At 59.3% G+C, this 57,131-nt stretch carries 52 protein-coding genes and 2 tRNA genes (1 of these 54 running past the window's edge); 30 read left to right on the top strand and 24 right to left on the bottom strand.

The annotated features are described in order from the left end of the window. The 4 genes from ACODTY_RS19330 to ACODTY_RS19315 all read right to left on the bottom strand — a co-directional run. Positions 1-1,424, bottom strand: partial view of an N-6 DNA methylase gene (locus ACODTY_RS19330; protein ID WP_488995830.1) — the 5' portion only. It extends 1,015 nt beyond the left edge of the window; 1,424 of the gene's 2,439 nt are visible here — the first part of the coding sequence; it begins with the start codon at positions 1,422-1,424; its stop codon lies beyond the left edge, outside the window. Between the two features lie 482 nt (positions 1,425-1,906). After that, positions 1,907-1,996: transfer RNA gene (locus ACODTY_RS19325), tRNA-Ser, on the bottom strand. Positions 1,997-2,338: 342 nt separating this feature from the next. Further along, positions 2,339-3,748: a type I glutamate--ammonia ligase gene (gene glnA, locus ACODTY_RS19320; protein ID WP_488995829.1), complete on the bottom strand. Its 1,410-nt coding sequence runs from the start codon at positions 3,746-3,748 to the stop codon at positions 2,339-2,341. 46 nt (positions 3,749-3,794) lie between these two features. Beyond that, positions 3,795-4,133: a P-II family nitrogen regulator gene (locus tag ACODTY_RS19315; protein WP_488995828.1), complete on the bottom strand. Its 339-nt coding sequence runs from the start codon at positions 4,131-4,133 to the stop codon at positions 3,795-3,797. A gap of 364 nt (positions 4,134-4,497) precedes the next feature. Between ACODTY_RS19315 and ACODTY_RS19310 the strand changes: the two genes are divergently transcribed. The 5 genes from ACODTY_RS19310 (at position 4,498) to nirK (ending at position 13,632) form a co-directional block, all read left to right on the top strand. Further along, positions 4,498-6,012, top strand: coding sequence for an NAD(P)H-hydrate dehydratase (locus ACODTY_RS19310; protein WP_488995827.1), 1,515 nt, complete (start codon positions 4,498-4,500; stop codon positions 6,010-6,012). Between the two features lie 101 nt (positions 6,013-6,113). Further along, positions 6,114-9,020: a valine--tRNA ligase gene (locus tag ACODTY_RS19305; RefSeq protein WP_488995826.1), complete on the top strand. Its 2,907-nt coding sequence runs from the start codon at positions 6,114-6,116 to the stop codon at positions 9,018-9,020. A 359-nt stretch (positions 9,021-9,379) separates the two neighbouring features. After that, positions 9,380-10,636, top strand: a complete 1,257-nt coding sequence (locus ACODTY_RS19300) for an OmpP1/FadL family transporter (protein WP_488995825.1) — start codon at positions 9,380-9,382, stop codon at positions 10,634-10,636. Between the two features lie 387 nt (positions 10,637-11,023). Continuing rightward, positions 11,024-11,839 carry a tetratricopeptide repeat protein gene (locus ACODTY_RS19295; protein ID WP_488995844.1) on the top strand — a complete coding sequence of 272 codons (816 nt, stop codon included), beginning with the start codon at positions 11,024-11,026 and terminating at the stop codon, positions 11,837-11,839. 326 nt (positions 11,840-12,165) lie between these two features. After that, positions 12,166-13,632 (top strand): copper-containing nitrite reductase, encoded by a 1,467-nt coding sequence (gene nirK / locus ACODTY_RS19290; protein WP_488995824.1) that lies wholly within the window; start codon positions 12,166-12,168, stop codon positions 13,630-13,632. A 65-nt stretch (positions 13,633-13,697) separates the two neighbouring features. Here nirK and xth read toward each other — a convergent pair whose 3' ends face one another. Continuing rightward, complete coding sequence (xth, locus tag ACODTY_RS19285) at positions 13,698-14,492, bottom strand: exodeoxyribonuclease III (protein WP_488995823.1); 795 nt, start codon at positions 14,490-14,492, stop codon at positions 13,698-13,700. A gap of 126 nt (positions 14,493-14,618) precedes the next feature. On the opposite strand from xth, the gene ACODTY_RS19280 reads away from it, so the two are divergent. Next, on the top strand, positions 14,619-16,103 hold the full coding sequence (locus ACODTY_RS19280; protein ID WP_488995822.1) for a nucleobase:cation symporter-2 family protein: 1,485 nt from the start codon (positions 14,619-14,621) through the stop codon (positions 16,101-16,103). A 46-nt stretch (positions 16,104-16,149) separates the two neighbouring features. Here the strand turns inward: ACODTY_RS19280 and ACODTY_RS19275 are convergent, their stop codons facing one another. Continuing rightward, positions 16,150-16,533 carry a VOC family protein gene (locus tag ACODTY_RS19275; protein ID WP_488995821.1) on the bottom strand — a complete coding sequence of 128 codons (384 nt, stop codon included), beginning with the start codon at positions 16,531-16,533 and terminating at the stop codon, positions 16,150-16,152. 2 nt (positions 16,534-16,535) lie between these two features. After that, positions 16,536-16,883 (bottom strand): iron-sulfur cluster insertion protein ErpA, encoded by a 348-nt coding sequence (erpA, locus tag ACODTY_RS19270; RefSeq protein WP_488995820.1) that lies wholly within the window; start codon positions 16,881-16,883, stop codon positions 16,536-16,538. Positions 16,884-16,978: 95 nt separating this feature from the next. Here erpA and ACODTY_RS19265 point away from each other — a divergent pair, with 95 nt between their 5' ends. The 15 genes from ACODTY_RS19265 to ACODTY_RS19195 all read left to right on the top strand — a co-directional run bounded on the left by ACODTY_RS19265 (position 16,979) and on the right by ACODTY_RS19195 (position 34,173). After that, positions 16,979-18,208 carry a deoxyguanosinetriphosphate triphosphohydrolase gene (locus ACODTY_RS19265; RefSeq protein WP_488995819.1) on the top strand — a complete coding sequence of 410 codons (1,230 nt, stop codon included), beginning with the start codon at positions 16,979-16,981 and terminating at the stop codon, positions 18,206-18,208. Positions 18,209-18,270: 62 nt separating this feature from the next. Then, positions 18,271-20,028, top strand: a complete 1,758-nt coding sequence (argS, locus tag ACODTY_RS19260; protein ID WP_488995818.1) for an arginine--tRNA ligase — start codon at positions 18,271-18,273, stop codon at positions 20,026-20,028. A 103-nt stretch (positions 20,029-20,131) separates the two neighbouring features. Continuing rightward, positions 20,132-23,158, top strand: a complete 3,027-nt coding sequence (locus ACODTY_RS19255; RefSeq protein WP_488995817.1) for an SPOR domain-containing protein — start codon at positions 20,132-20,134, stop codon at positions 23,156-23,158. A 119-nt stretch (positions 23,159-23,277) separates the two neighbouring features. Further along, complete coding sequence (gene nagZ, locus ACODTY_RS19250) at positions 23,278-24,297, top strand: beta-N-acetylhexosaminidase (protein WP_488995816.1); 1,020 nt, start codon at positions 23,278-23,280, stop codon at positions 24,295-24,297. A gap of 69 nt (positions 24,298-24,366) precedes the next feature. Further along, the gene (locus ACODTY_RS19245) at positions 24,367-25,164 is read left to right on the top strand and encodes a segregation and condensation protein A (protein WP_488995843.1); all 798 of its coding nucleotides are present in this window, start codon (positions 24,367-24,369) and stop codon (positions 25,162-25,164) included. Continuing rightward, the gene (scpB, locus tag ACODTY_RS19240) at positions 25,164-25,907 is read left to right on the top strand and encodes an SMC-Scp complex subunit ScpB (protein ID WP_488995842.1); all 744 of its coding nucleotides are present in this window, start codon (positions 25,164-25,166) and stop codon (positions 25,905-25,907) included. The genes ACODTY_RS19245 and scpB overlap by 1 nt, the downstream gene beginning before the upstream one ends. 168 nt (positions 25,908-26,075) lie before the next feature. Then, on the top strand, positions 26,076-26,297 hold the full coding sequence (locus ACODTY_RS19235) for a twin-arginine translocase TatA/TatE family subunit (protein ID WP_488995815.1): 222 nt from the start codon (positions 26,076-26,078) through the stop codon (positions 26,295-26,297). A gap of 32 nt (positions 26,298-26,329) precedes the next feature. Further along, on the top strand, positions 26,330-27,076 hold the full coding sequence (tatB, locus tag ACODTY_RS19230; protein ID WP_488995814.1) for a Sec-independent protein translocase protein TatB: 747 nt from the start codon (positions 26,330-26,332) through the stop codon (positions 27,074-27,076). Beyond that, positions 27,073-27,921 carry a twin-arginine translocase subunit TatC gene (tatC, locus tag ACODTY_RS19225; RefSeq protein WP_488995813.1) on the top strand — a complete coding sequence of 283 codons (849 nt, stop codon included), beginning with the start codon at positions 27,073-27,075 and terminating at the stop codon, positions 27,919-27,921. The genes tatB and tatC overlap by 4 nt, the downstream gene beginning before the upstream one ends. 180 nt (positions 27,922-28,101) lie before the next feature. Beyond that, a complete protein-coding gene (locus tag ACODTY_RS19220) occupies positions 28,102-28,602 on the top strand; it encodes a (2Fe-2S)-binding protein (RefSeq protein WP_488995812.1) in 501 nt (166 codons plus the stop codon). 118 nt (positions 28,603-28,720) lie between these two features. Further along, a complete protein-coding gene (locus ACODTY_RS19215) occupies positions 28,721-31,069 on the top strand; it encodes a xanthine dehydrogenase family protein molybdopterin-binding subunit (RefSeq protein WP_488995811.1) in 2,349 nt (782 codons plus the stop codon). Positions 31,070-31,081: 12 nt separating this feature from the next. After that, positions 31,082-31,876 carry an FAD binding domain-containing protein gene (locus ACODTY_RS19210; protein ID WP_488995810.1) on the top strand — a complete coding sequence of 265 codons (795 nt, stop codon included), beginning with the start codon at positions 31,082-31,084 and terminating at the stop codon, positions 31,874-31,876. Positions 31,877-32,102: 226 nt separating this feature from the next. Next, the gene (locus ACODTY_RS19205) at positions 32,103-33,485 is read left to right on the top strand and encodes an L-lactate MFS transporter (RefSeq protein ID WP_488995809.1); all 1,383 of its coding nucleotides are present in this window, start codon (positions 32,103-32,105) and stop codon (positions 33,483-33,485) included. Positions 33,486-33,503: 18 nt separating this feature from the next. Then, positions 33,504-33,626, top strand: coding sequence for an MFS transporter small subunit (locus ACODTY_RS19200; protein WP_488995808.1), 123 nt, complete (start codon positions 33,504-33,506; stop codon positions 33,624-33,626). A 226-nt stretch (positions 33,627-33,852) separates the two neighbouring features. Beyond that, positions 33,853-34,173 (top strand): DMT family transporter, encoded by a 321-nt coding sequence (locus tag ACODTY_RS19195; protein ID WP_488995807.1) that lies wholly within the window; start codon positions 33,853-33,855, stop codon positions 34,171-34,173. 408 nt (positions 34,174-34,581) lie between these two features. Here ACODTY_RS19195 and ACODTY_RS19190 read toward each other — a convergent pair whose 3' ends face one another. Together ACODTY_RS19190 and ACODTY_RS19185 are read right to left on the bottom strand one after the other, a co-directional pair. Then, a complete protein-coding gene (locus tag ACODTY_RS19190; RefSeq protein WP_488995806.1) occupies positions 34,582-35,079 on the bottom strand; it encodes a GNAT family N-acetyltransferase in 498 nt (165 codons plus the stop codon). Beyond that, positions 35,076-35,834, bottom strand: a complete 759-nt coding sequence (locus ACODTY_RS19185; protein WP_488995805.1) for a copper homeostasis protein CutC — start codon at positions 35,832-35,834, stop codon at positions 35,076-35,078. The genes ACODTY_RS19190 and ACODTY_RS19185 overlap by 4 nt, the downstream gene beginning before the upstream one ends. Positions 35,835-35,996: 162 nt before the next feature. Between ACODTY_RS19185 and dusA the strand changes: the two genes are divergently transcribed. Next, positions 35,997-37,028: a tRNA dihydrouridine(20/20a) synthase DusA gene (dusA, locus tag ACODTY_RS19180; protein WP_488995841.1), complete on the top strand. Its 1,032-nt coding sequence runs from the start codon at positions 35,997-35,999 to the stop codon at positions 37,026-37,028. Between the two features lie 40 nt (positions 37,029-37,068). Here the strand turns inward: dusA and ACODTY_RS19175 are convergent, their stop codons facing one another. The 8 genes from ACODTY_RS19175 to moaA form a co-directional block, all read right to left on the bottom strand. Next, positions 37,069-37,938: an NAD(P)-dependent oxidoreductase gene (locus tag ACODTY_RS19175; protein WP_488995804.1), complete on the bottom strand. Its 870-nt coding sequence runs from the start codon at positions 37,936-37,938 to the stop codon at positions 37,069-37,071. 105 nt (positions 37,939-38,043) lie between these two features. Beyond that, positions 38,044-38,874, bottom strand: a complete 831-nt coding sequence (locus ACODTY_RS19170; RefSeq protein WP_488995803.1) for an ABC transporter permease — start codon at positions 38,872-38,874, stop codon at positions 38,044-38,046. Next, complete coding sequence (locus tag ACODTY_RS19165) at positions 38,871-39,584, bottom strand: ABC transporter permease (protein WP_488995802.1); 714 nt, start codon at positions 39,582-39,584, stop codon at positions 38,871-38,873. Before ACODTY_RS19165 ends, ACODTY_RS19170 begins: the two co-directional genes overlap by 4 nt. Positions 39,585-39,714: 130 nt before the next feature. Next, a complete protein-coding gene (locus ACODTY_RS19160) occupies positions 39,715-40,497 on the bottom strand; it encodes an ABC transporter substrate-binding protein (protein ID WP_488995801.1) in 783 nt (260 codons plus the stop codon). Positions 40,498-40,689: 192 nt separating this feature from the next. After that, positions 40,690-41,211 (bottom strand): molybdopterin-guanine dinucleotide biosynthesis protein B, encoded by a 522-nt coding sequence (gene mobB / locus ACODTY_RS19155; protein WP_488995800.1) that lies wholly within the window; start codon positions 41,209-41,211, stop codon positions 40,690-40,692. Between the two features lie 34 nt (positions 41,212-41,245). Further along, positions 41,246-42,166: a DMT family transporter gene (locus tag ACODTY_RS19150; RefSeq protein WP_488995799.1), complete on the bottom strand. Its 921-nt coding sequence runs from the start codon at positions 42,164-42,166 to the stop codon at positions 41,246-41,248. Between the two features lie 136 nt (positions 42,167-42,302). After that, positions 42,303-42,773, bottom strand: a complete 471-nt coding sequence (locus ACODTY_RS19145) for a hypothetical protein (RefSeq protein ID WP_488995798.1) — start codon at positions 42,771-42,773, stop codon at positions 42,303-42,305. Positions 42,774-42,831: 58 nt separating this feature from the next. After that, positions 42,832-43,827 carry a GTP 3',8-cyclase MoaA gene (gene moaA, locus ACODTY_RS19140; protein WP_488995840.1) on the bottom strand — a complete coding sequence of 332 codons (996 nt, stop codon included), beginning with the start codon at positions 43,825-43,827 and terminating at the stop codon, positions 42,832-42,834. A gap of 211 nt (positions 43,828-44,038) precedes the next feature. Here moaA and ACODTY_RS19135 point away from each other — a divergent pair, with 211 nt between their 5' ends. After that, a complete protein-coding gene (locus ACODTY_RS19135; protein WP_488995797.1) occupies positions 44,039-44,392 on the top strand; it encodes a gamma-butyrobetaine hydroxylase family protein in 354 nt (117 codons plus the stop codon). Positions 44,393-44,461: 69 nt separating this feature from the next. On the opposite strand, the gene ACODTY_RS19130 is transcribed toward ACODTY_RS19135, so the two are convergent. After that, positions 44,462-44,914, bottom strand: coding sequence for a MarR family winged helix-turn-helix transcriptional regulator (locus ACODTY_RS19130; protein ID WP_488995796.1), 453 nt, complete (start codon positions 44,912-44,914; stop codon positions 44,462-44,464). A gap of 48 nt (positions 44,915-44,962) precedes the next feature. Here ACODTY_RS19130 and ACODTY_RS19125 point away from each other — a divergent pair, with 48 nt between their 5' ends. Further along, complete coding sequence (locus ACODTY_RS19125) at positions 44,963-45,871, top strand: alpha/beta fold hydrolase (protein ID WP_488995795.1); 909 nt, start codon at positions 44,963-44,965, stop codon at positions 45,869-45,871. A gap of 12 nt (positions 45,872-45,883) precedes the next feature. On the opposite strand, the gene ACODTY_RS19120 is transcribed toward ACODTY_RS19125, so the two are convergent. Further along, positions 45,884-46,276, bottom strand: coding sequence for a rhodanese-like domain-containing protein (locus ACODTY_RS19120; RefSeq protein ID WP_488995794.1), 393 nt, complete (start codon positions 46,274-46,276; stop codon positions 45,884-45,886). 250 nt (positions 46,277-46,526) lie between these two features. Here ACODTY_RS19120 and ACODTY_RS19115 point away from each other — a divergent pair, with 250 nt between their 5' ends. After that, on the top strand, positions 46,527-48,383 hold the full coding sequence (locus ACODTY_RS19115; protein ID WP_488995793.1) for a L,D-transpeptidase family protein: 1,857 nt from the start codon (positions 46,527-46,529) through the stop codon (positions 48,381-48,383). A 25-nt stretch (positions 48,384-48,408) separates the two neighbouring features. Here the strand turns inward: ACODTY_RS19115 and ACODTY_RS19110 are convergent, their stop codons facing one another. Continuing rightward, on the bottom strand, positions 48,409-48,606 hold the full coding sequence (locus ACODTY_RS19110; RefSeq protein ID WP_488995792.1) for a hypothetical protein: 198 nt from the start codon (positions 48,604-48,606) through the stop codon (positions 48,409-48,411). A 393-nt stretch (positions 48,607-48,999) separates the two neighbouring features. Between ACODTY_RS19110 and ACODTY_RS19105 the strand changes: the two genes are divergently transcribed. Then, positions 49,000-49,197: a hypothetical protein gene (locus tag ACODTY_RS19105; protein WP_488995791.1), complete on the top strand. Its 198-nt coding sequence runs from the start codon at positions 49,000-49,002 to the stop codon at positions 49,195-49,197. 275 nt (positions 49,198-49,472) lie between these two features. On the opposite strand, the gene ACODTY_RS19100 is transcribed toward ACODTY_RS19105, so the two are convergent. From ACODTY_RS19100 to ACODTY_RS19090, 3 genes are all read right to left on the bottom strand, one after another. Then, a complete protein-coding gene (locus ACODTY_RS19100; RefSeq protein ID WP_488995790.1) occupies positions 49,473-49,856 on the bottom strand; it encodes a hypothetical protein in 384 nt (127 codons plus the stop codon). Between the two features lie 177 nt (positions 49,857-50,033). Next, positions 50,034-50,108: transfer RNA gene (locus ACODTY_RS19095), tRNA-Val, on the bottom strand. A gap of 108 nt (positions 50,109-50,216) precedes the next feature. Beyond that, entirely contained in the window at positions 50,217-50,897 is a 681-nt protein-coding gene (locus tag ACODTY_RS19090) for a phosphoglycolate phosphatase (protein ID WP_488995789.1), read from the bottom strand. A gap of 153 nt (positions 50,898-51,050) precedes the next feature. Between ACODTY_RS19090 and rpiA the strand changes: the two genes are divergently transcribed. From rpiA to ACODTY_RS19070, 4 genes are all read left to right on the top strand, one after another. Then, positions 51,051-51,749, top strand: a complete 699-nt coding sequence (gene rpiA / locus ACODTY_RS19085; RefSeq protein ID WP_488995839.1) for a ribose-5-phosphate isomerase RpiA — start codon at positions 51,051-51,053, stop codon at positions 51,747-51,749. A gap of 20 nt (positions 51,750-51,769) precedes the next feature. Further along, a complete protein-coding gene (locus ACODTY_RS19080; RefSeq protein ID WP_488995788.1) occupies positions 51,770-52,327 on the top strand; it encodes a DUF2059 domain-containing protein in 558 nt (185 codons plus the stop codon). A gap of 111 nt (positions 52,328-52,438) precedes the next feature. Beyond that, entirely contained in the window at positions 52,439-53,830 is a 1,392-nt protein-coding gene (gor, locus tag ACODTY_RS19075; RefSeq protein ID WP_488995787.1) for a glutathione-disulfide reductase, read from the top strand. A 193-nt stretch (positions 53,831-54,023) separates the two neighbouring features. Further along, complete coding sequence (locus ACODTY_RS19070; protein ID WP_488995786.1) at positions 54,024-54,467, top strand: MarR family winged helix-turn-helix transcriptional regulator; 444 nt, start codon at positions 54,024-54,026, stop codon at positions 54,465-54,467. Between the two features lie 14 nt (positions 54,468-54,481). Here ACODTY_RS19070 and ACODTY_RS19065 read toward each other — a convergent pair whose 3' ends face one another. Next, on the bottom strand, positions 54,482-56,365 hold the full coding sequence (locus tag ACODTY_RS19065; RefSeq protein ID WP_488995785.1) for an ABC transporter ATP-binding protein/permease: 1,884 nt from the start codon (positions 56,363-56,365) through the stop codon (positions 54,482-54,484). Positions 56,366-57,131 lie beyond the last annotated feature (766 nt).

The raw sequence follows: 57,131 nt of genomic DNA, 5'->3' as shown, positions 1-57,131 counted from the left end.
CGCAGGGTGGGCATGACGGCCCAGAAGTCACCCAGCGCGTCGATATCCCGCTCGGGCACGCCGCCATGCAGGTGGGCGGTGATATCCTGAAGGTCCTCAGGCTCAGAACCATCAATATATCGGGGGATGTTCAGGTTGAAGTCGTTGCGGACGATCTCGTCAAACGGCACAAGGCGGGAATAGCCGGGGATGGTCTGGCTCTGTGTGAAGGCGTCGATGATCTTGTGAATGTCGCGCTCGCGCAGCCGGTTCTTGTTGCCGTCCTTGATGAAGCCCTTGGAGGCGTCGATCATGAACAGGGGCCGGTTTTCGCAAGTGTCGGCCTTGTCGAGCACAATGATTGAGGCAGGAATACCGGTGCCGTAAAACAGATTGGCGGGCAGACCGATGACGCCCTTGATGTAGCCGCGCTTCAGGATCTTCTCGCGTAGCCTGGCCTCGGCATTGCCACGGAACAGGACGCCGTGCGGCAGGATGACAGCGCCGGAGCCGGTGGCCTTCATCGAGGCGAGGATATGCAGCAGGAAGGCAAAATCGCCGTTCTTTGCGGGCGGCTCGCCATCGTCAAAGCGGCCATATTTTGTTTCCTCGGTCAGACCAGAAGCCCAAGCCTTGGCCGAAAATGGCGGGTTGGCGACGACAAAATCAAATGTCTGGAGGGTTCCGGCATCGGCCAAAAAATGCGGTTCGGCGATGACGTCGCCCTGCGCGATCTCTGCGGTGGCGCGATCATGCATGATCATGTTCATGCGGGCGAGGCCACGGGTGGCGATGTCCATCTCCTGACCGAAGATCGTGATTGGCACGCTGGCGGTGTCAGCCGCCTTCAGAAGAAGCGAGCCCGAGCCGCAGGTCGGGTCATAAACCGTCTGACGTGGGCTGGTGGCCCGGCTGACACCTGCCACGGCGGCAACAACGCGGGACACTTCAGCCGGGGTATAGAATTGGCCTTTGGATTTACCCGCCTCAGTGGCAAAGTTGCGCATCAGATATTCGTAAGCATCACCGAGGATGTCATCGCCATCCGCTCGGTTGTTGGAGAAGTTCAGCTCCTCCCGACTGAAAATATTGATCAGCGCGGTCAGCGTGCTGATCATCTTTTGGCCACGCCCGAACTTTTCGGCATCGTTAAAGAAGGCCCGGTCGATCACCCCGCTGAGGTCGTTTTCCTCGGCGAGGCGGGCGATGATCATGTCCATCCCCTCACCAATATCCTTGGAACCTCGTAGCTTCTTCATATTGGAAAACGACGCCCCCGGCGGCACCTCGATCAGTGCATCGGCCTGACCCGCGCGGTCAGAGACGTACTTCACGAACAGGAGCGTGAGGATGTAATCCTTATAAAGCGAAGCATCCATGCCACCCCGGAGCTGGTCGCAGCTTTCCCAAAGTGACCTGTATATGTCGCTCTTCTTTATGGCCATTGACCGCGCCCTTTCAAATTCTATCTGTTTGCCCAGTTGATATGGGCTCACTCGCCAAAACGATTATCAACGGCGTTCACAGATCAGAACACTCTCTTCGCTGAAAGCCGACTGAATTGGAAGGGTTAGACATGCCTTTGCTTTGATGGAACTGACCGTCGGCGGGGTTTCTGGTTTGTCCGTAGCCTCGCGTTGAGCAGAGCGCGTAACGGCGGCCGGAAAGTTCGACCCCAGAGTCATTCTCCCGTCGCTGTGCGATACAAAAGTACGGAAAAAATAAGAAAAGTAACTCTGCATTTACAGCGGCTTACAGTTCCGTACCAAATCCGTGCAGTCAGGAGCTTTGGAGAATGTTGGCGCAGAGAGAACGAAATCAGCGATTCGGGCAGACAGCGCAGTCAACAGCTTTGGCCTGATAACCCGCAGTCCTGCGCCGTTCCGGCTGGAAATCTAAAATTAGAGAATGATTCCAATAGGTTGAGTGGCGGAGAGAGCGGGATTCGAACCCGCGATACGGTTCCCCGTATACACACTTTCCAGGCGTGCGCCTTCAACCACTCGGCCACCTCTCCGTCCTTGCGATTTGCGACAGCCGGTCACGCTGCGCACGGGTTTGGGAAATCGCTAATCCCGATGGACTTTGCCGGCTGGGCCTAGGTGCCCTCAACCCGGGGGCCGCCTGTCCACGCACCTGATGAATGAAGCAAGAGGTGCGGGGCTCATCTAGTCGATCCCGCCGCGAATGCCAAGCCATAACCGACAAACAAATTTAGCCCGCAACGAATGAGCGCGAGCCAAGTGGTGCCCGGCAATGCGGCATTTCCGATAAGGCCAGATATTTCACAACCAGCAGCGCGCATAACAAAAGGCCCCGGCGTCTCCACCGGGGCCTTGCGCGATAGGGAATGCCTCGATCAGACCGAATAGTACATGTCGTATTCGACCGGATGCGGCGTCATTTCGAAGCGCATCACCTCGGCCATCTTGAGCTCGATATAGCTGTCGATCTGGTCGTCATCGAAGACGCCGCCAGCCTTGAGGAAGGTGCGGTCCTTGTCGAGGTTCTGCAACGCCTCGCGCAGCGAGCCGGACACGGTCGGGATCTTCTTCAGTTCCTTCGGCGGCAGGTCGTACAGATCCTTGTCCATCGGCTGGCCGGGGTGGATCTTGTTCTTGATGCCATCAAGGCCGGCCATCAAAAGCGCTGCGAATGCGAGATAGGGGTTCGCGCCCGGATCGGGGAAGCGGACCTCGACGCGCTTCGACTTCGGCGAAGAGCCAAACGGAATGCGGCAGGAGGCCGAACGGTTGCGTGCCGAATAGGCGAGCAGAACCGGGGCCTCATAGCCCGGCACCAGGCGCTTGTAGGAGTTGGTCAGCGGGTTGGTGAAGGCGTTGATGGCCTTGGCGTGCTTGATGATGCCGCCGATGAAATAAAGGCAGCTTTCCGAAAGACCGGCATACTCGTTGCCTGCGAAAGTCGGCTTGCCGTTCTTCCAGATCGAAAGGTGCACGTGCATGCCGGAGCCGTTGTCGCCGAAAATCGGCTTCGGCATAAAGGTGGCCGTCTTGCCATAGGCGTTGGCGACCTGGTGAACGACGTACTTGTAAAGCAGCATTTTGTCGGCGTTGCGCACCAGTGCGTCGAACTTGACGCCGAGTTCGTGCTGGGCGGCGGCCACTTCGTGGTGATGCTTTTCAACACGCACGCCCATTTCGGTGAGCACGGTCAGCATCTCGGAACGCATGTCCTGGCACGAATCGATCGGCGGAACGGGGAAGTAGCCGCCCTTGACACGCGGCCGGTGGCCAAGGTTGCCGGTCTCGTAGTCGGTGTCGTCATTGGATGGCAGTTCGGTCGAGTCCAGCTTGAAGCCGGTGTTGTAGGGATCGGCCTTATACTTGACGTCGTCGAACACGAAGAATTCGGCCTCGGGGCCGACGAAAACGGTGTCGCCGATGCCTTCGGCCTTCATGTAGGCCTCGGCCTTCTTGGCGGTGCCGCGCGGATCGCGGTTATAGGCTTCGCCGGAAACCGGATCGAGGATGTCGCACAGGATGACCATGGTGGACTGGGCGAAGAACGGGTCCATGTGAACCGTTTCCGGGTCGGGCATCAGCACCATGTCGGACTCGTTGATGGCCTTCCAGCCAGCGATGGACGAACCGTCGAACATGACGCCGTCGGCGAACATGTCTTCCTCGACTTCCGCCACGTCCATCGTCACGTGATGGAGTTTGCCCTTCGGGTCGGTAAAGCGCAGATCGACGAACTTTACGTCGTTGTCCTTAATCTGCTTCAAGATGTCGGCGGCTGTCGTCATGTCATGTTTTCCTGTGTGATGACGTTTTGTCTTGGGAGTTGCGAAATCAGATTGCGTCGATGCCGGTCTCGCCGGTGCGGATGCGGACGACTTCCTCGATGTTGGAGACGAAAATCTTGCCGTCGCCGATGCGGCCCGTCTGGGCTGCCTTGCGGATGGCTTCGACGGCCGGTTCTACGGATTCGTCGCCCAGCACCAGTTCGATCTTCACCTTGGGAAGGAAGTCGACGACATATTCTGCGCCGCGATAAAGCTCGGTATGGCCCTTTTGGCGTCCGAAGCCTTTCGCCTCGATGACAGTGATGCCTTGCAGTCCGGCTTCCTGAAGCGCTTCCTTCACTTCGTCGAGCTTGAACGGTTTGATGATCGCTTCGATCTTTTTCATGCCAGTTGAGGCCTCCACTGCCAAATTCACGGGTTGTTACCCGCTCGCGCCACCTAAAAGCATGATCCGTGCCAGTTGGCGTAGGTGCGAAAGCGCTGTCAGATTTCGATGAAAATGCCCGGAAAACACAAGGTTTGGTTCATTTTACGCCCAATGTCGGTGACTCAGAGCGGCGCTCGAACAAGCCTGGCAAAAACGGGATGCACATAAATTAAGCAGGGTGGATACTTCTTGGGCAGGCCCCATTTCACCTTCTCGAACGTTTGGCGCTGCAAGTATCGAGAGATCGCATTTGCGCCGGTGTGAAAACTGAGACAATTGTCGAGCCCCTTGACGGCAGGCTGGTAAAGCGGAACGACAGGCAATGCCCATTGAACTTCTTTCTCCATCCGAAATGGCCGAGGCCGACAGGCTCGCGATCGCGGCCGGTCCGTTTGACGGTATTGGCTTGATGCGAAATGCGGGTGCGGCGGCCGCGGCTATCGTACTTGAGCGCTACCCTGCCGCCAGAAAGGTGCATGTGCTGGCTGGTCCGGGCAACAATGGCGGCGATGGTTACGTCGTTGCGCGTTTGTTGGTTGAAAGCGGTGTTGCTGTCTCTGTCTGGGCTGCTGGCGAGCCTCGTGCGGGCAGCGATGCGGCCATTGCCGCCACACAATGCCCAATAGTGGCCTTGCCACTGGCTGATTTCTCGGCGGAACCCGGTTCGCTCATTGTGGATGCGCTCTTCGGGGCGGGCCTGTCGAAACCGCTCAACGGTGATGCTGTCCGTGCCATCGAGAAAACAGTCGCGCTTAAAATTCCTGTCATTTCCATTGACCTGCCTTCGGGCGTGTCTGGCGAGAGCGGGCAGGTGCTGGGTAACGTATTTCACGCCGAGATGACCATTACCTTTGCACGCAAGAAGCCAGGGCACCTCTTGTTGCCGGGCCGGCAGTTGTGCGGCGAGGTAGTCGTTGCCGACATCGGCATTGGCGACGACGTCATTGGCTCGGTCGGCTCCCGCACTTTCGAAAACACGCCCGAGCTTTGGCAAAATGCGCTGCCATCGCCTGCCGTGGATGCGCATAAATACAAGCGCGGTCATGTCGGTGTCTTTTCAGGTGGCCCGAGCACGACAGGCGCGGCGCGCCTGTCAGCCTTGGCTGCGGCCCGCAGTGGGGCAGGGGCTGTAACGGTTCTCTCGCCTGCCAACGCGATGATGGTCAATGCCGGGCATCTCACCTCCATCATGTTGCGCAAAGTGGATGAGTTGGAAGGGCTACAGGCTTTCATCGAAGACCGGCATCCTTCAGCCTTCGTCCTGGGGCCGGGTTTCGGTGTCGGTGAAAAGGCGAGGGAACTTGCCCTTGCTGTGCTGGGTGATGGCAAAGGTCGCCCACAAGGCGTCGAAGCTCTCGTACTTGATGCTGACGGCATCACGTCGTTTCACGATGCGCCAGCCTCGCTGTTCATCACGACCGGTGCTCGGGATGCGGCTGCGCTTGTGCTGACGCCTCATGAAGGCGAGTTTGCCCGGCTGTTTTCCGGTCTCGCGGCGGATCAATCGCTGTCCAAGCTCGACAAGGCCCGCAAGGCCGCCGCTCGTTCGCATGGCGTCATTGTCTACAAGGGGCCGGATACCGTCATCGCTGCACCCGACGGACGTGCGGCAATCAACGCCAACGGCGTTCCATGGCTGGCGACTGCCGGTTCAGGCGACGTGCTGGCCGGGCTTATCGCAGGGCTGATTGTGCAGGGCATGCCACCCTTCGAGGCGGCTTGTGCGGCGGTATGGGTACACGCCGAGGCCGGCGCGCGTTCTGGCCCCGGATTGATCGCGGAAGACTTGCCATTGTCTGTGGCGTCAGTTCTCGGTTCGCTGCTGGGCAGCCGCTAAGGTTCGGTTGCCCGCAAACCGCCGTGATGCCGTGGTTGACTTGACGCCACCCTTCCGATTTACACCCTCAGCAACCCATCCCGACTTCCCGGACGTTTCCCATGCTTGAAAAGACCTATGACGCCAAGGCGGTTGAGCCGAAAATCGCCAAAATCTGGGAGGAGGCCGATGCTTTCCGCGCTGGTGCCGGCGCAGACGAAGGTGCGGAGGCCTTCACCATCGTCATTCCGCCGCCGAACGTCACCGGCTCGTTGCACATGGGCCATGCGCTGAACAACACGCTTCAGGACATTCTTGTTCGCTTCGAGCGCATGCGCGGCAAGAACGTGTTGTGGCAGCCCGGCATGGATCATGCCGGCATCGCCACCCAGATGGTCGTCGAGCGCAAGCTGATGGAAAAGCAGATCCATCGCCGCGATCTCACCCGCGAAGCCTTCATTGAGAAGGTTTGGGAGTGGAAGGCCGAATCCGGCGGCGCGATCTTCAACCAGCTCAAGCGGCTCGGTGCTTCCTGCGACTGGTCGCGCGAACGCTTCACCATGGACGAGGGCCTGTCCAAGGCCGTGCTCGAAGTTTTTGTCACGCTCTACAAGGAAGGGCTGATCTACCGAGGCAAGCGGCTGGTCAACTGGGACCCGAAGTTCGAGACGGCGATTTCGGATCTTGAAGTGGAGAACCGCGAGGTTGAAGGCCACATGTGGCACTTCAAATACCCTTTGGCCGGCGGCGAAACCTACACTTACGTGGAAAAGGATGAAGACGGTAAGATCGTCTTCCAGGAAGAGCGCAACTACATCTCGATTGCCACCACCCGTCCCGAGACTATGTTGGGCGACGGCGCGGTTGCCGTTCATCCGTCCGACGAACGTTACGCTCCGATCGTCGGCAAGCTGTGTGAGATTCCGGTTGGTCCGAAAGAGCACCGGCGGTTGATTCCGATCATTACGGACGAGTATCCCGACCCGGATTTCGGCTCTGGCGCGGTCAAGATAACCGGCGCGCACGATTTCAACGACTATCAGGTCGCACGCCGCAACAGCATTCCGCTCTACCGGCTCATGGACACGACGGCGACGATGCGCAGCGACGGCGAACCTTATGCTGCCTGCTCTGCGCAAGCTGTCCAGATTGCTCGCACCGGGCAGTTGCCGAGCGAGGCAGAGGTGGACGAAATCAACCTTGTCCCCGAGGAATATCGCGGCCTCGACCGCTACGAAGCGCGCAAGCTGATCGTTGAGGCCATCAATGCCGAAGGCTTGGCCGTGACGGTCAAGGATGCCGAAGGCAACGGCGTCCCCCATGTCGAGAACAAGAAGATCATGCAGCCGTTTGGCGATCGCTCCGGCGTCGTCATCGAGCCGATGCTGACCGATCAATGGTTTGCAGACGCCGCGACGTTGGCGCAGCCGGCCATCGCCTCCGTTCGCGAAGGCCGCACCAACTTCGTGCCCAAGAATTGGGAGAAAACCTATTTCGAATGGATGGAAAACATCCAGCCGTGGACGATCTCCCGCCAACTCTGGTGGGGCCATCAAATTCCGGCCTGGTACGGTCCGGATGGGCACATCTTCGTCGAAAAGTCCGAGGAAGAGGCGCTGGAGGCAGCCGTCCAGCATTACCTCGCCCATGAGGGGCCGTGGAAAGCCTGGGTCGAGGAAAAGCTGGAGAATTTCAAACCGGGCGAAATCCTCACCCGCGACGAAGACGTGCTGGATACCTGGTTTTCGTCGGCGCTGTGGCCGTTTTCGACACTCGGCTGGCCGGACAAGACGCCGGAATTGAAGACCTACTATCAGACCGACGTGCTCGTCACCGGCTTCGACATCATCTTCTTCTGGGTCGCCCGCATGATGATGATGGGCCTGCATTTCATGGACGAAGAGCCGTTCCAAACCGTCTATGTCCATGCGCTTGTGCGCGACAAGAACGGGCAGAAGATGTCGAAGTCGAAGGGCAACGTCATCGACCCGCTCGAACTGATCGACGAATACGGTGCTGATGCGCTGCGCTTTACGCTCGCCGTGATGGCCGCGCAGGGCCGCGACGTTAAGCTCGATCCCGCGCGCATCGCCGGTTACCGCAATTTCGGCACCAAGCTTTGGAATGCGACGCGCTTTGCCGAGATGAACGGCGTCGCGCGCAACGACGACTTCTGGCTGGGCGATGCCAAGCTGGCGGTCAATCGTTGGATTTTGACCGAACTCACGCGTGTTTCGCACGAAATTACCAACGGCATCACATCATATCGCTTCAACGATGCGGCGAGCGCTGCCTATCGCTTTGTCTGGAATCTTGTCTGCGACTGGTATGTCGAGCTTTTGAAGCCGGTTTTCATGGGTGCCGATGAAGCTGCCAAGGCCGAAAGCCGCGCCTGCTTTGCCTTCGTTCTGGACGAGATCTACAAGCTCCTCCACCCGATGATGCCGTTCATGACCGAGGAACTTTGGGCCGAGACGGCAGGTGAAGGACGTGAGCGCACTTCGCTTCTGTGTCACGCCGCCTGGCCGACGCCGGACTTCGAAGACGCCGAAGCTGCGGCCGATATCAACTGGCTGGTTGATCTTGTCTCGGGTATCCGCTCCGTCCGTTCCGAGATGAACGTGCCGCCATCCGCCATTGCGCCATTAGTCGTGGTTGGCGCCAACACCTCTACCCGCGAGAGACTTGTGCGCCACGACACGGCCATCAAGCGGCTGGCGCGTATCGGCGATGTTTCGGTCGAAGCGGTCGTCCCCAAAGGGGCGGCGCAGATGGTTCTGGGCGAGGCGACAGTGTGTCTGCCACTAGGTAGCCTTATAGACCTCAAGGCCGAAGCTGCCCGTTTGCAGAAGGAGTTGGCCAAGGTGACCGAGGAAATCGCGCGCCTGGCCAAGAAGCTGTCGAACGAAAAGTTTGTTGCAAATGCCCCGGAAGAGGTTGTCGCTGCCGAGCGCGAGAAACTGTCCGAGTATGGCGAAACGCAGCAGCGGTTGTCGGTGGCGTTGGAGCGGGTTCGCGATGCAGCTTGAGGGGGAGAGATTCGCTCCGCCTGGCTGCAATCGCGGCCATCTTTCGACATTCCCCAAAGGCATGCCGCAACGTCAAAATTGACGTAAACGGAAGTTTACGCCCCATTGTTGCCTTAATGTGACATTTGTCGCCTCAACCCTTCGGAATCGGTGATTTTTGACCGATTTGAGTTTGTTTTTCTCGAAAGAGGATCAAGGCTGGCCCGAATTTGGCCGTTTTTTCGATGCGCTTCGTGACCTGTCGCACACTGCAGGTTGCACGTATCTAGACCGTACTTGTACAGGCCGAAAAACGTTATTGCACCGTTAACTTGAATTGGTTCTAGCTAGTCCCCGAGTGATTTCGGGGAGACAAAATCATGAATAAGATGCGTGTCAAAACGCTCCTTGGCGCAACCGCACTGTCGCTTGCCGCAATAGGCATGGCCCAAGCAGGTGGTTTGGAACGTGGCGGCTACAACATCGATCTCCTGTTTGATCCTGCGCCTGTGACCGGCGAAGTTTCCGGCACATATGTCATGCCGCAACGCAAGCTCAAAAACGTCGTAGATACGTCAACCGCGAACGGCTCGCCCGGCGGTGGCAACCTCAATTTCTTGCCCAATTCTGTTGAAGAATCGGAAGCCTATTTTGTTCCTCGCATTGGCTTCAAAGCCAGTGTCGGCCAAGGCATCGATTGCATGGCTGACTATTCACAGCCTTGGGGCGTCCATTCCAACCCGGGTCTGAATTGGGCGGGCGCAAACAACAACGTTGAAACCAAGATCGAGAGCAACAACTACGCCGCAACCTGCTCGTACAAAATGGATGCCGGCAAGGGCCAGTTCCGGTTCATCGGTGGTTTGTTCTATCAAGAGGTCAGCGGCTTCAAGGAGCGCCTGGTGCAGATATTGCCGCCTGGGCCTCTCAACGGCATGGGTCGGCTGGAGCTCGAGGGCGATGGGGTTGGCTGGCGTGCGGGCGCAGCGTATGAAATTCCCGACATCGCTCTTAGAGCAAGCCTGGTTTACAACAGCGAAGTAGACCTCGGGGACATTTCCGGCACACTGGATCTTTCGCAGGTCCCAGGTAGACCGGCGACACCGATACCGGTGTTCGGCAATCAGTCGATGCCGCAATCGGTCGAGTTTAAGGTTCAGTCCGGTATTGCGCCTGGTTGGCTGGCGTTTGGCTCAATTAAGTGGGTCGATTGGAGCGAAGTCGGTATCGTTAGCTTTTGCTCGCCGGCTATCAAGGCTCTTGGTCTCGCTTGTACCTACCAAGGAACTGGCTTCACGACATCGCTCGACCTGCTCTATCGCGATGGCTGGACTGTGTCTGGCGGCATCGGTCACAAGTTCAACGACCAATGGAGTGGAGCTGCGACCTTGACTTGGGATCGAGGCACTACGACGGGCTTGAGCTCGCAGACGGATACATGGACTTTGGCGGCTGGGGCGTCATACACCCCGACGCAGAATGTCGAACTGCGGTTTGGTGGTGCTGTTGGTGTGTTGACTAGCGGCGAAACAAAGGTGCTCAGCTATCAGGGCGCGACCATCGACAATGGCGTCTCGTACAGCTTCGGCAACGACTTGGTCACCGCTCTTTCGGCTTCGCTGAAGGTGAAGTGGTAAACCGTTTAGTTTCCGATATTTTCGAGAAAGCCGGGCTTAATGCCCGGCTTTTTTTGCGCGACGCTTCTGGAACGTGAGCGGCGACGCCGAAACGTTGCGGCCAACCAGCAATGCGTGTGACGATTCTGCAACACATGCCTTCCATCCCATGTGCCGCTTGTGTGCCCCATGGAAATCGCCCACTTCCCGCCATAAACCCGGAGCACTTCGATAGGGCTTGGTAATTTCTACCCAGCTAATGTGAATGCGGGCCGGGATAGAGCGGCAAGGAAGAGCATGGAAGTCACGGTGGGTTCTCGCGCGGATATGGCGATCCTTCGGGCCAACGAAGGTCCTGTCGCCGTGCGCCGTCTGCCGCGCCCTGCATTCTACCGTGGCTTTTCGCGCATGCCAGGCCTCATCCGCTCCTGCGTGCTGTCGGCCGTCATGGCCTGCGCGAGCTTTGCCGCAGTCGAGCAGGCACTTGCATTCGATGAGAAGGTGTTCGACGACAAGACCGGTGTAAAGCCGCAGTCTAGCCCATGGGCAGTGTTTCAGTTCGGTTTCTCTGCCTACAAGAGCGGCCACAAGGACCAGGCAGTCGAAGCCTACAAATACGCCGCCGAGAAGGGCCAGATCGGTGCGACTTGGAAACTTGCTCGCATGTATGCCGAAGGTGACGGTGTCACCCAGAACGACTACGAAGCCTACAAGTTCTTCAGCGAGATTGTCGATCAGGACGTAGAACTGGGTTCACCTGAGGAAAGTTATGTTTCCGACGCCTTGGTTGCATTGGGTGATTACCTGAAGAGCGGAATTCCGGGCAGCCCCGTGAGTGCCGATCCGGTTGCAGCGCAGGAATATTTCATGCGCGCCGCCGCGACCTACCGTAACCCGAACGCCCAGTACGAAATGGGCAAGATGTTCCTGAACGGCGAAGGCGGCGTAAAGGCCAGTGCCAAGCAGGCTGGTCGTTGGCTGCAGCTCGCGGCGGAGAAGGGCCATGCCGGCGCCCAGGCGACACTCGGCAACCTGCTGTTCCACAGCGGCAAGGTTGTGCGTGGGCTGGCCATGATGACGGCGGCGCTTGAACGCGCAGCCCCTGTCGACCAACCTTGGATCCGCGGCATGCAGGAAGAGGCCTTTGCCTTGGCCCCTGAAGCTGACCGTCGCACGGCGATTGCGCTTGCCGACGACATGTTGACCAAGGGCATCAATCAGTAACAGCGCCATCGTCGGCCAGGGCTAGCCATGCCCATCCACCGCGAACTTCTTGCGCGGTCGGCTACCCATGCGTCATTTCCAGACCATTTGCGCCAGGACAACGTTGCCACCGGCGCTCCCGGCTAAGCATGCGGCCGTAAGTGCATGCTGCCCTTGTATTTGCGGGCATGCAGTTGCGGCTTCAGTAGGCTTGAACCTGACTGCTTTTGCGGTCACCATTTCGCATGGATGCGCTCTAAGCCCGTCTTCCCGGGCGAAGCTTGGCGGGCATTTCAATCCAACGAATGAGGGATTTGATCATGTTTCAACGACATTGGAGCGGGATCATGCCGAGGGTGAAAACCTTCGCCGGTATGGCGATGTTCTTCTTGGCGTTCTTCGCTTTTGCCGCCGTCTCACAGGCGCAAACCCATCAGCATTCAACATCGACAGAAACCGTGCAGGCTCAGGCTGATACGGCCGCCGAGCCCACGGCACCCGCGCAGCCGCAAGCCGCTTCTGCGCCCGTTGTCAGCTATCATGCACCCACCACCTTCACGCTGAAGACCGGCATCGCCAGTGGCCGCATGGTCTATGTAGGCGTCGGTGGCAATATAGAAGGGCAGGTCAACCCCACCCTTGTTGTCCACGAAGGTGAACTGGTCCAGATAAACCTTATCAACGGGGAGGGTGCCGAGCATGACATCGTACTCGACCAATATGCTGCGCGCTCCGCCATTGTCGTTGGTAAGAATGCATCTTCGACATTCTCCTTTGTTGCCAACAAGGTCGGTGAGTTCGCCTATTTCTGCTCGATTGCCGGCCACCGCGCCGCAGGCATGGAGGGGCTTATCAAGGTCATGCCCGGTGAGCGGGAGAGCATGGATACGGATGCAGCCGATATCGTGCGTGACCCCGCCGACCTGCCGGGACCGATCGGTCAGCGTTCTTCCCAAGTCGTACGTGTCGACTTTGAAACCGTCGAACTCAAGGGCAGGCTGGATGACGGCACGTCCTACGTCTACTGGACCTTCAACGGAAAGGTGCCCGGACCATTTGTGCGTGTTCGTGTCGGCGACACTGTCGAGGTTCATCTCAAGAACGCCTCCGACAGCGTCATGATGCATTCGGTGGACTTTCACGCGGCTACGGGGCCGGGTGGCGGTGCGGAATTCACCCAGACTGCGCCGGGCGAGGAAACTGTCGTCACCTTCCAGGCATTGAAACCCGGCATCTATGTCTATCACTGTGCGACGCCGAGCGTTGCCCATCACATTACGAGCGGCATGTACGGCTTGATCCTCGTCGAGCCGGAGGGGGGGATGCCGCAGGTTGACCGCGAATTCTATGTCATGCAGGGCGAACTTTACACGGTCGATCCGTTCGGCACGCAGGGCGAGATGGAGATGGACTACGACAAGCTCATTTCCGAACGTCCGGAGTATTTCCTGTTCAACGGCGCGGTCGGCGCTCTTACCAAATCGCATCCGCTCTATGCCAATGCGGGTGAAACCGTGCGAATCTTCTTTGGCGTCGGCGGGCCGAATTTCACCTCGTCGTTCCACGTCATCGGTGAGATTTTCGACCACGTCTATGCTCTGGGCTCGATCACGTCACCACCGCTGACAGGCGTCCAAACCGTCACCGTTCCGCCAGGCGGGGCCACAGTCGTCGACTTCAAGATCGATCGCGGTGGGCACTATGTTCTGGTGGATCATGCCCTGTCTCGGGCCGAGCGTGGGCTTGCTGGATACCTGATTGTGGATGGTCCGGAAGAAGACGCCATCATGCACAAGGGGCCGCCGAAGCAGTAAGCGTCGACAGTCCTTAACAAAAGAAACGGCTCGGGACTTATGTTCCGGGCCGTTTCGTTCTGTAATCAGGCAGCTTCCAGTTTGAGGTCAATCGCCACCGGAACGTGGTCCGACGGCTTTTCCCAGGCCCGCACATGCTTTTCCACCGATGCGGACCCGAATCGACTGGCCGCTTCCGGCGACAGCAACAGATGATCAATGCGGATGCCGTTGTTCTTCTGCCATGCGCCTGCTTGATAATCCCAGAAGGTGTAGACGTCGGGCGCGTCTGTCGTGGCGCGCACGGCTTCGGTGAAGCCCAGGTTCTTCAAACGGCGGAAGGCCTGCCGCGTCTGCGGCTGGAAAAGCGCATCGCCCAACCAGTTTTCCGGGTGCCTTGCGTCGATAGGCTCGGGAATGACGTTGTAGTCACCGGCAAGCACCAGTGCTTCTTCCAGCGCAAGCCGCTCTTTTGCCCAGCGCTCAAGCCTGTCCATCCATGCCAGCTTGTAGGGAAACTTCACAGGGTCATCAATCGGGTTCCCGTTGGGCAGATAGAGCGAGACCACGCGCAGCGCACCTTGGTCAGTTGAGAACACGCCTTCAATGAATCTGGCCTGTTCGTCAGCTTCATCTCCGGGCAAACCGCGGTTCACTTCATCGAAGCGAAGCTTGGACAGGATCGCGACGCCGTTGAACCCCTTTTGGCCATGCGTTTCGACATTGTAGCCGAGTGCCTCGATCTCCACGCGCGGGAACTGGTCGTCCACCGACTTGATCTCCTGCAGGCAAACGATGTCCGGCGCGCTTTCGCCCAGCCAATGCGTCAGGTTGCCGATACGGGCGCGCACGCCGTTGATATTCCAGGTGGCGATCTTCATGAAAATCTCGCGACTATTTCAAACAGTTCTTGATGGTACAAAACTCGAAACGAGTCGATCCTGCACTATCGCCGCGGTCGATGAAATCCGATTTCCAACTGCGGCGCGACTGGGGAGGAGGAAACCATGTCGCAAACAACGCATCCCGTCGACGAGGTCTTGCCGGCACCGAGATTGTTCACGCTCGGCCTGCAGCATGTTCTGGTCATGTACGCCGGCGCCATCGCCGTACCGCTCATTGTGGGCAGGGCGCTTCAACTTGAGCCGGCTGACGTCGCATTCCTGATTTCGGCCGATCTGTTTGTCTGCGGCATCGCTTCGATCCTGCAATCGCTTGGCGCCACGCAATGGTTTGGCATCAAGCTTCCAGTCATGATGGGCGTCACGTTCGCGGCGGTGGGCCCGATGGTGTCGATGGCTGTGGCAAATCCCGGTGTCGAAGGCGCGCGCATGATCTTTGGCGCCATCATCGGTGCCGGCATCATCACAATTCTTATCGCGCCTTTCGTCAGCCGCATGCTGAAGCTGTTTCCGCCTGTGGTGACGGGAACCATTATCCTAGTCATTGGCGTCTCATTGATGAAGATCGGCATCAACTGGATTTTCGGCCTGCCTGTCGGCCCGACGGCGCCGAAAATCGTCAATCCCGAGCATGCCGCTTGGCTGCAATCGGTAACCGAGGCCGCAACCGCCGCCGGCTCGACGGTTCCCGCCCTGCCAGCCGGCCTTGCTCTGGCGCCAACTGTGCCCAACGCAGCCTATGCGCCGATGTCCAACATTTTGTTGTCGCTCGTGGTTCTGGCCGTCATCATTGGCGTTGCCCGCTATGCCAGGGGTTTCCTGTCGAACGTCGCGGTTCTGGTCGGCATCGTCGTCGGCGGTCTGATCGCCGCGTCTCTCGGCATGATGCATTTCGAAAAGGTGGCGAGCGCCGCGTGGTTCGCCCCCATCATGCCTTTCCATTTCGGCGCTCCGATCTTCGATCCGGTACTGATCCTCACCATGGTGCTCGTCATGGTCGTGGTGATGATCGAATCGACCGGCATGTTCCTGGCCTTGGGCGAAATGACCGACAAGAAGATCACCCGGCCCATGTTGTCGGCAGGCCTCAGGATGGATGGTCTAGGCACCATGCTTGGCGGCATCTTCAACACTTTCCCTTACACCAGCTTCTCGCAGAACGTCGGCCTTGTCGGGGTTACCGGCATCCGCAGCCGCTTTGTCTGCGTTGCCGGCGGCGTCATCATGGTGGTGCTCGGCCTCATACCGAAGATGGGGGCGCTGGTGGAGGCTTTGCCAACCGTGGTTCTGGGCGGTGCCGGCATCGTCATGTTCGGCATGGTTGCCGCGACCGGCATCCGCATTCTCTCGGCCGTGGACTTCAAGCGCAACCGCAACAACCTGTTCATCGTCGCCATTTCGCTTGGCTTTGGCATGATCCCGGTCGTTGCGCCTGATTTCCATATGTGGCTGCCCAAGACCATTGGCCCGCTGGTCGATTCGGGCATCCTGCTGGCCTCGATCGCGTCGGTTGCGCTCAATCTTGTTTTCAATGGCGCGACCGGTGACGCGGAAGGCTTGCGTGAAGCGGCCATGTCCGCCGAAGCCTAGAATTTGAAGGCATTGCCAACGAAAGGGCCGCCGAGAGGCGGCTTTTTCAATTCGGGCGGCGTTCGACCAAGCCGATCGTGTTGCCGGCAGGATCTTTGAGGAACGCCATCCACTCAAACTCTCCGGCCGGTCCGAACCGGCCTTCCTTGTCATGATGGACAAGCGAGGGTGCGGCGGTGAAAGGCACGCCGGCAGCGTTTGCGGCGGCGTGGAAAGCGTCAAGCTCGCTCATGTCGAGATAGACGGTTCCTGGCGGCACGCCATCGGTAAAGAACAGCCGTACGCCATGAACCATTATAAATGCGATGCCGGGGGGATCGTAGCGGGCGTGGACGGAAAGGCCGAGAACATCGCGCCAGAAATCCAGCGTCGCATCGAGATCGCGTCCCGATGACAGCGCGACCTGACGGACCGCGCCAACCGTTGGCATGTCTATACGGAGAAACTGGTGCCGCAGCCGCAGGACGCGACGGCGTTGGGGTTCTTGATCTGGAACGACTGGCCCATCAGGTCATCAACGAAATCGATTACCGAACCGCCCATGTAAACAAGCGACAGATCGTCGATCAGAACGGTGGCGCCGTCCTGCTCTATGGCGACGTCGTCATCGTTCCGGCTTTCGACGAGGTCGAATTTGTAGGAAAATCCGGAGCAGCCGCCGCCCTCGACCGAAACCCGCAAGGCGATTTTGCCCGGTTCGCTGGCCATGATCTTGGCAATGCGCCTGAAGGCGGCATCGGTCACGTCAACCTTCATGGCAGTCTTTGCATCCGCGCCCATGGGCGTCACCTTGCGTTTCAATCTTACTGATAGGTATGAAGCTCTTGTCGCCAAGTCAACAAGTTGGCAAGACCGGGTGACGCAATGGTGAAGACATGAGCGAGCGGCAGGGCGAGCAAGGGCTCGGCGATATCGGTTTTGGTTACCGGCCGAGAGCGCCTTATGCCACCGATCCATCCCGCTCTCGCGGTCGATTGTTCGACGAGAGTGAAAGCCCGACCCGCACGCCATTCCAGCGCGACCGCGACCGCATCATCCATTCAACCGCCTTTCGCCGTCTCAAGCACAAAACCCAGGTTTTTATCGCCCACGAAGGCGATCACTACCGAACAAGGCTCACTCATTCGATAGAGGTCGCACAGATCGCGCGGGCCCTGGCGCGCGCCTTGCGCGGCGATGAGGATCTCGCCGAGGCGGTGGCCCTTGTCCATGATTTCGGCCACACACCATTCGGTCACACCGGCGAGGACGCGCTGAACGACAAGATGGTCTCCTGGGGCGGGTTTGACCACAACGCCCAGTCGTTGCGTATCGTGACCCGGCTCGAGCATCGCTATGCTGATTTCGACGGGCTGAACCTGACTTGGGAAGCACTTGAAGGTCTGGTCAAGCACAACGGTCCGTTGATCGACCGTCGCGGCAACGGCCTGCATGGACCGGTTCCCCCAACAATCAGGGCCTATAACGAACTGCACGACCTGGAACTCGACTGTTTCGCCGGCATCGAAGCCCAATGTGCCGCCATTGCCGATGACATTGCCTACAACACGCATGACATCGACGACGGCCTGAGGGCAGGGCTGCTTACTCTCGAAATGCTGGAAGAAGTTGGGTTGTCGGGCGCGATTCTTCGGGACGTGCGCAAGCGATATCCGGCGCTCGACCCTGTGCGCACCGGCCATGAGTTGATGCGCCGCCAGATAACTTTGATGGTTGAAGACGTGATTGCGGCTGCAAGTGCAAATCTTGGCCGCCTGAAGCCAGGCAGCGCCGATGCGGTAAGAGCCGCCGGCGAAGCAATTGTTACATTCACCTCCGCAATGACAGCTCAGGAAAAGGAGTTGAAGGCATTTCTATACGCCCGTCTCTATCGGCATCCGGAAGTCATGCGGGTGCGCGTCGATGCGGAAAGAATTGTCCGTGACCTTTTCGATGTCTATTTCAACGATCCGCGCGCCATGCCGGACGGTTGGCGCGAAGGCCTTGATCGGGCCGAAGATCGCGTCAAGGCACGCCACGTCGCCGATTTTCTTGCCGGAATGACCGACACCTATGCCTTGAAGGAACACCGGCGTCTGTTTGACCACACGCCCGATTTGAGTTAGGCCGAACGCGATTTTTGCTGGCCAATGGGCTGGTTTCGTTACACTCCATCAGAGCTTTTCCCATGAACATCTTCGCCGATTTCAACGCGCGAATTATAAAAGCCGTAGAAGCCCTTGGTTTGAAAGACAAAGAAGGTGCAGCGCTTGACGTTTCGCGCGTTGCCGTCGAGCCGCCACGCCACTCCAGCCATGGCGACCTCGCCACCAATGCCGCGATGGTTCTGGCCAAGCCAACGGGCCAGAATCCCCGCGCTCTCGCCGAAAAGATCGTTGAGGCATTGCGAGCGGACGCCGATGTCGCAAGTGCCGAAGTTGCAGGACCGGGCTTTGTCAATTTGCGTCTTACCGAAGCCTTTTGGCATACGCATCTGGTCGGTTTGCTCGCCGAAGGCACGAACTACGGTCGGTCTCAGATAGGACAAGGCCGCAAGGTCAATGTCGAGTACGTCTCGGCCAACCCGACCGGGCCGATGCATGTCGGCCATTGCCGTGGCGCGGTGGTGGGCGATGCGCTCGCCAGTATCATGGCTTTCGCCGGTTATGACGTCACCAGGGAATACTACATCAACGACGCTGGCGCGCAGATCGACGTGTTGGCGCGCTCGGTCATGCTGCGTTATCGCGAAGCGCTTGGCGAGACGATCGGTGAAATCCCGCCAGGCCTTTATCCGGGTGATTACCTTGTGCCGGTCGGGCAGGCCTTGGCAAAGGAGTTTGGTCGCGATCTCAATCAGATGCCCGAGGAAGAGGCGCTCGCCATCGTCAAGGATCGCACCATCGACGCGATGATGGCGATGATTCGCGAGGACCTTGCCGCCCTCAACGTCAGGCATGATGTCTTCTTCTCGGAGCGTTCGCTTCACGCCGAGAACGCGAAGGCAATACGCTCGGCCATCAATGACCTGACCCTCAAGGGGCATGTCTACAAGGGCAAGTTGCCGCCGCCCAAGGGCGAAAAGAGCGATGATTGGGAAGATCGCGAGCAGACCCTGTTCCGCTCGACCGAGGTTGGGGACGATATGGACCGTCCGCTGATCAAGTCGGATGGCGCCTACACCTACTTTGCTGCCGATGTCGCCTACATGAAGGACAAATATGCACGCGGCTTCGAGCAGGTGATCTTCATTCTCGGCGCTGACCATGGCGGCTACGTCAAGCGCATGGAAGCATTGGGCAAGGCGATCGCCGGCGACAAGCTTGAGGTCACGATTCTGCTCTGCAATCTCGTCAAATTGTTCCGCGATGGCGAGCCGGTTCGTATGTCGAAGCGGGCAGGGGAATTCGTCACGCTGCGTGACGTGGTCGACGAGGTTGGCCGCGACCCCATCCGCTTCATGATGCTCTATCGGAAGAACAGCGAGCCGCTTGACTTCGATTTTGCCAAAGTGACGGAGCAGTCGAAGGACAATCCGGTCTTTTACGTGCAGTATGCGTCCGCACGGTGCCACTCCGTATTCCGGCAGGCTCGCGAACAGTTGGGCACTTCCGATTTCGACCGGGCAAAGCTTGCCGCCGCCGTTTCCAACCTGAAGGACGAGGGTGAAATCGGCCTTATCAGGAAGATGGCAGAGTATCCGCGATTGATAGAGCAATCGGCACTTGTACTCGAGCCGCACAGGCTGGCATTCTACATGTATGACTTGGCAAGTACGTTCCACTCGCACTGGAATAGAGGTACAGATAACCCGGACTTACGGTTTGTTAAGGTTAACGACCCACAATTGACGTATGCCAGACTAGGGCTGGTGCAGGCTGTATCGGACATTTTGATGTCCGGTCTAACGCTCATTGGCGCGGACGCGCCGACGGAAATGCGTTAGATTTCGCTAATAGACCTGTCACCTTTTGCCCACATTGCGCTGGTAGGGGCCAACCTTGCGCGACGTTGATGGCGTCCGATAGAGTGTGAGTTCGGGAACGACGATGGCAGAGAGAACCCAGTTGAGGACAACGGGCCGCGACGAGATCTCCGAGGATGATCCCTTCGCGGAACTGACCAGAATCATGGGCTTTGACCCGCGTGTGCCGGTCAATCAGCAGAACGCGTCGGCGCAGGCTGATGGCGTCGATGATTTCGCAATCGATCTCGAAAAGGAGTTGATGGGCGAATTCGGTGAGGCAGACGAGCCCGTGGCTGCTGTTGACGCCGATCCGGCGGGTCCTCGCTACGGCACTGATGGCGGTGCAGAGGCGGCCGCCGATGACGATTCCGCCGGTGTGCTTGACCAGGACTTCGAGTTCGACGACGACCTCGTCCTGGACGATGCAGAACTGTCCGGCGAGGCTGTTCTTGGCTCTGAGGACGCACATTCGTCCGTGGCCGACAACAGTGTCGGCGGTTTTGAACTCCAGTCCGATAGCCGCGCATACGATGATGAGGTCGATGAGGTCTCAGGCGATTTCGATCGTGTTGATTTCGACCTGACGGAGGCCAGCGAAGCTCCCGCCAGTGGTCCGTCCGCCGATGATTTCGAGGCCGATTTCGACATGGCGATGGCCGATGTCGATATGGATTTTGACGCGCGCCCGGCTGAAACCGGCGCGCTGGCCGCCCGGGAACTCGAGTCTCCCGAATTTACGGATGACGCCATCGCCGATGAGCCGGCGCTATCTGTCGTGGAAGCTGCGGACGAAGCTCCCTTCGAAGAGACTGCGCAGGAAGAGGCATCTCCCTACATTGAGCCGTCAGCCGAGCCGGTAGCCGCTCGGGGCGATAGCCTTGAAGACGAGTTGAACGCGCTGCTCAACCAGATGTCGGCGCGGCCTCTGCCCGTCCAGCACCATGACGATGTCGCACCGGCAGAACAGGTCGCGGCTGCCGAGACGGACTGGTCGCCAGTTGAAGAGCTTGTGGAGGTGCAATCGGAATCCTTGGAGCACTCGGCATCGGATGATCTTGATGCCGATCTTCTGGAGGAACTCGACGCAGAGGGTGTTGCTGCCGATGATGAGGCAGACACCACGGAATTCGCTGCTGTCGCAGAAGGCGATGCGGATGAGGCTCCGGAGATCGAATTCGATCGCTCCAGCTTCGAAACGGCTATTGCGGAGCAAAGCGAAGTCGAGCAGGTCGAAGATCAGGATGTAGTGGCTGAGCAATCCGCTCCTCCCGCTGACGACCCTGTCGAAGCGCTGAAATGGCTGGCCGCCGCCGCACCTGTTGCCGGTGCAGCCGCATCGGGCCGCATCTGGAACCGGGGCACGCCATACATCCAGCCCCAGGCTGCCCCCGCGCAGCCGGTCGCCAGCGCGGACCCGGTCGAACCGGACGCTTTTTCCACCAGCCAGCCGGAATATGAGATTCCTGCCGCATATGACGTTTCCTTCGATGCAGCGGATCTGTCCGCCGAAGGCGATGCTGCCGCCGAGGCAGAGGCAGAGGCATATGAGGTTGTCGAAACGGCGCCTGCTGCACCCGTCTATGACGAAGCGCCGGATGTCGAAACCGTGGATGTGCCCGAACGTGTCGTGGCGCTCGCCGATGACCTCGATATTCCCGAGGTGCCGTTTGAAAGCGAAAACGCTGACAAGCCGATCTATGACGACCTCGAAGCCGAGTTCACCACCCTGCTTACCGAGATGAACGCGCAGGAGCCTGCTGCCGCGCACACTGCGGCTTACGCAAGTGATGCGTACAAGCCTGACTACAAGCAGGCGGAGGCAGGCGCGTCAGCCTATTCGAAGACTCACGGAACCCAGGCGGCAGCCATCGGCAACGACTACGACGATCCGGCGCTTGCCGGCCTCGACATCGACGATCTGCCGGGCAGCAAGCCGCTTGGAGCGCAGGACGTGTCGAGCGATGACGACCTCGCCTTCGATCCTGATTTTGATGACGACATGTCGCTTCCCGACCCGACGGAAGCGGCTGCTGCTCCTCAGCCACGCAAGCGTGCCATGATGGTTGCCGCGCTGGTTGGCGCGGTGGCGCTTATCGGCGGCATCGGCGCCTTCGCGCTGTCGTTTGGCGGGGATGGTGGATCAGGCGCACCGGTGCTGGTCAAGGCCGATGATAACCCCATCAAGGTCAAGCCGGAGAATCCCGGCGGCACGGTTGTCCCGAACCAGGACAACAAGGTTTACGACATGGTGGCAAAAGGCACCAAGCCGGCGGCACCTGAACAGGATAAACTGGTCACCGACGCCGAGGAGCCTGTCGACGTCGCGGCAAAAGCTCCTGAGGCTCGCGTTGTGGAGCCCGCTCCGGCGGCCGACGACGTAGCGACAGCGCAGCCTTCCGCCAAGTCGGAAGACCGCATAGCGCCCGCTGCCGTGCAGGCTGATACGGCCGACCAATCCGAGGTTGCGCTGGTTACGCCGCGCAAGGTGCGCACGATGATTGTGAAGCCGGATGGTTCGCTCGTTCCGCGAGAAGAACCGCAGCCTGCCGCGGCACAGGTCGCAGCTACTGAGCCGGTCGATCCGGCGCCGCAACTGGTAGTCAATCCGACCACCGACGATCAGACCGGCGCGGTGTCTCCTGAAACAGGAACGCAGCCGAGCCAGGCACCCGCTGCTGCTGCGGAGCCGGTTCCTGCAGTGGCCGCTCAGCCTAAGGTTCCGCAACCTGCTGCCCAATCCGCAGTTACGCCTGCGCTTGCTCCTGTTGCTCCGCAGCGCCCGGCCGAGCAGCCGGTGGATATCGTCGGCGAGGTAAAGCCAGATCAAGTGGCAGCCGTCGATCCGGCTGGTGGGGCAGCAGCGGCAGGTTCCTGGTCGATGCAGATCGCATCGCAGCCGAGTGTCGAAAGCGCGCAGTCGACTTATCAGGATCTGGCGCGGCGCTACTCTTCTGTGCTTGAGGGCCGCAGCGTCAACATCGTCAAGGCCGAAGTGGCTGGCAAGGGCACGTTCTACCGCGTCCGTGTCGCGGCAAGCTCGCGCAATGAAGCCATCAGCTTGTGTGAGAACTACAAGGCGGCAGGCGGCAACTGCTTCGTTTCGAAGTAGTCACTGCTTCCTGATCGAACAGAAGCCGGCGCATAGCGCCGGCTTCTTCGTTTTCGCACCCTTTAACAACTGAAATGCCGGCGATTCCCTTTCGAGTTGGAAAACTCTAGTATCCTCTCATGAGCGAATCACAGACACTTATCCTCGGTTGTCTCGGCAGATCCCTGTCCCGCGACGAAATCTCATTTTACCGGGGAGAGCGCCCTTGGGGCTTCATCCTGTTTGCACGCAACATCAGCGAACCCGAACAGATCCGTGATCTGGTCGCGTCGATGCGCGACAGCGTCGATCGCCCAGATGCGCCGGTCTTCATCGATCAGGAAGGGGGGAGGGTGCAGCGTCTGCGTCCACCTTTGGCGCCCAACTATCCCGCCGGTGCGGCCCTCGGTGCTCTCTACCGCGACGACAGGGAGGCCGGTCTGCGCGCGGCCTGGTTGCTGGCCCGGCTGCATGCCTTCGACCTGATGCGCTACGGCATCAACGCGGACTGTGTGCCGGTGCTTGACGTACCGGTAGAGGGCGCAAGCGAGGTCATCGGCGCGCGCGCCTATGGCAAGGAGCCGTCGAGCGTCATCGCCCTCGGCCGTGCGGTAGCTGAGGGTCTGATGTCGGGCGGGGTGCTGCCAGTCATGAAGCACATTCCCGGCCACGGCCGCGCAGCCGCCGACACCCATTTCGAATTGCCCACTGTCCACACGCGGTTAGATGATCTGCGCAGACACGATTTTGCCCCGTTCAAGGCGTTGAACGACTTGCCGATAGCCATGACGGCGCACGTGATTTTCAGCGCCATTGACCCGGATGCTCCGGCGACGACGTCCGGCAAGGTGGTTGAAGAGATCATTCGCGGTGAGATTGGCTTTGACGGCTTGCTGGTGAGCGACGACACGTCGATGAAGGCACTTTCTGGGGATTTCCAGACAAAGGCGGCGTCCATCCTTGCAGCCGGGGTCGATCTGGTTCTTCACTGCAACGGGGAAATGGACGAAATGCGGGCGATAGCCTCGCGCGCCAGGCCCCTGGAAGGTGAAGCGCTGAAGCGGGCCAAGCGCGCAATCGCCTCGGTCAATGGGCAGGACAAGGCCGACGAGGCGGACCTGCGCGCCGAATTCGGGGAATATTTCAAGGCGGTGGCATAGGGCCGCTGCGCGGGGAGCAAAAGGACAGTGGCGCAGACGGCAGACCAGAAGGCTGAGAAAGCTGCGCCCATGGACCGCCTGTGGGCGGAAAACGATGAGACCCGCTTGACCGGCGACCCCGAACTGGTGGTCGATGTCAACGGTTTCGAGGGGCCTCTTGATCTGCTGCTGCATCTGGCGCGCAATCAGAAGGTCGATCTCGCCCGTATATCCATCCTTGCCTTGGTCGAGCAATATCTGGCCTTCATCGATAAGGCGCGCGCCGTGCGGCTTGAATTGGCCGCCGACTATCTGGTCATGGCAGCCTGGCTTGCTTTCCTGAAATCGAAGTTGCTGATCCCCAAGCAACCGGGAGACGAAGGGGAGAGCGGTGAGGAGCTCGCGGCTGTGCTGCAGTTCCGCTTGCGCCGCCTTGAGGCAATGCGTGACGCTGCTGCCCGGCTTGTCAACCGCAACCGTCTCGGTCGCGATGTATTCGCACGTGGCCTGCCTGAACTGGTGATTGTAGAAAAGCGTAACCAGTATTCGGCGACGTTGTACGATCTTTTGACCGCGTATGCCTCCCAGCGTCAGCGTCAGGCCATCACCAATGTACAGATCGCCAAGCGCGGTGTCTGGTCGCTCAAGCAGGCGCGCGACATCCTCACCCGGCTTGTCGGCTCGTTGCAGGACTGGACAGTACTGGACAGCTTCCTCGTCGAATATCTGGCGTCACCCGGGGAAAAGCGAACTGCTGTCGCCAGCTCCTTCGCTGCTTCGCTTGAACTTGTCCGCGAGGGCAAGCTTGAAGTACGCCAGCAGGAGGCATTCGCGCCAATCTATCTTCGTGGTCGCAGCCAGAACGCCAAGGCGGTCGAGGTAGCATGATGAACGACAGCGCCAACGCATCGGTGATCCCGTTCAAGATCGGCGACGACCTGGACGAAGCCAGTCCGATGGAAAACCCTGCTGCACGCCTGCATTTGGCCGAAGTGGTGCGCATGGCCGAGGCCATAGTCTTTGCCAGCGCCGAGCCGGTTAGCGAAAAGCAGATCGCCTCGCGTTTGCCCGAAGGCGCCGACATTGAGGCGACGATGCGCGAACTGCAGCAGATTTATTCGCGCCGTGGGGTTAATCTGGTCCGCGTGGCCGATGCGTGGGCGTTCCGCACTGCGGGGGACCTGGCTTTCCTGATGAGCCGGGATACCGTGCAGCAACGAAAGCTGTCGCGCGCCGCCCTCGAGGTTTTGGCCATCATCGCCTACCATCAGCCTGTCACGCGCGCCGAGATCGAAGATATTCGCGGCGTCGAAACTTCAAAGGGTACGCTCGACACGCTTATGGAGACTGAGTGGGTGCGCATGCGCGGTCGCCGCCGTACGCCCGGTCGCCCCGTAACTTACGGCACTACGGACGAGTTTCTTGATCACTTCTCCCTCGAGGAGCTACGTGACTTGCCGGGTATCGACGAATTGAAAGGCGCCGGCCTGCTTTCAACGCGTATGCCGGCCAATTTCTCCGTTCCGTTGCCGCCAGCCGATGCCGATGTGCTGACCGAGGACGAAGATGCGTTGACTGACATCGACCTTGAGGAACTCGGCCTGCTGACCCCGCGCGTCACGGACGATTGAGGGCAGGAAAGCGTCGCGAAAACCACCGTGCGGCGATTTAAAGCACTGGGCGGTTTCGAAACTGCGTGACATCGGACAACCATTCGTGAACATTGCGCCAGTTGTGTTTGAAACCAGACACGAAAACGCATAGATCAGCATCTGGGAAAACATTCGAGAGAGAGTGCAATGGGTTCGTTTTCGATTTGGCACTGGTTGATCGTGCTGGTGATCGTGTTGCTGGTCTTCGGCCGCGGCAAGATCCCCGAGCTGATGGGCGACATGGCCAAGGGCATCAAGAGCTTCAAGAAGGGCATGGCTGACGACGAAGTTGCGGAAGACAAGCGCACCGTCGAGCACCGCGCTGACGAGACCGTTTCGCCTTCCAAGGAAAAAGCCACCAAGGGCTGATTCCGCTTCGGTGCTAGTCAGGTTGAATTGCCATGCTTGATGTCGGCTGGTCCGAAATGCTGGTGATCGCGGTCGTTATGATCGTGGTCGTCGGGCCGAAGGATTTGCCCCAGATGCTGCGCACCTTCGGTCGCATGATGACCAAGATGCGCGGCATGGCCAATGATTTTCAAAAGCAGTTCAACGATGCCTTGAAAGAAGCCGAGCTTGACGATGTCAAGAAGTCGGTGGAGTCGCTGCGCAGCCTCAATCCGGCGGCTGAAATCCGCAAGCAGTTGAATCCGTTCGAACAGGCCGCTGCGGATGTGCGCGCGGGCCTCGACAACGCAATGAAGTCCAAGTTGGCTGAAACATCAACGGAGACGCCCGCAACGACGGTTGCTGAGGCTCAGCCTGCGGAAACGTTCAAGAACGGCGTTGACGTGCCCGGTGGCCCTGACGCGATGCCGGCCCCGCCGACATTTCCTCCGATGACGGACGCGTCGACAACAGCGCCCGTGCCATCCACCGGCGAGGCGGCAAAGCAAGCACCTAAGGTGACCAAGCCAGCGACTGCGAAAGCGGCTGCTGCTAAGCCTACGCCTGCCAAGACGTCGCCGACGAAAACGCCTGCAAAGTCGAGTTCCCCGGCAGCCGCAAAGGCGGCCAGTTCCTCCAAGCCAGCCGGAACAAAGACGGCAAAGCCCGCCGCTAAAAGTGTCGCCGCCACCAAGACACCCGCAAAGGTCGCTGCAAAGCCGGCCAAACCCGCAACGAAACCCGCGAGGGCGCCGAAGTGAGTTCGACTGAGCAGGACGAAATCGAAAAATCATCGGCGCCGCTGATCGAGCACCTGATCGAATTGCGCAAGCGGCTGATCTGGTCGATCGGCGGCTTCTTCATCGCTTTCCTTGTCTGCTTCTTGTTCGCCAAGCAACTGTTCAATCTGCTTGTCGTGCCGTTCAAGTGGGCGACACAATGGGCCGGTCTCGATCCGCAAAAGGTAGAGCTTATCTACACGGCGCCGCAGGAATTCTTCTTCACTCAAATCAAGCTTGCGATGTTCGGCGGCATGGTCATCGCTTTTCCTTTGATCGCGACGCAGATCTATAAATTCATTGCGCCGGGCCTCTACAGGAACGAACGTGCCGCCTTTCTGCCATTTCTTGTTGCCTCGCCGTTGCTGTTCCTGCTCGGCGCGTCGCTGGTCTATTTCTTCTTCACACCCATGGTGATGTGGTTCTTCCTCGCCATGCAGCAGACCGGGGGCGCAGATCAGGTTCAGATTTCGCTTCTGCCTAAGGTATCGGAATACCTCAGCCTTATCATGACGCTGATCTTTTCCTTCGGCCTTGTGTTCCAGTTGCCGGTGGTCACCAGTCTTATGGCGCGTGTCGGGCTTTTGACCTCGAAGGCACTGGCTGAGAAACGCAAATGGGCGATCGTTATCGCATTCGTGGTTGCGGCTGTGCTCACGCCGCCCGATCCGCTTAGCCAGATCGGCCTCGCGCTGCCTACGATCATTCTCTACGAAATATCGATCATTACCGCGCGGATGATAGAGCGCACGCGTGCGAAGGAAGAAGCCGCGCGCCAAGAAGAGACTGCCGATTCCGACCAATCGTCGCCGGAAACATCCGCTTAGCTCCGACCGTTCGACCAGAACATCCTGCAACCTCCAGTGTCAGACCTTGGGATAGCTCAAGTTTACGTGTGCGCGTGAACGATGGCTATTGTCGTTAGCGTTATTGGGTATAAGAATAACGCTTCACCGGCGTTTTAGTCGGACGCCGTGCACCAAGGTTAAACACCCAGGGGAGGCTCCATGTCGGAAGTATCGTTGACGGTAAACGGGAGGCGGGTCAGCGCATCCGTCGAGGATCGAACGCTTCTGGTGCACTTCCTGCGGGAGCACGTGGGTCTCACTGGCACTCATGTCGGCTGCGACACGTCACAGTGCGGAGCCTGCGTCGTCCATGTGGATGGCAAGGCGGTTAAGTCCTGCTCGATGCTCGCCGCGCAGGCATCCGGTTCCGATGTGCTGACCATCGAAGGCCTCGCCAGTGGCGGAGACCTGCATCCCGTGCAGGCTGCCTTCAAGGAACATCATGGCCTGCAGTGCGGATTTTGCACGCCTGGCATGATCATGACCACCGTCGACATGATTGCACGCCATCCCGAAGGGTTGGACGAGGCGACCGTGCGAGCTGAGCTTGAGGGCAATATTTGCCGCTGCACCGGCTACCACAACATCGTCAAGGCGGTGCTCGCCGCATCGAAGACGATGTCCAAGGCCTCGAAGGGCAGGGCGAAAAAGGCAGCTTAAAGAAGGGACTAGGGCAGTATGGGAGTAAGGCAGTAGAAGGGACGATCGCTTCGATTTCCCTGCTGCCTTATTGCCTGCTCCCGTACTCCCTTACCGAAAGTTCTGGAGGAGAACTCTGATGGGTATTGAAGGCGTCGGCGCGCGGGTTTCGCGCAAGGAAGACAAAAGGTTCATCACCGGATCCGGCCGCTATGTCGACGACATGGTGGTGCCTGGCATGAAGCATGCAATGTTCGTGCGCAGCCCGCACGCGCATGCACAGATAAAGAAGATCGACGTCAAGGCGGCGCAGGCGATGCCAGGCGTCATCGGCGTGTTGACCGGCAAAGAACTCAAGGCTGACGGTATCGGCAACCTCATTTGCGGCTGGATGATCCACTCCAAGGATGGCTCACCGATGAAGATGGGCGCCTGGTCGCCGCTTGCCGTCGACAAGGTCCGCTATGTCGGCGATGCCGTGGTGATTGTGGTGGCGGATACCAAGGCCCAGGCGCGTGACGCGGCCGAGGCGGTTGAGATCACCTATAAGGAACTGAAGGCTGTCACAGACGCTTCAAAGGCGATGGACAAGGGTGCGCCGCAGATCCATCCCGAGGCCGAAAACAATCTCATCTTTGATTGGGACATCGGCAACGCTGACGAGACTGCTGCCGCCTTCAAGAAGGCGGCCCATGTCGTAAAGATGGATGTCATCAACAACCGCCTGGTTCCAAACGCCATGGAGCCGCGTGCCGCTCTTGGCCACTACGACAAGGCGGAAGACCATTACACTTGCTGGACCACCTCGCAGAATCCGCACGTCGCCCGCCTTGTCATGAGCGCGTTCTATAACGTCGCCCCTGAAAACAAGCTGCGTGTCATCGCGCCTGATGTCGGCGGCGGTTTCGGCTCGAAGATCTATATTTATCCAGAGGAGCTCGTTTGCCTATGGGCATCGAAGAAGACGGGCGTGCCGGTCAAATGGGTTGCTGACCGCACCGAAAGCTTCCTGACGGATGCCCACGGCCGCGACCATCACACTCACGCTGAAATGGCTTTCGACAAGGATCACAAGATCCTCGGCTTCAAGGTGGAGACCAAGGCCAATCTCGGCGCCTACATGTCGCTGTTCTCGTCCGCAACACCGACCTATCTCTATGCGACGCTCTTGTCGGGCCAGTACGACATTCCGGCCATCCATGCGAACGTGAAGGCCATCTACACCAACACCGCGCCGGTGGATGCCTATCGCGGGGCAGGGCGGCCTGAAGCGGCCTATCTCGTCGAACGCATGATGGAAGTCTCGGCACGCCAGTTCGGTGTGTCACCGGCGGAATTGCGGCGCAAGAACTTCATCAAGGCCTTCCCGCACCAGACGCCGGTCATCATGTGCTACGACGCCGGCGACTTCGCGACGTCACTGGATACCGCGATGAAGGGCGCGGACTATGCAGGCTTCGAGAAGCGCCGTGAAAAGGCGAAGAAGGCCGGCAAGCTGCGCGGCATGGGCTTTTCCTGCTACATTGAAGCTTGCGGCATCGCACCGTCTGCCGCCGTCGGTTCGCTCGGCGCCGGCGTAGGCCTTTGGGAGTCTGCGGAGGTACGCGTCAACGCCGTCGGCACCATCGAGGTCCTCACTGGATCGCACAGCCACGGCCAGGGCCATGAGACGACCTTTGCGCAATTGGTTGCAGAGCGTCTGTCGGTTCCGCTGGACTCCATCTCCATCGTTCACGGCGACACCGACAAGGTGCAGATGGGCATGGGCACCTACGGCTCCCGTTCAGGCGCCGTCGGCATGAGCGCCATCGTCAAGGCTCTCGACAAGGTCGAGGCCAAGGCAAAGAAGATTGCGGCCCATCTGATGGAGGCCGACGAGGCCGACATCGTCATCGAGAACGGCGCCTTGAAGGTGGCGGGCACGGACAAGAACGTGCCGTGGTTCCAGATGGCTCTCGCGGCCTACACGGCGCACAATCTCCCCGGTGGAATGGAGCCTGGCCTGAAGGAAACCGCTTTCTACGATCCGGCCAATTTCACCTTCCCGGCCGGCTGCTACATCTGCGAGGTGGAGATCGACCCGGAGACCGGCCAGACCGACATCGTCCAGTTCGTGGCGGCCGATGATTTCGGCAACATCATCAATCCGATGATTGTCGAGGGCCAGGTCCATGGCGGCGTCACGCAGGGTATCGGACAGGCCATCCTGGAAGGCGCGAACTACGATGCCAGCGGCCAGCTTCTGACGGCGAGCTACATGGATTACACCATGCCGCGTGCCGGCGACGTGCCCTCTTACAAGCTTTCGACGTCCAATACGCCGTCTCCGTCCAATCCTCTTGGCATCAAGGGTTGCGGCGAAGCAGGCGCGATTGGCGCGCCGCCGGCCGTTATCAACGCCATCACCGACGCCATAGGTACAGAAAACCTGACCATGCCGGCAACACCGCAAAAGGTGTGGGCGGCAATCCGGTCGGCGAAACACTGAGGAGGCACGATCATGTATTCGGTCAATTATCACCGCGCTGCCTCCGTTGCTGATGCGGCCAAACTCGCCAAGGGCGAGGCGAAACTCGTGTCTGGCGGAATGACGCTGATCCCGGCCATGAAGACGCGGCTAGCCGCGCCTTCGGATCTGGTCGACATTGCCCGCATCGATGCGCTGAAGGGCATCAAGGTGTCAGGCAAGACGGTCACCATAGGCGCCGCTACCACGCACTACGAGGTTGCCACCAGCGACAAGCTTGCCAAGGCGTGTCCGGCGCTCTCGCATCTTGCCTCGATGATCGGCGATCCGGCCGTGCGCCACAGAGGCACCATAGGCGGTTCGATCGCCAACAATGATCCGGCGGCAGACTATCCGTCCGCCATGCTGGCGCTTGGGGCGACCATCGTCACCAACAAGCGCCAGATCGCGGCGGACAAGTTCTTCACCGGCTTGTTCGAGACGGCGCTAAAGGACGGCGAAATCGTCACGGCCGTCACCTTCAGAGCGCCGGCCAAGGCCGCCTATGAAAAGTTCCGCAACCCGGCCTCGCGTTACGCCATTGTCGGCGTGTTCGTGGCCAAGGGCGCTGACGGCGTGCGCGTCGCCGTCACCGGCGCGGGCGACGACGGCGTTTTCCGATCCAGGGAATTGGAAGCGGCTCTTGCCAAACAGTTCGACGCAGCAGCGTTGGCTTCGGTAAAGGTTCCGGCAAAAGCCTTGATGAGCGACATGCACGCGTCTGCGGACTATCGCGCTCATTTGATCGTGGTCATGGCGCGTCGCGCGGTAGCGGCAGCCAACGCCTGATCCGCCCTGATTCGGTTGAAAAAGGCCGGTGCTCAGCACCGGCCTTTGTTATTTCCACCACAGACTAAGTTCGACCATCGTCGTATTGCAGCGAAACAGCACGAATATATCGTTGCGCGATCGTATCGTAGAGCGACCATATCGTGACGCGACCGATTGCGCCGGACGGCCCAGATCAAGCCGTGCGGCGAGTCCAACAAAAACAAGAATCATCTTGGAGGGAAGCATGGCAACGCAGGCCGAGAATTGGTTTAGCCGATCGCGCACCGTAGCGCGGCCGGGCTATAGCCGGTGGATGGTACCGCCAGCCGCACTTTGTGTTCACTTGTGTATTGGCCAGGCCTACGCCTACAGCGTGTTTAACCTGCCGATGACAAAGCTCATCGGCATTACTGATTCGGCTCCGGATGACTGGAAGCTGACGGAACTGGGCTGGATATTTTCTATTGCCATTTTCTTCCTCGGCGTGGCTTCGGCGGTTTTCGGCCGCTGGGTCGAGGAGGGCGGTCCTCGCAAGGCCATGTTCACGGCCGCATGCTGCTGGGCGGGCGGGTTCCTTATTTCCGCGGCCGGCGTGGCAATCCATAATCTATGGCTGATCTATCTGGGCTATGGCGTTCTGGGTGGCATCGCGCTCGGCATTGGCTACATCTCGCCCGTCTCGACGCTGATCAAGTGGTTCCCTGACCGTCCTGGCATGGCAACCGGAATGGCGATCATGGGCTTTGGCGGCGGCGCGTTCATCGCATCCCCGCTGTCGGTGTGGCTGATGAAGCAGTTCACCACCGAAACGCACATTGGCGTCATGGAGACGTTCCTTGTACTGGGCGTGGTCTATTTCGTGTTCATGGTGATCGGCTCGATCATCGTCCGCGTCCCCCCGGATAACTGGAAGCCTGAAGGCTATGTAGCGCCCAAGGCCAACAAGCTGATCTCCAGCAACAACGTCTACGTTTACGACGCGCTGAAGACGCCGCAATTCTGGCTGATCTGGGTGGTTCTGTGCGTCAACACCACGGCAGGTATCGGCGTGCTTGGCCAGGCCTCGGCAATGAGCCAGGAAATGTTCCCCGGCCAGATCACGCCGATCGCCGCAGCCGGCCTCGTCGGCTTGATGAGCCTGTTCAACATGGGTGGGCGTTTCGCTTGGGCGACGACGTCGGACTATCTGGGTCGCCGCAACACCCACTTTGTCTTCATGGTGCTTGGATTTACCCTCTATTGCTTGGTGCCCTACATGGGCTCGATCGGCAGTGTCGCCGGCTTTGCGCTCTGCTTCTGCATCATCATCTCGATGTACGGCGGAGGGTTCTCGACGGTGCCGGCTTATCTGCGCGACATGTTTGGCGTCCGTTATGTGGGCGCTATCCACGGCCTGCTGCTCACCGCATGGTCAGCCGCAGGCATCTTTGGGCCGGTGTTGGTGAATTATATCCGGGAATATAACGTCACACACAACGTGCCGAAGGCGGATGCCTACAACACCACCATGTACATCATGGCAGGATTGTTCGTAATCGGGCTGGTCTGCAACTTCTTCGTCAAGGCGGTCAACGAACGCTATCACATGAAGGCTGATGATCGGGCGATGTCCGCGGCAACCGCGTAACGGATAGGAGATTTGATCATGCAATCACATGATAGCCAAACCACTAAAGCGCAGCTTGTCATGGCGTGGGGGTTTGTGGGTATTCCTCTGCTGTGGGGAGTTTCGCAGACGTTGCTCAACGCTTTGCAACTGTTCAAATAGAATAGGCGCAAGGACCAGTCTTGGGATCGGCGGTCGGGTTTCTCCGGCCGCCGATTCTTTTTTGCCAAAACGGTTCGAGCTCGCGACAGGGCGGGCATGACAGCTATGCATCGCAATGTCTTGCGAGATCGGCTGAATCACATAAATTGATGGCCAAGAGGAACGACCTCCCCATATCGGGAAAAATGTCCGGGACGGCCCGGCCTTGAAAAAGGAGAGCCGCTCTATGGCTTGGGTCTATCTTGTCGTTGCCGGATTTCTTGAAGTCGTCTGGGCCTTCTACATGAAGAAGTCAGAGGGCTTCACCCTTCTGACGCCCTCCGTCGTCACACTGATTGCCATGATCGCCAGCTTTGGCTTGCTTTCGATTTCTATGAGGTCATTGCCTCTCGGAACCGCTTACACGATCTGGACCGGCATCGGCGCCGTTGGCGCTTTCGTTGTCGGCATTGCAGTGTTGAATGAACCGATCACACCGATGCGCGTGCTGGCGGCAACCCTGATAGTCTCAGGCCTCGTGATGATGAAGCTGTCGAGCTCGCACTAGGTCAGGGTCCTGGGGTTTCGATAGCGGCCTGGACCAGGCCTACCAAGCTTTACCCAGTCATGGTCTCTACCATGACTGGGTCTCGATCCTCAGTGCAGCGGGAATAAAAAGGCCGGCGCGTTGGAGGCCAACACGCGCCGGCCAGCGGCGCTTGGGAGGAGGAGGGGCCGCATAAATCGATGAGGCGGAGCGCCTGAAGTTGCACAGCCGGCGCGGTGAGTGTGCAATAGTCGGGATCGTGCGCCGGCCTGTGCATTAACTAAACTGGTCCGCCATCTCCTTTTCGAGAGTGTGCCTCGATAATTTCATCAATTACGGTCGCCAACTGTGAGGAGTTTCACATTGGGCGTTAACTTTTTTCGCTGGGTTTTATGAGCGCCAGATTGAGCGCGTAAGAACGCTCTGGCGCTAAATTTCACGCGCAAAATAGCGCACGGTCTTCCTTCCGCCATGGATCGTGGCGGCACCGATCTCGTGAAAGCCGAGCCGGGCGTGAAAGGCGTCGGACGCCGGGTTTGGCGGTTCGGCATTCACCTCGCACGTCACCAACTTGTGGTTGTCACGCTTGGCCTGCTCAAACAGATCCTCGTAAAAGCGCCGGGCATGGCCACGCCCACGTGCGGCTTCGTCGACAGCCACACGATCGACATAGACAAAGCGCGGAAACCGCTGCTTGAGCCACAGGAAATTCGGGCTGTCATAGTCCGCATCCTGATCGAATGTGATGATGAAGGCTTCGACCGCGCCGATGCGGCGGGCATAGAAGGCCTGGCCGAGCAGGAAGTTTAGCCGATCTTCCTCCAGCCAGGACAGTTCCTCGGCGTGGTGATTGTTGAGCCGAAGGACCGCGGGTTCGTCCGCAGGCATGATCGTCTCGATCGGGAGCAGTTTCGTCTCGTTTGTCATTCGCGTGCAGCCGCAATGGTTGCGGCCACCACTGCCTCGTCTGTCACTGTATTGCGATATTCGCGGTCGAGGTCTGTACCGCCCATGCCCACGCGCGGGTTGCGGTAGATCATGGCGCTCGGCACGTCCTTGAGAGAGGCGAAATGCATTTCGGTGAGGCGAGTTTTTCGGCGTACTGCGCCGATATTGTCGGGATCGAGTGCGCCGCATCCCAATATGATGATACGGCCCGCCGCTTGCTTTACCAGTTCAGCCAGAAGTTCTGCACCTTCCGCTGCGGTGTCGCGCTGGCCGCTCGTCAGGACGCGTCCGACTTTGCAGCGGATCAGCGCTTCCAGCGCCTCTGAAGGGTCGCGCGTCATGTCGAACGCGCGATGGCAGGTCACGTTGAGCGGACCTGCTGCCGCAACAAGATCGCTCATGCGCTTCTCATCGATGGTGCCGTCGGCATTCAGGCACCCGACGACTACGCCGGCAACGCCCAGATCGCGCAGCGCAAGTACGTCAGCCACCATCGAGCGATGCTCGGCCGGGCTGTAGAGGAAATCGCCACCACGCGGCCGCACAATTACGTGGAAAGGGATTTTTGCCAGCTCCAATGCGGTCCGCACCGTACCGAAACTTGGCGTGATGCCGCCCTCAATCAGGCTGGCGCACAGCTCCACCCGATCGGCCCCCGCGTTCTGGGCGGCAGTCAGTCCATCTATTCCTTCGACGCAGATTTCGATCAGCGGCAGGCGGGCAGTGTCGCTCAAGGCAGAAATCCATTCATGATTGCGCAGGCCGAAACCGTAGCATCGCGGGCTTGAGGGCAAAAGCGCGCCTTGTTGGGCCAAGCTTGCGGCCTGCTGTGGCAACAGGCTATGCAGCACCTATATGGAGCGCCTGAGCGGGCGATCCTCGAAAGCATGGAAGCAATGACGAACAAGCCGCAACAGCATCGGCCGAATTATGACACCGCCATTGGTGCGCCCATTGTCGCCGTCGCACCGATGATGGACTGGACCGATCGCCACTGTCGTTTTCTTCATCGCCAGCTGACAGGCGGGGCGCTGCTCTACACGGAAATGGTGGTAGCAGACGCCGCGATCCAGGGCGCGCGTGAGCGTCTGCTCGGCTTCCACCCCGCTGAGCATCCAGTTGCCTTGCAGTTGGGCGGCTCCGACCCCGCGAAGCTGGCAGAAGCCGCGCGCATAGGAGAAACGTTCGGCTACGACGAGGTAAACCTCAACGTCGGCTGCCCGTCTGACCGCGTGCAGTCCGGCACCTTTGGCGCGTGCCTGATGAAGACGCCGGAACTGGTGGCAGATTGCGTGGCCGCCATGAAGGCGGCGGTCACGGTGCCAGTCACGGTCAAGTGCCGCATCGGCGTCGATGAGCAGGATCCCGAACCGGCGCTTGATGCGCTTGCCGCTGGTGTTTTTGCCGCAGGTGCCGATGCCCTATGGGTCCATGCGCGAAAGGCTTGGCTGGAGGGCTTGAGCCCGAAGGAAAACCGCGAAATTCCGCCTTTGGACTATGAGCGCGTCTATCGGCTCAAGGCAAGAAACCCAAATCGTTTCATCGGCATCAACGGTGGGATTCAGACTCTGGATGAGTCTGCCGATCATCTAGCCAAGGTTGACGGCGTCATGCTCGGTCGGGCCGCCTACCACACGCCGGGCGTTCTCGCCGGAGTCGACGCCTTGCTGGCCGGAGAAACAGCCGGCAGATTCAATTTCGAAGCGCTAATCGACAGAATGGCGGACTACGCCGCAGCCCATATCGAAAAGGGTGGGCGCCTCGGCCATGTTACGCGTCATATGGTAGGCTTGTTCCACGGTCTTCCCGGTGCGCGGCGCTGGCGCCAGATCCTGTCTGCCGATGCAACGCGGCCCGGAGCAGGGCCGGAAACCTTGCGAACAGCGTTCGATGAAGTCGATTTTAGCCGGACCGAAGAGGCGGCTTGAGCGTAACACCGCCTCTATTTCGCATTGCCTTGTTGGTGAATTACCGCTCCAGTCGGGCCAGTAGCGCCGACGTATCCCAACGACTACCACCCATGGCCTGCACGTCCTTGTAGAACTGGTCGACAAGCGCCGTCACTGGCAGCGATGCGCCGTTGCGATTGGCTTCCGCCAGGCAGATCCCGAGGTCCTTCCGCATCCAGTCGATGGCGAATCCGTGATCGTACTTACCAGCGTTCATGGTCTTGTGGCGGTTTTCCATTTGCCAAGATCCGGCTGCACCCTTGGAAATGACTTCCACGACCTTTTCAATGTCCAGCCCAGCCTTTTTGCCAAAATGGATGCCTTCGGAAAGGCCCTGCACCAGTCCTGCGATACAGATCTGGTTGATCATCTTGGTCAACTGGCCGGAACCCGCCGGCCCCATCAGGCCGATCATGCGCGCATAGGCGTCAATCACCGGTCTTGCCCGATCGAATGCGTCCTGCTGGCCCCCGACCATGACCGTCAGTACGCCGTTCTCCGCTCCCGCCTGTCCGCCGGAGACCGGCGCATCGAGAGAGGCAAAGCCTGCGGCTTCCGCCTTCCCGAAGAGCTCACGAGCGACTTCTGCAGAAGCGGTGGTGTTGTCGATGAAGATCGCCCCCTTTTTCATCGAACTGAAAGCGCCATCGGGGCCAATTGTCACCGAGCGGAGGTCGTCGTCGTTGCCAACACAGGAGAATACGAAGTCCTTGCCCTCGGCTGCGGCCGCCGGTGTCGTTGCGAGCTTGCCACCGTGTTGAGCCACCCATTGTTCGGCCTTGGCCGTGGTGCGGTTATAGACGGTGACGTCATGGCCACCCTTGTTTTTCAGGTGTGCGGCCATCGGGTAACCCATTACACCGAGACCGAGGAAAGCCACTGTTGCCATCTTGAAATTGCCTTTTCATGCGTCGCGTTTCTCGACGCAGGTCTAGGCGTTGACGAGAATTCGTCAAGACTACGTTCGTTGGCCCAGCAAAGCGGTGGACGTCGTTCAGCGCTTCAAGTGGCGTGTGATGCGTCGTTCGATCCAGTCAATTGCGTGGCGCAGCGTCTCCACGATCAAAAGGTAGATGATGGCCGCCCAGAGATAAGACTGGAAATCGAAGGTACGCGAGTAGGTCAGCCGCGTGATCCCCATCAAGTCGTAGACGGTGATGATGGCAACGATGGCCGAGCCCTTGATCATCAGGATCACTTCATTGCCATACGGTCTCAACGCTACGATCAAAGCCTGCGGCAGGATGATCTTGCGCAGAGTCTGCAGCTGGTGAAGGCCGAGTGACGCAGCGCCCTCCCACTGGCCCTTAGGCACTGACTGGATCGCGCCGCGCAGGATTTCGGCCTGATAGGCGGCAGTGTTGAGCGAGAAGGCGAAGATCGCGCAATTGAACGCCTCGCGGAAGAACCACCAAAGTCCCACCGCATCGAGTTCCGGCCTGAACGATCCGAAGCCGTAATAGACGAGGAAGGCCTGCGCCAGAAGCGGCGTGCCCCGGAAGAAGTACACGTAGGCGTAGGCCAGCCCCGCGATGATCGGGTTGCGCGACATGCGGCCATAGGCGATCGGGACCGACAATATCGCCCCAATTACGATGGATATGGCGACCAGCGAAAGCGTGATGCCGACGCCGGAAACATAGCCCGGCGCGTATTTCTGGAAGAGTTCGGTGTTCCACGCCGAAACGAGGTAGGCGACGAGCCCGATCCCCATCAGCGCCCAAAGTGCCACCAGGCCATAGCCGAGGATACGCTGGCGTGACCAGCCATGAGCGGGCAGGGGCGGGCGTTCGACGCTGTCGACGGCTTGCGTGGAAGTGCTCATCGATGCACCTCCTGCTTGCCGACCCATCGTTCGATCGCATTGATGCCGATAGAGGAGACGATTGCCAGAGCCAGGTAGATCAGCGCGGCCACGCCGAAAAACAGGAACGCATGTTTGGTCACACGCGCGGCAACGCCGGCCTGCCGCAATATATCGGTCAGCCCGATTGCCGAAACCAGGGATGTGTCTTTGAGCAGGATCAACCAAAGGTTGGCGAGGCCGGGCAGCGCAATGCGGATCAGTTGTGGAAGCACCACAAGACGCATGGTCTGCGCCTTGGAGAGGCCAACAGCGAAGCCACCTTCATATTGTCCCTGCGGAATGGCCCGGAACGCCGAAAGAAACACCTCGCTCGCGTAGGAGGAAAACACTACGCCAAGCGCGATCATGCCGGAAACGAAGCTGTTCACCTCGACTGTCGCTTCGGGATTGAACAGGCGCACGGCTTGCTGGATGCCGATCTGGGCGCCGAAGAACACGAGGAACAGCGTGAGCAGTTCCGGCAAGCCGCGGAAGATCGTCGTGTAGATATCGCCGGCAAGCCTAAGCGAACGTTCGTTGGACTGTTTGGCCAGTGCAATCAGGAAGCCGATCAGCAGACCGACAGGCAAAGTGGCGAGCGCGAGGGCAACGGTGACGAACGCGCCATAGGCGATGTCGTCCAGCCACCCTTCCGATCCCCAACTCAGCAGCGTCCAAACGCTCTGCATGGCCGACCGTCTCCCCTACGGACCCTCGTTCCACGCTACGCCGCCAGGCATGCGCGGTTATTGTTTTGGCTCAAAACTTGATATGCAAACGGCGGGAACTCCCCGCCGTCTGCCAACCTTATTCCGACGATCAGGAATCGCCGCCGTATACGTCGAACTTGAAGTACTTGTCGTTGATTTCCTTGTACTTGCCGCTGGCGCGAATAGCATCGATCGCCGCATTGAACTGGTCACGAAGCGCGGTCTCGCCCTTGCGGATCGCAATGCCTGCGCCCGGACCGTGGATTTCCACAACGGGCTTGATCGGGCCGATCAGCTTGCAGCAGGCGCCATCGGGCGAATCCAGCCACTGGGAAAGCACAACGATATCGTCGTTCACGGCGTCGAGACGGCCATTGGCGAGGTCAAGCTGATATTCCTGCGCTGTCGGATAGGGCTTCACCGTGCTGTCGGTATAAGTTGCGGTGGAGTAGTTGAAGTGGGTGGTGGAAGCCTGCACGCCGATAGTCTTGCCGGCGAGGTCTTCCTTGGTCACGCCCTTGATGTCGCTATCCTTGGGTGCCGCGATTGCAGGTGGAGTGTTGTAGTACTTGTTAGTGAAGTCGACCTTCTCCATGCGCTCTGGTGTAATCGACATCGAGGCGATGATCGCATCGAATTTGCCGGCCTGAAGAGCCGGAATGATGCCGTCCCAGTCCTGCGCGATGAACTCGCACTTGACCTTCATTTCGTCGCACAGGGCCTGGGCGATATCGACGTCGAAGCCTTCCAGCTTGCCGTCTGCGGTCAGGTTGTTGAACGGAGGGTAGGCGCCTTCGGTGCCGATTTTCAGCACTTTTTCCTGGGCTTGGGCCGTGCCCAGCGCCAAGAGCGCGGCTGATGCCGCGAGTGCGATACGCATTGCTATACGCATAGTGGTCCTCTCTCTAATGGTTCAGGATGTCGTGAACCGACTCCCATTGGGACGATGCTCCCGATCGCCCGCTGGCTGGATACTCCCATTGTTTTCAGCAGAAAAGCAACTCCAAAACCACGTCCCGCGCCCGCCCTGAACCGCTTTGCCTGAGCCATGAACGCGTTGTGGGCGGGTGCCGTAAGGGAAGTTTCAGTTGTTTTGGCCACCCTTCAAACCGGTGGTGCGCTCTATGAAGTCGGCTATCGACTTGATGTCGTCGAGATCGAACACCGGCAGTGTCTCGTCGGGTTGCGGATGATCGGCGGCAACGGCCACGATATGCGGATCGTTGGCTGCGAGCGGCGACCTGTCTTTGGTCTCGGTGCGCCGTGCTTCGATCTTGAGATGGGATTCGCGCTTATAGCCTTCAATGAGCACGATATCGGTCGGCGCTAGCCGCGCCAGTATTGTGTCAAGGGTCGGTTCACTTTCCGACCTCAATTCATGCATCAGCGCCCAGCGCTGGCCGGACACGATCGCCACTTCAGAGGCGCCAGCCTTGCGGTGACGGAAGCTGTCGGTGCCTTCTTTGTCGATGTCGAAGTCGTGGTGGGCATGCTTGACGGTAGCGACCTTCCATCCGCGCTCGACCAACTCGCTTACCAGTCGCTCGGTGAGCGTCGTCTTGCCGGAGTTCTTCCAGCCGGTAATTCCGAAAACGCGTTGGGTCATGAAATGCGGTTTTCCAATTGTCAGTTCGCCGTGCCTATAGCCCGTCCGGCGCCATGCTGGGGCCGGTGCTTTCGGCAGCGGTCCGGTGCTTGCCCACGACGCGCTCGCGGTAGAGAGTGTAGAGCCCGGAAGCCACGATGAAGGTTGCGCCGACGATCATCGGCAGGTCCGGGAATTCATAGAAGATGACGATGCCTAGCACGATGGACCATAGCAGCGAGGTGTAGCGGAATGGCGCAATGAACGACATTTCCCCGGTGCGGGTCGCGAGAATGATGAAGTGGTATCCGAACAGCACGAAGATGGCGGCAAGCATCAGCAGCAGCGTGCTGTTCAGGGTCATAGGCGTCCAGCCGCCCATCGGGGCAATCAGCACTACCCCGGTAAGTGTCACCGCAATGGACGTGGCGCACGAAACAAGCAACGTTGGAATGTTGGGCGGCAGCTTGGACGTGATCAGGTCACGGATGGTGCAGAAGCCGACGCAGACGAGCGCCATCAGCGAATAAGCGCTGAACCCCTCGAAGCCCGGGCGCACGATGATCAGTACGCCGATGAAGCCTGCCATGATTGCCAGCCAGCGCCGCCAGCCCACACCTTCGCCAAAGAACATTGCCGCACCCATGGTGACGGCAAGAGGCAAAGCCTGCAGCACCGCCGAAACATTGGCGATGGGTAGGTGCGCCAATGCGATCAGGAAGGAGACCGTTGCGGATGCTTCGCAGGCGGCGCGCACCGCCACGATTGGCTGTATGATCAGGCGCGGATTGGCGAAGGCGCCGCTGCGCCAGGCCAGGAAACAGATTAGCAGCGAAGCAAAAACGCCGCGCACGACCATGACCTGCGCCATATTCATCGATTCCGACGAGAACTTGGTGATCGCGTCGTTGCTCGTGAACGTGACCATGGATACGACCATGAACATGGAGCCGCGCAGGTTCGGGGATAAGGGCAAGAGATGTCCTCATTCTCAAAGGCCAATAACTGCCTGTAACAGCAGTGGGCAAAACAGCAATGCCAAAAGGGTGGGCCAAAAGCTCAAACTGGCGGATAGGCGAAGTTAGCCCCGCTGCGGTTGGAATGTAGCGGCTTCAGGGGCCTTTGAGGCTGGCCGCGATCTTGGCGCTTAGAGGGTCATATTTCGCTTTCAAGGATCGGGGGTATTTGAGCACGACGCCGTGGACAGTGCCGCTGCCTGCGAAAAGGTAGCGCTCGTAAAATACGGTCTCGCCTTCGAAGCCGGACAGAACCAGCCAGTTCTTTCCAACCTTGCTGTATGTCACGTCCCGGCTACCCGCTGCTTTGGCTTCGGCTTGCCGGCTTTTCGGCGTCTCGTCGAGGATATTGTAGGATCCGAAGATCGCGAGACTCGCGCCATCGTCCGAATGCCACGTCAGGCCGTCACTATTTTCGGGCGGCTCTTGCTGCTCGCTGAATATGTCAGCGGGGAAGGTCGCCGAGGTGCCGAACCGCTCGTTGGTATAGGTCAGGGGCTCAGACATCGCGGCTTGAGCAATTGCAAGGAACATCACTGCAGCAAGAAATGTTCGGAAGTGCTTCACGATGGTCTCCCGGCCTTTGGTGCGGGAGCATCCTTGCACGAAGCGTACGCTGAGAAAATCAGCCGCCAGTTACGCTCATATGGCGTGACACCGAGGGGCGGTTCGTGCGCCGGTCGATGACGAAATCATGTCCCTTCGGCTTGCGGCCGATCGCTTCGTCGATAGCTGTTGCGACGAGATCGTTGCCCTCCGAAGCCCGAAGAGGCGAGCGAAGATCGGCTGCATCCTCCTGGCCCAGGCACATGTACAGCGTGCCGGTGCAGGTCAGGCGTACACGGTTGCAGCTTTCGCAGAAATTATGCGTCATCGGGGTGATGAAGCCGAGCCGTCCGCCGGTTTCTGCCACCTCGACATAGCGGGCGGGGCCACCGGTCTTGTAGGGAATGTCCTTAAGCGTGAATTGCTTTTCGAGGTCGGCTCTCAAGACCGAGAGTGGCAGGTACTGGTCGGTGCGGTCGGCTTCGATCTCGCCCATCGGCATGGTCTCGATCACGGTCAGGTCCATGCCACGTCCATGTGCCCAGCGCAGCATTTCGGGCAACTCGGCATCGTTGAAGCCTTTCAGCGCGACCGCATTGAGCTTCACCTGCAGTCCTGCAGCCTGTGCGGCGTCAATGCCGGCCATCACCTTGTCCAGATGGCCCCAGCGGGTGATTGCATGGAATTTGTCCGCATCCAGCGTATCCAGCGACACGTTGATGCGCCTTACGCCAGCGTCGGCCAGTTCACCGGCATAGCGTGCCAGTTGCGAGCCGTTGGTAGTCAGTGTCAGTTCTTCCAGCGCGCCGCTCTTGAGGTGCCGGGACAGTTCGCGGACTAGGTGCATGATATTCTTGCGCACCAGCGGTTCGCCGCCAGTCAGGCGCAGCTTGCGCACGCCCTTCTCGATGAAGACCGTGCAGAGCCGGTCCAGTTCCTCGAGCGAGAGCAGATCCTTTTTCGGCAGGAATGCCATGTCTTCCGACATGCAATAGACGCAACGGAAATCACACCGGTCTGTAACCGATACCCTTAGGTAGCTGATTGTGCGACCGAAAGGGTCGATCATATCCATTCCCGGCATTCCCAGTCTCCGCGCAGCGCCGACAGGTGCGACCACGCTCGGTCGTTATATACCCTTATGTGATACGAACCGCCATGCCGTTCAAGATAGTTTCCCGGTGATCGCGACATATTGCTCGTGAGCCGACGAGGTAACGTCTTGCGATGGTCTTCCCCTTACTGGAAAAGCGGCGTAGCACTCAGAAAAATTCAGGGCTTACGCAATGACCGCACCATCGGAACTAAGGGTCTCCAAGGACCGCAAGCTGCTTACGGTGACCTTCCCGGCCCATGCGCCGATGGAACTGCCGGCGGAAATGCTGCGCGTCATGTCGCCATCGGCGGAAGTGCAGGGCCATTCTCCGGAACAGCGCGTAACCGTGCCGGGCAAGCGCAACGTCACCATCCGCAAGATCGATCCGGTCGGCAATTATGCCGTGCGCATCACCTTCGACGACTTCCACGACACCGGCATCTTCACCTGGAACTACCTTCATACGCTCGGCCATGAGAAAGACCAGCGCTGGCAAGGTTATCTTGCAGAGTTGCAGGAAAAAGGCCTGTCCCGCGATCGTTGACGCTGTATTGTCGTTATTTGGCAAGAGGTTATGCAGGTCGCCTGACTCAGTTCGAGAACGTGAGACAGGTTAGCTTCCGTTCAGTGCCTCGGCCACCTTGCGCATCTGCTCGCCGATCAGGTCGCATTGATCGGGCGTGGACTGGCTCATCGCAACTTCGATAAGTGCTGAATGTATCTTCAGTGCTTCCATCAAAAGCGCCTTGCCGTCTTCGGTCAGCGCAAGCCGAAGGATGCGCTTGTCCTTGGAGTCGCTCTCGCGCAGCACCAGCCCGCGCTTTTCCAGTTGAGGCAGCAACATCGTGATGTTCGACCGGCCGACCAGCAACTTGCGCGCGAGATCATGCTGCGACATGCCCGGATGCCGATAAAGGTTCATCAGCACATCGAGTTGCGCCGGCTTCAAATCCAGCGGCGCAAGCTTTGCCGCCAGCGAGCGCTCCAGAGCATGGCAGGCGCGCGCCACCGCCACCCAATTGCGAAAGCGTGGATTGTCCCAGGGTAAGTCTTGCTTATTGTTCATGTTTGAACTAATATGTTCATCGCTGAACGAATTTGACGGACCAGCACTATGGCACCATTTCGATTGAAGGTCATCCGCAGCATGTTCGGCGTTGGCGAGCGCGTCGCACCTGCACTCACAGGCCGCGCTGCCTTTGAATTGTTCTGCCGCACGCCAAACGTCAAGCGCCTCACCGTCGGCGAGCAGCGCGCCGTCTCAAATGCAGTGGATTTCATGGCCGAAGCGCGCCATCACCGGCTCAGGACCGGGGCCGGCTGCGTCGCAGTGCACGAGTTTCGCCCGGAGCCGGGCAGGGCGCGTGCCGGCACTATTCTGGTGATCCACGGCTGGCGCTCGCGCACCGAATATATGCGCGCCCTGATCGAGGGTTTTCGCAACGCCGGCTACAAGGTCGTTTCGCTCGATCTTCCGGGCCATGGCCAGTCAACGGGCCGTCGCCTCACCATGGTCAGCGCGGTTGAGGCCGCCAGTCAGGCGGCGCAGTGGTTCGGTCCGTTCGAGGCTGTTGTTGGGCACTCCTTTGGCGGTGCGGTTGCCGTCAATGCGGCCGTGGGTTCGATTGCGGGGCTGCCGAAGCTGGTGACGAAACGCCTTGTGCTTGTCGCTGCGCCGAGTTCCCTGCCATTGGTGTTCGACGGCTTCAGCCAGATGCTCAATGTCGGGCCACGCTCCCGCATTGTCATGGACGGGCGAGTCGAGCGCATTGCGGGTCGGCCGCTATCCGATTTTGTCGGTGATCGCCAGCTTGCCGCAACGCAGGTTCCCACCCTTGTGATCCACGCGCCGGACGACCGTGAAGTGTCCGCAGAGCAGGCGAGGCTCTATGCCGCCGCCGGCCCTCATGTCGAAGTCTATTGGGCGAACGGCCTCGGCCATCGCCGTATTCTCTCCGACCCTGCTGTCGTCGAGCGTGCGGTTGGATTTGTTGAGCCGGCGGCGAAGATATCGCTCCACTGAAGCCCAGGTTTGCTACTTCTTCTTGGCCGGTTCGATCGGCAGGCCCGCTTCCTTCCAGGCCGTGAAGCCGCCCAATATGTGCTTGACCGGCTCAAGTCCCATGTCCTGAGCGGTTTTCGTCGCAAGCGCCGAGCGCCAGCCGCCGGCGCAGAAGAAGACGAATGACTTGCCCGATGCAAAGAAAGGCTTGTGATACGGGCTGTCCGGATCGATCCAGAATTCCAGCATGCCGCGCGTACAATGCTTGGCTCCCGGGATATTGCCTTCCCGCTCGATTTCCCTTGGGTCGCGCAGATCAACGAAGATTGTATTCTCGTCGTCAAGCAGCGCCGCCGCTTCGTCGGGCGAAACCGCCTCGATTTCGGCATTCGCCTCATCGAGCATTTCGCGAAACCCTTTTCTCATTTCTGAAGCCCTTTCAACTCACCGGCCTTGCGCAAATTTGCATATTGCCACCCATCCCGCCATTGGACGAAGGAGACAGGCAGAGGCCGGATATTGGTGCAGCCAATGTGCAACATCAGCGCAAAATTCATGAAAGCTTAACCAAATCGGGGTGAATCAGTATATCTACGCCTTACATGCGCCACCCGCGGGCCCCAAAGTCTCGACGGGCAACAATCGGGGTCCGGACGAGCTCCGGAGCGGGTGATACATGCAATCATTTCGAAAAGGATCCGCCCTGTTGCCGTTGGCCGCACTCACCGCCACCTTGGCGATAGGCGTCCAGCCTTCCAGCGCACAGGGCCTGTTTGATATGCTGTTCGGCGGCCAGCCCCGGCAGGGCACGCGGCTGCAGGGTGAATTTCCGCCGCCGCCGACGCAGAAGAAGCCAGTCGCGGTAACCAGGATTTCGAGCCCGACATACAATACCTACAGGCCGGATCGTTTGGTCCGGGTCGATTTTTCGGCGCTTTCTTCGACGCCGCAGAATGCGGCTTTTGCTCCAACGCTGACTGGGAACACATTCCGAGAAGCACTGGCCGGGTTGGATGCGTTCGAACTGACGGCCGAACCAGCCATCGCCAAGGCGCTGGTTGCCTACTATTCGGCGAATCCTGACTTCGTCTGGGTGTCGGGCACGTCCGTCAACACGCGCGGCCAGGAGGCTGTGCGTGTTCTGGGTGAGGCGGCAAGTCACGGGCTCGAGCCGGCCGATTATGCCGTGTCCATACCGGCCGCTGCTTATTCCTCCGACGATACCGCCGGCCGCCTGAGGGACCTCATCCGCTTCGAGATGTCGTTGTCTGCGCGTGTGCTGCGCTATGTCCATGACGCCCAGCAAGGCCGTATCGAGCCCAATCGTATATCCGGCTATTACGACTTCCCGGCCAAGCCTCTCGATATGCCTACTGTCCTCAAGACATTGGCACATACGCAAGAGGCGAGGGCGTATCTGGAATCACGCCACCCGCAAAATCCAGAATACCAGGCGCTTCGTATTGAGCTGGAAAGTCTGGAAGCCAGCGCCGAAAACGAGATCGTCGTCGATCCGAAGCTTCTGTTGAAGCCTGGCGAGACAAGCGCCGAATTGCCGAAGTTGCTAACCCTCATTGCGCGCAACCTCGACGACCAGATGGGTGCAGATTTCGGCGAGACATTGGCACGGCTCGGAACCAGCGAAACCTATGTGCCGGAACTCGTGCCAGTCTTTGAGGCTGTTCAGAAAAAGGCAGGGCTGAAGCCTGACGGCGTTGTCGGCCCGCGCACAGTAGCCACCCTTGCCGGTAACTCGAAGGCAGACAGGCTGGAAAAGGTGAAGGTTGCACTGGAGCAGTTGCGCTGGCTACCGTCAGACCTTGGCAGCCCACGCGTTTTCATCAATCAGCCGGCCTTTAGCGCCAGCTACATTGACGGCGGCGAGGAGAAACTGAAGACCCGCGTTGTCATCGGCAAGACCTCAAACCAGACCAGCTTCTTCTACGACGAAATCGAACAGGTCGACTACAATCCGTATTGGGGCGTGCCGCAGTCTATCATCGTCAATGAGATGCTGCCCCGGTTGCGCAGTGATCCCGACTATCTCGACCGTTCAGGTTACGAAGTCACCGACGCCAAGGGTCGACGCATACCGTCTTCGTCCATCGACTGGAGCCAGTATGGCGGCAAGGTGCCGTTCAGCGTGCGCCAGGCTCCCAGTGAGGCGAACGCGCTGGGTGAGTTGAAAATCCTCTTCCCGAACAAGCATGCCATCTACATGCACGATACGCCGCAAAAGGCGTTCTTCCAGCGCGAAAATCGCGCGCTCAGCCATGGTTGTGTGCGCCTGCAGGATCCTCGCGGAATGGCTGCCGCTGTGCTTGGCACGTCGGTGGACTACGTAGCGCAGAAGCTGAAGCAGGGCCATTCATCTGAGAAAGTCACCCGCAAGATTCCGGTCTATGTCGCCTACTTCACGGCCTGGCCTGACCTATCGGGCAAGGTCGAATATTTCGGCGATGTTTATGATCGCGACACGCGTCTGAGACAGGCGCTGGATGCCACGGAAGCCGTTCGAGTTCCTGCAAGTTGAATAGAGTGGGCCAGGCCCCCTGAGATCAGGGAGCCTGGTTACCGTCTATGGTGATATGTTGCGCTTCACCTGCTTCACCGACTTGATAGTCCACGACCTTCACATCACAAGCGCAAAACATGCTTTGCGCACTCAACACGATGTCATGGATATGATCGTCGGCGGAGTATTCTGTATCGACCGCAGTCGAAATCGTAAGCGTCACCGCTACTGGTATGCTCATGCTGGGCGTCTCCACCGTTACATCAGTAGATGCCGATATAACGGGAGATAGACCAAAAGTTTTACCTTCGCAATTGGACTTTTGGAGTTGCCAACAACACTTGTTGATAGTCGATTGCGGCTGTGGGCAATCGACCCCTGGAAATCCATTTAGCTATTGATAAATATAGGTATTTCTAATTCTGGCAACAGCGTGTATCAAATTGGGAATTGGGGCTTCCGCATATCTTGGGTAGCCGATTTTGATGCCGCTGCGTAAGCTTGGTTGCCTGTCGGCAGAACGTGGATTTTGCGATGTTCTCGACCAGGTAGAATCACCTGGGGTGCTCGTCGGGCGGTCTCTGATTTGTCAGATTAATTGATCACGGCTTTAGGCCGCTTTTCGACGGGGCCGATGCTGCTCGATGACCAGTCGAAGTGCATCCATGACGGCGTCGACCGCTTGCCCTCTGGATATATTGCCTTCGTCATTGGGTTCGTACGAGTAGCCGAAATCGATTTTCAGGGCGGCGGCTACAGCGACGTCCTCTGCATCGATATGGGTGCCACCGCATTCGGGGCACGTGTATTCGCGATGTGTTTCGGCAGCTGACGTCACATCGTCGCCACGAACGGGAAGAACGATTTTTCTGGTTCCGCAGCAGATAGGACAAACGCTCATGGCTGGCTCCTATCGCCCCCATGCGCATGATACACCAAGCGCGAGATGCCGCACCTCTCGCTTGATATTGTCGTTAACGGGCTTGCATGGGAAGAACGCAGAATGCGGCGACAAACATAATAATGTGGCTATCGGCGAGCCATGCCAGCCGAAAGCGCCGCGCACCGCTTTCATACACTTCAACATAGCAGGTGGGCGATTTGGACCTATAGCCCTTGCTGGACAATCCAACTGCAAGCTTGCTGGTTGCCTTCGAGGTTGCAGGCGCGATTAGCCTGCAGAATCTGCATATAGTAGTTGCATCCGGCTGGGTCGCCTCCCGCGCAATTCTGGCCAAGATTCGCCATCCGGCATGCAAGCGCAAATCCGTTCACTTGGCAGGCGCGCTGATGGTAGGGAAGGCAATATTTTGGGTCCGCATATGTCAGGCAGGATGCCTCCAGCATATTTGGGTTGTTATTGCTGTAGCAATATAGTTCGCCGGAAGCGTCCAGTTCACAGGGCCCGCTCTGCGCGCTTGCGGCGGCGGGAAACATCAGCGTGAAAACCACGGGCACAATACAGCGCGCCCAAAGGTCAATTTTGGCCATGGCACGCCTCCTTGACGCGATTGCCAGACCGAGACGCTACCACAGACCAGAACGGCTACAATCGCCCATTCAGGCGATGTTTGTCCGGCATTTCGGGGCGTTTGTCTAATTCGGAGGTTGTAGCCCGATTTCAGGCTCCGGTCCGGGTTCCACGACTTGCCATCAAGACACAGGGAATGGTGGGCGATGTAGGGATTGAACCTACGACCCCACCCGTGTGAAGGGTGTGCTCTCCCGCTGAGCTAATCGCCCGCTCGTTGCCAAAAGGCCAAGCGCGCCGCGATATAAGGGAGGCTGGCTATCGAAGTCAACCGCTTGAGACACCACTTGCCGGTCAAATCCCGGAAGGTTGCCGCAAGCCTATTGCGCCGCGGAAATCAGCCGGTGGGCGAGGTCGAGCGTCAACTCATTGAAGTGCGAGATGACAACTGACGGATCGAATTCCCGAACGTGCCGATCGGTGTAGCCGAAGTCCACAGCGGCAACCGGAATGCCGGCCGCTTTTGCCGTGTCGATATCCGTTTGCGAATCGCCAACCATCAGCGCCACTGCAGGATCGCCGCCTGCGCGCTTGATGGTTTCAATCAGATGGCGCGGATCGGGCTTCCGGAACGGGAACGTGTCCTGGCCGCAATTGGCTGCAAAATGTCCGGACAGCCCGAGTGCCTCGATCAACGCCAGCGAATTCGCTTCGTACTTGTTGGTGCAGATGGCCAACAGATATCCGGCGTTCTCGAACCGTTCGATCGCATCCAGAACACCGGGGTAAGGCCGCGATTTGCCGGGAATGCTTTGGGTGTAGGAATCGAGGAACAGGTCAAGTAGCCGCTCATGCTCTTCGATGGGCAAAGGCTTGTTCTGCGCGGCAAAGGCCCGCTCGATCATCACGCGGCCGCCATTTCCGACGAAACGGCGGAAGGCGGGGGCATCGACATGTGGCAAGGCTGCCGCGCTCAGGGAGTAGTTGAGGCTATCCATCAGGTCGGGCGCTGTGTCGATCAAAGTGCCGTCGAGGTCGAAAACGATGATCGGGCGTGTCATGGCGATTCTTGTTCCATTTTGTATGGCGAAGGCGATAGCCCGGCGAAAACGGCTGTGCAAGCTGCGCAAAGCGCCGGCTCTGTGCCTTTGACCCAACGATCAAAAGTGTTAGAGGCGGAATCCGGGAATGAGCGCGGGAAAAGATTGACCGTCATGGATGCACGGCAGTTGAAGATCGAGGCGGCACGAGCGGCGCTTGCGCATGTCGTGGGCGGCATGCGGCTTGGCATCGGCACCGGGTCGACGGCCGAAGAGTTTGTGCGCCTGCTTGCGGCTAAAGTTGCGACCGGCCTCGATGTCATCGGCGTGCCCACCTCGGAGCGCACCGCTTCACTGTGCCGGGAACTCGGCGTGCGTCTTACGACCCTGGACGAAACGCCGGAGCTCGACCTCACCATCGACGGCGCGGATGAGGTCGATTCCGAACTCACTCTGGTCAAGGGCGGCGGCGGCGCGCTGTTGCGGGAAAAGATCGTTGCCGCAGCCTCTGCGCGGATGATCGTGATCGCAGACCGTTCGAAACTGGTCGAAACGCTCGGTCGTTTTCCCTTGCCGATCGAGGTGAACAAGTTCGGATTGCGCGCCACGGAAATTGCCATTGGCGCAGCCTCTGCAAGGCTTGGGCTTTCGGGGCCGCTCACATTGCGGATGACGGACGGCCAGCCATTTGTTACAGACGGTGGCCATTTGATCCTGGATGCATCTTTTGGCCGCATTCCGGATACAAGAGCGCTGTCTGCTGCTCTTCACGCCATTCCGGGCGTGGTCGAGCACGGTTTCTTCATCGGGCTGGCGTCTGCGGCGATTCTCGCTGGCGGCGACGGCATCGAGACAATCCACGCCGCCCGGTAAATCAGGGAGTCCTGCCAATTATGATGTCGAATATCCGAATCCGTCGATTTGCCGTAGTCTTGGCGGCTTCGGCCGTTGTCGCTTTTGCTATGCCCTCGTTTGCGCAGGATATCGCCGAATCGCACCTGAAGGCTGCTAAGGCGGCGGTCGCGGCCATTCACGCAACGGACTCCTTTGACAACATCTTGCCGCAGGCCGCAGCAGCGCTGGAATCGTCACTCATCCAGAAGAACCCGGACCTGCAGGAACTGATCACCACGACCGTTGCTGCCAAGGCCCTCGCGCTGGCGCCACGTCGCGCCGACCTCGAGAAGGAAGCCGCGACGGCTTACGCCAAGGTGTTCTCCGAGCAGGAGTTGAATGACATCGCCACCTTCTACAGCTCGGAAGCAGGCAAGAAGCTGCTTGGAAGCGGCCCCATCGTTACACGCGAATTGATGAAGGCCGCCGAAATCTGGCAAAACGGCATCGCGCGTGATCTCGGCCAGCAGGTCGGAGAGGCGATGCAGGCTGCCGCAGGTGCAAAGGCCCCGGCACCCGCAACGGATGGCGCAGCTCCTGCGCCGAGCGGCAACTAATATCCTGCCGTTCTGGCATCAGTTAAAAAGCCCGGCTCGTCCGGGCTTTTCTTTTAGGCCCCGTCGTCCTACCTGTCCGGCTGCAACGCTCCACATCAGGGACATTTCGACATGACCGCTTACGACTACGATCTTTTCGTCATCGGCGGCGGATCGGGAGGCGTGCGCGCGGCCCGTGTTGCAGCGAGCCTCGGCAAGCGCGTCGGCATCGCAGAGGAATACCGCTTCGGCGGCACTTGCGTCATCCGCGGTTGCGTTCCGAAAAAGCTGTTTGTCTACGCTTCGCAGTTTCCGGAGCATTTCGAAGACGCTGCTGGCTACGGCTGGACTGTTCCCAAGGCGGCTTTCGACTGGCAAACGCTGATTGCCAACAAGGATCGTGAGATTGCGCGCCTGGAAGCCATCTATCAGAAGAACGTCGCCAATGCCGGTGGCGAGACGTTCCAGTCCCGCGCAGTTCTGGTGGACCGCCACACCATTCGCCTCGTAGCGGAAAACCGCACCGTGACCGCCGATCAGATCCTGATCGCAACCGGCGGGAGGCCGGCACTGCATCCGGCGCTTCCCGGCAGCGAGCACTGCATCACATCCAACGAAGCCTTCCATCTTGCCGAGTTGCCCAAGGCAATCGTCATTGAAGGTGGCGGCTACATCGCGGTCGAATTCGCCAACATCTTCCACGGCCTCGGTGTCGAAACGACGCTCGTTTACCGAGGCGCCGAAATCCTCAGCCGCTTCGACATGGATCTGCGCAAGATGTTGCACGAAACCATGGCGAAGAAGGGCATCCGCATCCTCTGCCACGCTGTGTCAGAAAACGTCACCCGTCGCGCAGATGGGCGGCTAGACATTCGCGTCAGCGGTGGCGAAGTGCTGGTGGCAGATCAGGTCATGCTCGCCATCGGCCGTGTGCCGAATACCGAAAGCCTCGGGCTTGAGCATGCTGGTGTCGAAATGGCCCGCGACGGTGCCATCAAGGTGGACGAGTATTCCCGCACCAACATCGACAATGTCTGGGCCATCGGCGACGTTACCAACCGCGTGCAACTGACCCCGGTCGCAATCCATGAGGCGATGTGCCTCATCGAGACGGCCTTCAAGGGCAACCCGACCGCACCGGATCACGACATCATTGCAACTGCCGTCTTCTCACAGCCGGAGATCGGAACCGTGGGTCTTTCCGAAGACGATGCGGCGAAGCGTTTCCCCGATCTCGAAATCTATCGCGCGGCCTTCCGGCCTATGCGCCATACTCTATCCGGTCGCGACGAGAAGATGCTGATGAAGCTGGTCGTCGATGGCGCGACCCGCAAGGTGCTCGGTGCGCATATTCTCGGCCCCGATGCGGGCGAGATGGCGCAGTTGCTCGGCATCCCGCTCAAGGCCGGCTGCACCAAGGATGACTTCGATCGCACCATGGCCGTGCATCCGACCGCGGCAGAAGAGCTGGTCACAATGTACAAGCCGAGTTACCGGGTGAAGAACGGCAAGCGCGTCGACTGAATTTCTCCCTTTCGAAAGCGCTCGTTCAGTCGGGATCGTGTTGCCGGCGCGTAGTGTCGCATTCCGAAACTTCGCCCTTCGAAAAACCAAATGCTTCCACTATGGTGCGCAGCGGACAGGACGCTTTGCGTTCGGTGGAACAGTGCCAGACCTTCCGGAACTGCTGGGCCATCGACAGTAAGCGGGGGGATAGATGGGCGAAAAAACACCACCCAACTTGCCATGCTCGACAATTTCGCGGGAGGATTACCGCGCGCTGTCAGAGTTCCGCTACCTGTTGCGACGTTTCCTCGAATTCAGCCAGCAGGCGGCACGCGGTGTTGGCCTGCAGCCTCGCCAGCATCAGGCCATGCTGGCGATCAAGGGCTTTCCTGAGGATCGGCCCGTCACCATCGGCGACCTGGCGGAGCGCCTTCGTATCCGCCATCACAGCGCGGTGGAACTGGTGGACCGCCTGTGCGAGGCGAATCTCGTCGTCCGGGAGCCGGATCCCGCCGACCAGCGCCGCGTCTTCCTTGTCCTTACTACCAAGGCCGATGCCTATCTGGCCAAGCTGGCGCATACTCATCTCGATGAGTTGTCGCGTATCGGTCCGCTGCTCAAGCGCATTCCCGTGCGTGAAGGCGGCAAGCGTTAGGGCAACATTGCCTGTTATTTCTGGCGCTGCCTGATGCGCGGCAGGCGAAGCCATCCATCGTTGAGCGGTTCGGGATTGACCAGAATGGTGGTGAGTTCGGCCGGCAGCGTCGGCACCAGCGGCTTCTTCGAGGTCGTGCCGTCCGCGATGGTGAGAACACTGTGATAGAACTCCTCGCCGGTTGCCGAGCGCGGCGGCACTGCTTCGTGCATAACAGAGATGACGGTCACGCCGGGGCAGTTGTCCTTGATCGCCTGGTGGAAGGCGATCTTGCCTTCCGGATCGAGTGCGCCGGTTGCCTCGTCGAGGAACAAGAGGCCCGGCTGGTGGAGCAAGATGCGGGCGACAACCAGCTTCTGCTTCTGGCCGCCGGACAGGAGCTGGTCCCATGTCATGCCGGTGCGTGTTTCATCGGCCATGAACTCGATGAAATCGCCGAGGCCAGCCTTGTGGAGCGCTGCGGCTGCGCTGGCGTCGGAATGCTTGTCTGCTGCTTCCGGCAGGCAAACGAGTTCCTTCAGGGTCACCTGCGGCAGCTTGACTTCCTGCGCTGCGTAGAAGGTCGTGATCCCCTCGGGGAAGACGATAGTGCCGCCGCCATAGGGCCACAGGCCGTTCAGGGCCTTGATCAGCGAGGTCTTGCCGCAGCCGGATTCACCTTTCAGGAAGGTCCATTCGCCGCGCCGGAAGCGCAGCCTTTCGCTAGTCAGGAACGGCTCGGCCTGATGACCCTGATGGTTGAGCTGCAGGTTCTGGATGGTCAGACCGAATACCGGGTTCTGAACCGTATAGCGGAATTCCGAGAGGCCCGACTGGCGATAGAATTCCGCGGGCTTCTGCACGTTCTCGATGGCGTCGGCCAGATCCATCACGCGGCGGCTGTTGGCGCGTAGCGTGGCAATCGCCGGCATGACGTGGATGAACCACGAGCACTGGCTGATCAGCGAATTCACCAGCTCGGCCCCGGTAATGTAACCCTTGAGGTCGATGCGGCTATGGATGAAGGGGAGCAGGCCCGGCCCGTAGGCCACGACCCGTGCGCCGACGAAGTTATAGATGCGCTCGAAGGAATCGTAGCTGGCGTTTATCCAGTTGAGCTTGCCCCAGGTGCGATCGATATCGACGTAAAGCCTTTCGTGCATGGCTTTCTGAACGCCTTCGCCACGCGAGGCGGCGACGTGGAAACTGCGGCGCAGGAACGTCGTCAACTCGCCGCGATAGCTGCCCTCGGCCTTCTGCATGCGGATCGACAGCCGCTCCAGAAGCCCGCCCAGCTTGATCGCGATATAGGTGTTGACCGGCACGTAGGCGACGACCGCCACGAAGGCCAAAGTGGCGCTGCCATAGTCACCAAGGAAACCCAGCCCGTAAACCTCGGTCGAGGTTTCGAGCAGCTTCTGCCCGACAAAGAACAGCGACGAGGCAACCGCGATGACGCCCATGGCAAGGCCGATTGCGCCGCCCGTCATGCCCTTGATCGATTCCTGCACGCGCTGGTCGATATTGTCCGGCCCGGTGTCCGAGCCGTGCTGCGCGTGAAAATGCGTGTGGTTGTCGTCGAGCAGGGCCTCGTTGAACCGGCCGTTCAGCCAGCCGCGCCAGCGCCGGTGCAAGGTGGCCGAGACAAAACTCTTGGTGCCGGTAATGCCGGCATCCTTGAAGATGACGATCGCAACAAGGATCGCAGCGTTGGTGAGCAAGGTCTCCAGCGGCGATTCATTGGCGGCGTCGTGATAGTAGGCGATGGAGTTGATGAGTTCGCCCGAAGCTTCCGCAAACCAGACGCCTGCCTTGCTCGACAGGGCGGTGAAGAATGCGACCACAAGGGTCAGGGCCCAGGCTTCGGTCCACCTGTCGGAGAACCAGTAGGCCCGCATCAGGCCCCAGAAATTCCGCATCGACGAGACCGGCGTCGGGTAAGTCGGCCTCACTGCGCCGCTGTGCGATTTTCCCGATATTGAGTGCCGTGGTCTGCCGACCCGAATCACGTTCCGCCCAAACCTCTTTTTCTATTGTTACGAAGGGTAACACCAATTGATCATTTTCAATTAGTTTATTGACGCCGCGAGGCGCGCAAAGGTTCCTACGTTGCGGTGCTGCAACAGCCCGATTGGAGTAGGCAGAGCTTACCCGGGCGGCGGATCGTCAAATGGATTCAATCAATTGGGAGGAGGGGATCGGTAAAAAATCTGGTTAACGTAAGGTTAACTGTTGCGTGACCGCTTTCACCTGTCTTTCGAATGGGGCTTCGTTTTTCAGCTTCGAAAGCGGCGTTCTTTCGAATCGCGCGGTTACATGATTCCCCGAAAGTCGTCGCCTGGCTCTCGTTGAGTGCTGCTTTCGGGACTTCCCTAACCACGGTTGCTTTGGTCTGTCGTGCGTCGTGATCGATTCGGACGCGTCCCGCACAGTTACCTTCGGGTGTGTTCTGCACCCTCTATGCGCTGCCACGATGTCACGGAATGGATTCCGGACAGCATCGCCGTCGCTTTGCTTGGCTCGCTTCCGGGATGACACCGAGAGGTGCGTCGACTCACCTCCCTTCTCCCCTTGTGGGAGAAGGTGCCTGAACAAAGTGAAGGCGGATGAGGGGTTTCAGCGCTCGGTCCAACACCCCTCATCCGTCTCGGCTTCGCCTCGACACCTTCTCCCACAAGGGGAGAA

The sequence above is a fragment of the Mesorhizobium sp. FG116 genome, assembly GCF_057809835.1.
This window is presented reverse-complemented; position numbering and strand designations above follow the sequence as displayed.

Bases quoted from the DNA above. Each gene is read 5' to 3' on its own strand.
- ACODTY_RS19165 (WP_488995802.1), bottom strand. From the start codon at position 39,584: ATGCAGAGCGTTTGGACGCTGCTGAGTTGGGGATCGGAAGGGTGGCTG.
- ACODTY_RS19130 (WP_488995796.1), bottom strand. From the start codon at position 44,914: ATGAACAATAAGCAAGACTTACCCTGGGACAATCCACGCTTTCGCAAT.
- ACODTY_RS19090 (WP_488995789.1), bottom strand. From the start codon at position 50,897: ATGACACGCCCGATCATCGTTTTCGACCTCGACGGCACTTTGATCGAC.
- ACODTY_RS19300 (WP_488995825.1), top strand. From the start codon at position 9,380: ATGAATAAGATGCGTGTCAAAACGCTCCTTGGCGCAACCGCACTGTCG.
- gor (WP_488995787.1), top strand. From the start codon at position 52,439: ATGACCGCTTACGACTACGATCTTTTCGTCATCGGCGGCGGATCGGGA.
- ACODTY_RS19315 (WP_488995828.1), bottom strand. From the start codon at position 4,133: ATGAAAAAGATCGAAGCGATCATCAAACCGTTCAAGCTCGACGAAGTG.
- moaA (WP_488995840.1), bottom strand. From the start codon at position 43,827: ATGGATATGATCGACCCTTTCGGTCGCACAATCAGCTACCTAAGGGTA.
- ACODTY_RS19110 (WP_488995792.1), bottom strand. From the start codon at position 48,606: ATGAGCATACCAGTAGCGGTGACGCTTACGATTTCGACTGCGGTCGAT.
- tatB (WP_488995814.1), top strand. From the start codon at position 26,330: ATGCTTGATGTCGGCTGGTCCGAAATGCTGGTGATCGCGGTCGTTATG.
- ACODTY_RS19195 (WP_488995807.1), top strand. From the start codon at position 33,853: ATGGCTTGGGTCTATCTTGTCGTTGCCGGATTTCTTGAAGTCGTCTGG.
- ACODTY_RS19275 (WP_488995821.1), bottom strand. From the start codon at position 16,533: ATGCCAACGGTTGGCGCGGTCCGTCAGGTCGCGCTGTCATCGGGACGC.
- xth (WP_488995823.1), bottom strand. From the start codon at position 14,492: ATGAAGATCGCCACCTGGAATATCAACGGCGTGCGCGCCCGTATCGGC.
- ACODTY_RS19215 (WP_488995811.1), top strand. From the start codon at position 28,721: ATGGGTATTGAAGGCGTCGGCGCGCGGGTTTCGCGCAAGGAAGACAAA.
- ACODTY_RS19310 (WP_488995827.1), top strand. From the start codon at position 4,498: ATGCCCATTGAACTTCTTTCTCCATCCGAAATGGCCGAGGCCGACAGG.
- nagZ (WP_488995816.1), top strand. From the start codon at position 23,278: ATGAGCGAATCACAGACACTTATCCTCGGTTGTCTCGGCAGATCCCTG.
- ACODTY_RS19295 (WP_488995844.1), top strand. From the start codon at position 11,024: ATGCCAGGCCTCATCCGCTCCTGCGTGCTGTCGGCCGTCATGGCCTGC.
- ACODTY_RS19065 (WP_488995785.1), bottom strand. From the start codon at position 56,365: ATGCGGAATTTCTGGGGCCTGATGCGGGCCTACTGGTTCTCCGACAGG.
- ACODTY_RS19220 (WP_488995812.1), top strand. From the start codon at position 28,102: ATGTCGGAAGTATCGTTGACGGTAAACGGGAGGCGGGTCAGCGCATCC.
- ACODTY_RS19125 (WP_488995795.1), top strand. From the start codon at position 44,963: ATGGCACCATTTCGATTGAAGGTCATCCGCAGCATGTTCGGCGTTGGC.
- ACODTY_RS19245 (WP_488995843.1), top strand. From the start codon at position 24,367: ATGGACCGCCTGTGGGCGGAAAACGATGAGACCCGCTTGACCGGCGAC.
- ACODTY_RS19070 (WP_488995786.1), top strand. From the start codon at position 54,024: ATGGGCGAAAAAACACCACCCAACTTGCCATGCTCGACAATTTCGCGG.
- ACODTY_RS19235 (WP_488995815.1), top strand. From the start codon at position 26,076: ATGGGTTCGTTTTCGATTTGGCACTGGTTGATCGTGCTGGTGATCGTG.
- ACODTY_RS19210 (WP_488995810.1), top strand. From the start codon at position 31,082: ATGTATTCGGTCAATTATCACCGCGCTGCCTCCGTTGCTGATGCGGCC.
- erpA (WP_488995820.1), bottom strand. From the start codon at position 16,883: ATGGGCGCGGATGCAAAGACTGCCATGAAGGTTGACGTGACCGATGCC.
- ACODTY_RS19175 (WP_488995804.1), bottom strand. From the start codon at position 37,938: ATGGCAACAGTGGCTTTCCTCGGTCTCGGTGTAATGGGTTACCCGATG.
- ACODTY_RS19190 (WP_488995806.1), bottom strand. From the start codon at position 35,079: ATGACAAACGAGACGAAACTGCTCCCGATCGAGACGATCATGCCTGCG.
- ACODTY_RS19135 (WP_488995797.1), top strand. From the start codon at position 44,039: ATGACCGCACCATCGGAACTAAGGGTCTCCAAGGACCGCAAGCTGCTT.
- ACODTY_RS19255 (WP_488995817.1), top strand. From the start codon at position 20,132: ATGGCAGAGAGAACCCAGTTGAGGACAACGGGCCGCGACGAGATCTCC.
- ACODTY_RS19105 (WP_488995791.1), top strand. From the start codon at position 49,000: ATGCTGCTCGATGACCAGTCGAAGTGCATCCATGACGGCGTCGACCGC.
- ACODTY_RS19265 (WP_488995819.1), top strand. From the start codon at position 16,979: ATGAGCGAGCGGCAGGGCGAGCAAGGGCTCGGCGATATCGGTTTTGGT.
- ACODTY_RS19205 (WP_488995809.1), top strand. From the start codon at position 32,103: ATGGCAACGCAGGCCGAGAATTGGTTTAGCCGATCGCGCACCGTAGCG.
- ACODTY_RS19305 (WP_488995826.1), top strand. From the start codon at position 6,114: ATGCTTGAAAAGACCTATGACGCCAAGGCGGTTGAGCCGAAAATCGCC.
- rpiA (WP_488995839.1), top strand. From the start codon at position 51,051: ATGGATGCACGGCAGTTGAAGATCGAGGCGGCACGAGCGGCGCTTGCG.
- ACODTY_RS19100 (WP_488995790.1), bottom strand. From the start codon at position 49,856: ATGGCCAAAATTGACCTTTGGGCGCGCTGTATTGTGCCCGTGGTTTTC.
- ACODTY_RS19080 (WP_488995788.1), top strand. From the start codon at position 51,770: ATGATGTCGAATATCCGAATCCGTCGATTTGCCGTAGTCTTGGCGGCT.
- ACODTY_RS19280 (WP_488995822.1), top strand. From the start codon at position 14,619: ATGTCGCAAACAACGCATCCCGTCGACGAGGTCTTGCCGGCACCGAGA.
- ACODTY_RS19120 (WP_488995794.1), bottom strand. From the start codon at position 46,276: ATGAGAAAAGGGTTTCGCGAAATGCTCGATGAGGCGAATGCCGAAATC.
- ACODTY_RS19115 (WP_488995793.1), top strand. From the start codon at position 46,527: ATGCAATCATTTCGAAAAGGATCCGCCCTGTTGCCGTTGGCCGCACTC.
- mobB (WP_488995800.1), bottom strand. From the start codon at position 41,211: ATGACCCAACGCGTTTTCGGAATTACCGGCTGGAAGAACTCCGGCAAG.
- nirK (WP_488995824.1), top strand. From the start codon at position 12,166: ATGCCGAGGGTGAAAACCTTCGCCGGTATGGCGATGTTCTTCTTGGCG.
- ACODTY_RS19200 (WP_488995808.1), top strand. From the start codon at position 33,504: ATGCAATCACATGATAGCCAAACCACTAAAGCGCAGCTTGTCATGGCG.
- scpB (WP_488995842.1), top strand. From the start codon at position 25,164: ATGAACGACAGCGCCAACGCATCGGTGATCCCGTTCAAGATCGGCGAC.
- ACODTY_RS19170 (WP_488995803.1), bottom strand. From the start codon at position 38,874: ATGAGCACTTCCACGCAAGCCGTCGACAGCGTCGAACGCCCGCCCCTG.
- dusA (WP_488995841.1), top strand. From the start codon at position 35,997: ATGACGAACAAGCCGCAACAGCATCGGCCGAATTATGACACCGCCATT.
- glnA (WP_488995829.1), bottom strand. From the start codon at position 3,748: ATGACGACAGCCGCCGACATCTTGAAGCAGATTAAGGACAACGACGTA.
- ACODTY_RS19160 (WP_488995801.1), bottom strand. From the start codon at position 40,497: ATGCGTATAGCAATGCGTATCGCACTCGCGGCATCAGCCGCGCTCTTG.
- argS (WP_488995818.1), top strand. From the start codon at position 18,271: ATGAACATCTTCGCCGATTTCAACGCGCGAATTATAAAAGCCGTAGAA.